Origin of the sequence: Aquitalea sp. ASV11 (assembly GCF_016429185.1) — a bacterium.
GTDB classification, from domain to species: Bacteria; Pseudomonadota; Gammaproteobacteria; order Burkholderiales; family Chromobacteriaceae; genus Aquitalea; species Aquitalea pelogenes.
In genome coordinates, this window is sequence record NZ_JAELUD010000005.1 from 1 (window position 1) to 56,890 (window position 56,890).

The window sequence follows — 56,890 nt, forward strand, 5'->3', positions numbered from 1 at the left end:
AGCCGCAGCTGCCGCTGGTGGCCATCAATACCACCGCCGGTACTGCCAGTGAAATGACGCGTTTTTGCATCATCACCGACGAGGCACGCCACATCAAGATGGCCATTGTCGACAAGCACACCACGCCTATCCTGTCGGTGAATGACCCGGAAACCATGGCTGGCATGCCGCCTTCGCTGACGGCTGCCACCGGCATGGATGCGCTCACTCATGCTATCGAAGCCTATGTTTCCACCATCGCCACGCCGATTACCGACGCCTGCGCGCTGAAGGCGATCAGCCTGATTGTTGCCTACCTGCCGCGTGCCGTGGAAAACGGCCAGGACATGGAAGCGCGCGAACAGATGGCCTATGCCCAGTTCCTGGCCGGCATGGCTTTCAACAACGCTTCGCTGGGTTATGTGCATGCCATGGCGCACCAGCTGGGTGGCTTCTACGACCTGCCGCACGGGGTATGCAATGCCGTATTGCTGCCGCACGTGCAGGTGTTTAACAGCAAGGTGGCTGCTGCCCGTCTGGCTGATGTTGCGGTGGCACTGGGCACGAAGGCAGATGCTGCCGAGGCCATTGCAGCCATTCGTCAACTGGCTGCTCGCGTGGGCATTCCGGCTGGTCTGACCCAGCTTGGCGTGAAAGAAGAGGATATCCCGGTACTGGCCACCAATGCATTGAAAGATGCGTGCGGCTTTACCAATCCGGTTCAGGCCACGCACGAGGAAATCTGCGCCATCTACCGTGCTGCCATGTAAGCATCTTCTGGTTTGATATCCAGCAGACAGAGCCGGCTTTGCCGGCTCTTTGCATTTCAGCGGCTGGCAAAACCTGCAGCAGTGGCAGCACTGCGGATGGCTTCCAGCACCAGCCTGGCCTTGCGCGGGATACGCCGGCTGGCGAATACCGCATGCATCTGCGCATCCTCCCCCCGGCTGGACACAATGCGGTAGTCCGGGCATAGCCGCACCAGCTGACCCTTGGCCACCAGTGGTTCGGCCAGCCAGTCGCCCATGCGTGCCACGCCCCAGCCAGCCAGTGCAGCCTGCAGCACCGCATTGCCGGAACTCACCCGATGGCTGGCATTCAGGTTCAGGCTGACCTGATGGCTGTCTGAAACGAAATTCCAGGCTTTCAGGATGCGTGGTGCGGCATGAATCAGGATGGCGTGCTCACTCAACTCTTCTGGCTGTAGTGGCAGGCCATGGTGCGCCACATAAGCCGGGCTGGCATACAGGCGTCGTTGATAAGGCCACAGCGGAAAGCCGATCAGTTCGCTGGAGGCGGGATAGGCACCGCGGATGCTGAAATCCAGCTTCTCGCGGATGGGCTCCAGAATGGTGTCGCTGTACAGGATGTCAAAGCGCAGCTGCGGATTGTGCTCGGCCAGTTGCTGCAGGATGGGCGGCAGGAAATGGCTGGCCATCACCTCGGGTGCGGAAAAGCGCAGCCAGCCGCGTGGCGCACTGCCCAGCGCCGCCAGGTCGTCTTCCACTTCTTCCTGCAATTGCAGGATTTGCCGCGCGGTATCGTAGTAGGCTTCGCCCGCCATGGTGAGGCTGACCTGCTTTTGCGAGCGGGCCAGCAGGCTGGTGCCCAGGTTTTCTTCCAGCGCCTGCACCGCACGGGTCGCAGTACTGGGCGAAGTGCCTAGCTGACGGGCTGCCGAGACAAAGCTCTTGCGCTCCACCACGGCGCAGAATACCTGCAGTTCCCATAACAGTTTCATGATGCCCGCTTCTTGTATTGCAAAAACTGCAATACGGTATTGCAACAGCAAGAGCAGTGCAAGTCCTACAATGGCAAGCATTACTGGGAGGCAGGCATGTTGTTGACTTTGGGATTTCTGTGTTTCTTTTCTTTCATGGCCGGTCTGATTGATGCTGCCGTGGGTGGCGGTGGCCTGATCCAGACCCCGGCACTGTTCAATTTCTTGCCGCAGTATTCTGCTGCCACACTGTTTGGCACCAACAAGATGTCCTCGGCCGTGGGCACCTTGTCCGCCACGCGCTCGTATTTGCAGCGGGTGCGCCTGCCGTGGAAGCTGGTGATTCCGGCAGCCATCACGGCCTTCGTGATGTCGTTTGCCGGTGCTGCCACGGTGAATGCCATCCCGAAGTCGGTGATCCGCCCGCTGGTACTGGTACTGCTGGTGCTGATGGCCATGTACACGCTGTGGAAAAAGGACTTTGGCAAGCTGCACAAGCCGGTGACGATAGGTCGCCGCGAAATGGCTGTCGGCATGGCCATTGGTGGGGCAATCGGCTTTTATGATGGCTTGTTCGGGCCGGGCACGGGCAGCTTCCTGATCTTCCTGTTCATCCGCTTTTTTGCCTTTGATTTCCTGCATGCCTCGGCAGCGGCCAAGGTGGTGAACCTCACCACCAATGTGGCGGCGCTGGCCTTTTTCATTCCTACCGGCAATGTGCTGTTCCAGTACGCCATCCCGATGGCCGGTTTCAATGTGCTGGGAGCGATGACCGGTTCCTGGGTGGCCATGAAGAAGGGGGCAGGCTTTGTCCGTATCCTGTTCCTGCTGCTCACCACGGTGCTGATCGGCAAACTGGCCTGGGACATGCTGCAGCCCTGGCTGCATGGCTGAACGGGTTTTGCTGGCTGAAATGAAAAAGACCACGCAGTATTGCGTGGTCAGCTTATTGACAAACCCCTCTCGCTTTCTGGATAGAAAGCGAGGCTCCCTTGCAGGGCAAGGGCGGGGGGATTGGGAATAGATGGGAAGGCTGCGGAATCCAAGAGTTAGTCGAAAGGCCCGGCTTTGCCGGGTCCAGTGCAATCGCACCAAATAACTTTGTCAGCAGCCTGACCACGCCGTACTGCGTGGTCTTTTTTTGTCTTGTTGCGTGCTGGGGGCTCAGTCGTGCTTGTACCAGCCGCGGTGACGGCCATTGTCGTGGTGGTGGTGACGATGATGGTGGCGTCCTTCATCACGCGCCGGAGCTGCCGGACTCTCTTCACGCTGGTTCTTGGTGGTGATGGCCACGCCGGTGGCCCCACCAACTGCGCTGCCGATGATGGCGCCATTACGGCCACCTACTGCATTACCAACTGCGGCACCTGCTGCACCGCCTACTGCACCACCAAGAATCGCATCAGTTGTCGAGCCGGCCTGAGCGGCAGTGGCTGCCAGGCAGAGGGTAATGACCGAAATCCACTTGTTCATTTGCATGGTTTGCTGCTGTCACTAAGTTAGTGGCGGCAGTCTAGTAATAGCGGGGTAAATCGGACAAGTGGTGAAATGTTAGCAAGTATTGAAAAGCATTTGGCAAGGAATGATCATGGCATGATCTGTCGGGATGATGTTTTCAAGATGCTGATTTTGATTGATTATTTATCCTGTATTGCTCAAGTGGTTTTATAACAATCTGTTACAGAGTCAGGCCGGGTAAACCGCCCGACCCTGCAACAGCCATTGTCATGCCGCCAGTCTGTAGCTGCTTGCAAGCTGCACATTACTGCCCGGAACAGCCGCAACCGCCGCCGCCGCCACAACCACCACCGCTGGCCGGAACGGCTTCTTGTGCCTGGCCAAGGCTGATCTGGAATTCAATCACGATCATCTCCGGCTGGCGCTCGGCATAGCGGAAGGTGACTTGCTGGCCATAACGCTGGCGGACTTGTTCCAGCAAGGGCAGGGGGTCGTGATCGTTGACGAAGCGCATCACTTCACCGTCATGCAGTGATTCGAGGGCGCCAAAAATGGCCGCGTGGCGAAAGCGCTTGGCAATGCCGCGGGCGTCGAACAGGTAGCTGGTATTGAGCTGGGGGGAGAGCGTGGTCATGATGTATTCCTGCTTGAGGGTGGTGAAGCCCGGATTTTGTCGCTATCCGGCATGGTCCATCCTTGAGTCAGGATAAGAAAATCGGCATCGACCACCCCTTGTACGGCATGAACTTTGCCTGACTACACGCCCCATCAAGCCTGGTCATCCCCCACAAGCCGCTACGGCGTTGTCGGGCGGAATGCAGGCGATGCGGAGCAGTGATGCCGCCGCTGCCATCCCTCTGTACAATGAAGCGCCATGAAGCTACAGCCCTCCCGGCCGGATGCGGCCACCCCCTTGCTTGCCTGCCATGAGTGCGACCTGCTGCAAGCTGCACCTGCCAATAGTGTGCAGGGGGTGAGTTGTTGCCGCTGCGGCGGTCAATTGTTACCCGGGCCTGCCTATCGGCCCAGTACCTCGCTGGCCCTGGTGCTGGCCGGCCTGCTGGTGTTTGTGCTGGCCAATGCCTTTCCCGTGGTGGGGCTGGAGGCCAACGGGGTCAAGACGGCAACTACCCTGTTGGGGACGGCCTGGCAGCTGTCGCAGCAGCAGATGGAGCCGGTGGCCCTGCTGGTGTTGCTTACCGGGGTACTGACGCCGGGGCTGGAGCTGCTCTGCCTGCTCTACCTGCTGTTACCCTTGTCACTTGGCCATGCGCCGCGTGGCTTTGCGCGCGTGATGCGGTTGGTGCATGTGCTGCATCCCTGGGGCATGGTGGAAGTCTTCCTGCTGGGTGTGCTGGTGTCGCTGGTGAAGCTGGCGCATATGGCCGAGGTGCATCCCGGTATTGGCTTGTGGTCGTTTTTTGCCCTGATCGTGCTGCTGGCCGGTAATGCCAGCCGTTTTGATCCGGGCATGCTGTGGGAGCGATATCAGGCATGCCGCGACCGCACTTGAAGAGCGCAGCCAGCCAGGGGGTGTGGCGCTGCCACGCCTGTGGCCAGCTCAGCCGGGTCTGCTCCCCGGCGGCAACGGCAGTCAACTGCCCGCGCTGCGGCGGCAGCCTGCACCGGCGCAAACCGCACAGTCTGCAATATGCCTGGGCTTTTTTGCTGGCCGCCATGTTGTGTTACATCCCGGCCAACCTGATGCCCATCATGCTGACGGAAATGCTGTCCGGCACCCAGCGCGATACCATCATGAGCGGCGTGGCCTATTTGTGGCGCAGTGGTTCCTGGCCGCTGGCGCTGGTGGTGTTTGTGGCCAGCGTGCTGGTGCCTTTGCTGAAAATACTGTCCATGTTGCTGCTGCTGCTCACCGTGCACTGGCGTTCGCGCTGGGCACCCCGCCAGCGCACCCGGCTGTACCGGTTGCTGGAAGTGGTGGGGCCGTGGTCGATGCTGGATATCTATGTGGTGGGCTTGCTGGTGGCCCTGGTGCAGCTGCAATCCCTGGCCACCATCAAGGCCGGGCCTGGTGCAATTGCCTTTGGTGCCGTGGTGGTACTGACCATGCTTTCAGCCATGCATTTTGATCCCAGACTGATCTGGGATGTATTCGAGGAAGATGATGAGCGATAAGCCTTCAGCACAAACAGAACAAAACCGCCCACCGCAGAATGATGCCGCGCAGGAGGCCCTGCCGATGGCCGTTGCCAGCCCGGCACGGCAAAGCCGCTGGTCGCCCTCGCTGGTATGGCTGATACCGCTGCTGGCTGCCTTGATAGGCGGTTATCTGGCGGTGCAGGCCATTTTGTCGCGCGGGCCCACCATTACCATTACCTTTCGCAGTGGCGAGGGGCTGGAGGCCGGCAAGACCCGTATCAAGTACAAGGATGTGGATATCGGCGAGGTGACTGCGGTACGCATCAGTCCGGACAGCAAGAATATTGAAGCCACGGCCCAGCTGAGCAAGGAAGCCGAGCGCTTCCTGGCGCGTGACAGCCGCTTCTGGATTGTGCGGCCACGCATTGCCGGTGGCAGCGTGTCCGGCCTTGGCACCCTGTTGTCCGGCGCCTATGTCGGCATGGATGCCGGCAAAAGCAGCGAAATGAGCCAGCATTTTACCGGCCTGGATGTACCGCCCATCATTACCGGTGATTTGCCCGGTCGTCAGTTCGTGCTCAAGGCGGCAGAGCTGGGTTCGCTGGATATTGGCGCGCCGGTGTATTTCCGCCGGGTGCCGGTAGGGCAGGTGGTGGCATATCAGCTGGACAAGAGCGGCAGCAATGTCGACATCACGGTGTTCATCAACTCCCCTTACGACCACTTTGTCACGGCGGATAGCCGCTTCTGGCACGCCAGTGGTGTCGATTTGTCCATTTCTGCCAACGGGCTGAAGGTGAACACCCAATCACTCAGTGCCATCATGCTGGGCGGGGTGGCTTTCGAAACGCCGGTCAGTCCGGCCGAGGAAAAACCGGCCACGGCTGGTTCGGTGTTTACCTTGTCCAATACCCGTGAACTGGCCATGCAATCGCCGGATCATGAAGTGGTGCCGCTGCTGCTGAAGTTCCAGCAATCGGTGCGCGGGCTCACTGTTGGTGCGCCGGTGGATTTCCGCGGCATCGTGATTGGCGATGTCACCAGCATCGGCATGGAATACGATGCACCACGCAAGGACTTCAACATGCTGGTGAGCATCCGCATCTTCCCCAGCCGCCTGCTCAGCCTGTCCCGCAATCTGACTGCCGAAAAACTGCACCAGCTGAAACTGGACAAGATGGTGGAGCACGGCATGCGGGCGCAGCTGCGTTCCGGCAGCTTGCTCACCGGCCAGCTGTATGTGGCGCTGGATTTCTTCCGCGATGCCAAGCCAGCCCAGTTGCTGCATCGTCAGGGCATGGATGTTCTGCCTACCATTCCGGGCGACCTGGAAGAGCTGCAAGGCGTGCTGCAACGCATTGCCCGCAAGCTGGACAAGGTGCCGTTTGACAGCATAGGCCAGGAGCTGGATGGCACCATCAAGGAATTGCACGCCACCCTGAATACCGTGCAACAGCTGGGCAACAGCCTGGATGGCAAGGTGGTGCCGCAAACCCTGCAAACCCTGCAGCAGTTGCAGCAGACGCTGGACAGTGCCAGCCAGGCCCTGCAAGCCAACTCGCCATTGCAGCAGGATGTGCGCAAAGCCGCGCAGGAAGTCACGGAAACGGCGCGCAGCTTCCGTGCGCTGAGTGATTATCTGGACCGTCACCCGGAAGCCCTGATCCGTGGCAAACAGGAGAGCAAGCCATGAAAATGCGCAACCTTGCCCGTGGTATGTGTTTGTGCGCCGTATTGCTGACGGCCTGCACCTCGGTGCCATCCCGTTTCTACCAGTTGCAGGCCACCAGCATGCCGGGCCAGAACCAGCGCCCCGGAGCGGTATTGCTGGTGGAGCAGGTTACGCTGCCGGCCGGAATGGACAGACCACAATTACTGCTGGAGAACGCCGAAGGTCTCCCACAGTTGCAAGAGCAGGATTACTGGACTGCCAGCCTGAGCCGCCTGTTGACCCAGGCAGTGGCGGGCAATCTGGCGGTGCAGCTGGGCTTGTCCACCATCTATGCAGCACCGCAACTGAGCCTGGGGCGGATGGACCTCAGCTTGCAACTGGATATCCGGGAATTCCGCTTGCGGCATGGGCAGGGCGCGTCGCTGGCTGCGGCATGGCGTCTGGTACAGAACGCCTCGCACAAGGTGTTGCTGCAAGGTTATTTCAACCAGCAGCAAGCGGTAACTGTGCCGGGCAATGCCGCGCTGGTGGCAGCGCAGCAGCAGTTGCTGGATGCGTTGAGCCGGCAAATCGGCACTGAGATGGCATCACATCCGGACTACTTGCATCCGGCGGCTTGAGTATCGGGGCGGGCTGGCGCATTCCTGTCCGGCAGCTGACGCTCGCTTGCGCACAGGTCCGGGCCGGTCTGCTGGGATGCCGCAGGTTTTATTGTCTGATTTTTGTATTGATTGCTTTAAAATCTGGTTGTGTGATTTTTTGTTTTTATTTGTCAGATTTAATGGCATTAAAATTGCAAAATAGCAGCAAATTTTGGCTTAAGTTAAAGTTGCAGCTGGATAGAATGAACCGCATTCATTCTTTCCGACTTTTGCCATGTCATCCAGCGCATCCACTCCAACTGCCACATCAGGTAATGCCTATTTGCTGCTGGTGCTGACCATGCTGTTGTGGTCCACCAATTTTGTCATTGCCCGTGCCATCCATGGCCAGATCGGCCCTTTCGGCCTGGCTTTCGGCCGCTGGGCCATTGCCTTGCTCTGCCTGCTGCCATTTGGCCTGCCACGACTCGGTCGGGCCTGGCCCTTGCTACGACAGCAATGGCGCAAAATGCTGCTATTGGGTGTGTTTGGCATCGGACTGACCAACACCCTGGTGTATGTGGCCGTACGCACCACGACAGCCACCAACGCCGTCATTCTCAATAGTGCAACGCCCATGATGGTGCTGGTACTTGGCTCGCTGTATTTCCGCCAGAAGCTGGCCCGACGCCAGTGGCTGGGCATGCTGGTGGCCATGGCCGGGGCATTGCTGATCGTATTGAAGGGCAATGTGCTGGGGGTGAGCGCTTTCCAGTTCAGCCACGGAGACTTGCTGGTGTTGGCCGCAGGCTTGTGCTGGGCGGTTTACACGCTTGGCTTGCGTACCTTGCTGCCAGGGCTGGATGCCTTGGTGATGATGATGGTCCTGTTGCTGGTGGGCGAACTGGTGTTACTACCCGCTTTTGTGCAGGAAACCTGGCAGGCTGGTGGTTTTCATCCCCTGTCGCTGTCCGCCGGGGCTGCCTTGTTGTATCTGGGCATCTTCCCTTCGGTCTTGGCTTTCCTGATGTATAACCGCGCCATTGCCCAGGTGGGGGCGGCCAAAGCTGCCGGCTTTCTTTACCTGATGCCTGCGTTTGGTGCGGTGCAGTCCATTGTCCTGCTAGGCGAGGAGCTGCATTGGTATCATGTGGCTGGCCTGGCGGCGATTTTTGGCGGCATCGTGCTGTCTTCACTCAGTCGCAAGCCTGCTGCCGGGCGTGTTGCCAGTGCGGTGAAGCTGTCCACCGCAGACTGATGCGGTGTTGACTACGGATTTATACGGATGGTGCAAAGCGGCATCCGGCACTAAAGTACACATTGTTGGCAGTGCCCGTACTTATTGGATCTCCCGCAGTACCTGCCAACCTTAATTTTGTTTGTAGTTGAAGTACCTCTGGCTTTTGTTCCTCTTCAGTATTGGCTTAGCTCGGCCCGGTGATTCCTCCCCGTTTCACCGGGCATTTTCTTGCCTGCCTTTGCCGTTTTCTTCCTGTCAGTACCATCAAACGCACCATGCAAGGCCGCTTGGCGGCGGTAATCATGGTCAGCCTGCGGTCTATCCCCTACAATAGCGCCAGATCAACAGCGGCTGTGCCGGTGGTGACGCGCTGCCCGGGACGATTTTGAACTCGCAGCGTGCAACCGGTGCTATCCGCTTTTTTTATTACAGGATGCTTTACATGGAACCCGTACGCCTTTCCAAGCGGATGGCCGAACTGGGTATTTGCTCCCGTCGTGAGGCGGACAGCTATATCGAACAAGGCTGGGTCAAGGTAGACGGCGAAGTGGCCGTGCTTGGCCAGAAAGTGCTGCCGCACAACACCATTGAAGTGCTGAAGAAGGCACAGGATGCCCAATCGTCACGTGTGACTATTCTGCTCAACAAGCCGGTGGGCTACGTGTCCGGTCAGGCAGAAAAGGGCTATCTGCCAGCTGTCACGCTGGTCAAGCCGGAAAACCACTGGTCGGAAGACCCCAGCAAGAAGCGCTTCATCCCGGCACATTTGCGTGGCCTGGCTCCGGCTGGTCGACTGGATATCGATTCGGTAGGTCTGTTGGTACTGACTCAGGATGGCCGGGTGGCCAAGCACATCATCGGTGAGAATTCCACGGTCGAGAAGGAATATCTGGTCCGGGTAACTGGCGAATTGAGTGACCGTGGCCTGGCCTTGCTCAACCATGGCCTGTCGCTGGATGGCGAAGCGCTGAAACCGGCAGAAGTGGCCTGGCAGAATGAAGACCAGCTGCGTTTTGTGCTGCGTGAAGGCAAAAAGCGCCAGATCCGCCGCATGTGCGAGCTGGTTGGTCTGCGTGTGGTGGGCCTCAAGCGCATCCGTATCGGCACCATCAAGTTGGGCAATTTGCCTACCGGTCAGTGGCGTTATCTGCGTGATGACGAGATGTTCTGATCCATCCGGGCAAGACTTGGGCAGTAAAGTGTGACGGCGACCGGTGGTCGCCGTTGTGCATTGCACGATACGACTTGGATTTGTCCGCCCACCATGACATCATCAAGGTCATGAACCTATTGCTGATCTGTTTGCTCATTGCGCTGGCTGGCCTCGTCTTGCTGTGCGCCTATCCCTCCGCATTTGGTCAGCGGCTGTTGCGCTGTGGTTTGTGCTTATCCGGGTTCCGCCAACGCCGACAGTCGTTGCCCGCAGGCGAGCTGGCATATCTGGAAGCGGGTACCGGCCCGGCCGTCATGCTGATTCACGGCTTTGGCGGTGATGGCCCTACCAGCTGGGGGAGGGTGATGGCGGCATTGGCAAAACAGCATCAGGTGCTGGTGCCGGACTTGCTCTGGTTTGGTCTCAGCCATGCCGCAACGGCCCCTTCGCTGCACGCACAGGCGGATGCACTCGAAGCGCTGATCCGTGCCCGCGTGGCGGACAAGGTGCAACTGGTGGGCTTGTCCTACGGTGGTTTCGTTGCCCTGGAGCTGGCCCGGCGCATGCCGGAAAAAATTGCACAACTGGTGATCATGGCCTCGCCGGGCATGGTCTACACCCCGGCCGACCAGCAAGACCTGCTGGACCGCGCAGCCGTAAAATCTGCAGAACAACTGTTTGTGCCCAATGATGCACAAGCACTGGCCCGCATGATGGCACTGGTGGGTAGCCCGCTGGCACGTGCACCACGGTTTTTGCTGCAGGATGTCTGGCTGTTTTATTACCGTGACCGCGCACCGCAGTTGCGTGCCCTGATGCAGGAGCTGGCTAGCGGCCAGCAGGCCCATGTTGAGCGTCTCAGCCAGCCACTGGCCATGCCGGTAGCTGTGGTATGGGGTACGCAGGATGAGGTTTTTCCCTTGCCCATTGGGCAGCGGCTGGCCAGTTCGCTGGATGCGCCGTTGTTCACCATCGATGGTGGAACCCATGTCTTGCCTGTCGTGTCTGCCCCTCAAACCGTAGCCGTGCTGCAGACCATCTTGCAGCAGGTGCCTGCCTGGCAATGATGCTGTCGCAGATCTGTACGGGCCAGGTGCAGTGACCTGTTTGAAGGAGAGTTGAGCGATGCTGGGCTGGTTGTGGCAAAAACTGGGGCTGGACAAGGCATCCCAGCAAGAGAAGGCAACTGCCTTGCACGCCATCGAGATGGTGATTGACGGCTGTGACGGGCGTTTGCGCTTGTTGCCCGGGTATCAGCAACGCCTGTTGCCAGGTGTCCGGCTGACGCTGGATTATCTCGCCGGATTACCCTGGCAGCAGATTGATCCGCTTGAACTCTCCTTGCGCAGCTTCAGCACCGACCGTCGCCTGGGTTTGCTGTTTTCCAGCCCGCTCAGCCTGCTGCTTTGTCTGAAAAGCAGTGAGCCTTTGCAGTCATTTTTCCTGTCGGCCAGCCAGGGCGACCAGGCCTGGGCCATCCTCAGCATGAGCCGCAGCGAAACCGTACGTTTTGGCATGACAGAACACAATGGCGAAGTCCGTAGTGATGTCGCCCAGCAGATTGTCAGTTTCGACCAGCATAGGCTGATCGAACCGTCCGCCACACCTGAAGACCTGCAACAGAGTGCGCGTCGGCGCGGCCTTGCCGTACTGGTGGCGGTGATAGACCGGCGCATCAAATTGCTGCAACAAATGCGGCTGGATTTACAGACCGAGCTGGAGAAAATCCAGTTAAAGCTGTCAACTTTCGGGCATGCGGGCAGGGTGGTGATTGATGCTACCGGCGGCACGGACAACATGGCCAGCCTGTCGCCAGAGGATGCTGAAAGCCTGCGCCAGCGTGAAGCGGAACTTCAGCAGCAATTACAGCCATTGGCCCGGCTTGCCGAACTGGAAGGCATTCTGGATGTGGTATGCGAAGTACTGGAGCAGCCAGCCCGCTTTTTTCATGTTGAAGCACAAACCATTTACCTCAACCGCATGGGTGTATTGCATGAACGCCAGGATGCGGATGATGTCACTGCCCTGCGCTTCGAGCAGGTGGTGATGGGGCAGTTGCAACCCATTTCCCGGGTGTTGATGCCGGTGCAGGTCCAGCGTCAGCATGTGCAAGAGCTGGAGCAGCAGTTTGCCGATGAGCTGGCAGAGTTGCAGCAGCAACAAATGCAGGGCGGCTTATTCTGATTGGCCGGTTGCCAGCACCTCGGCACTCAGCTTGACGCGTGGCCAGATTTCCTCCGCCTGGCTTACCGCATAAGGCTGATGCTTGTACTTCACCACACCTTGGTCTGACAGCAGCAAAACCCGGTTTGCCTCTACTCCGGCCTGGCGCAGGCAAGCCTGGACGCAGGACAGGCGACAGCCATCCAGTGCCAGAATGGGACGGCCTGACTGGGCCAGTTTCACCAGGCCGGGTATGCCGCCACCCACGCCGGCAATGCACGACATTTCTGCCAGGCCTTCGCGATCCAGCCGCAAGGCAAGGTCGTTTGCCATCTGCGCGGCGCTGGAGCAGCCGGAACAGGCGTAAACCAGAGGGAATTTATTCGCTGTCATGCATGCATTGTGCTGTGCATGTCATACAGCAAGGTATCCGTCGCAAGAGGAAGCCGGCCTAGCTCTTCCGGGGGAGGTGCAGGATCAGCGGGACGGTCATTTCGGCAGCGCTTACCCCGCCATGCTGGCCTGGCAGGTGCAGCGGTTTTTCCCAGGGCAGGGTGTCGCGGATACTCCAGTCCTCGCGCGTCAACAGGGTGACATCACCGCAACGGCTGGCCAGCTGCGGATGTGCTTCGCCGGGTCCAAAGGCGCCATTTTCCAGTAGCAGTTTGCTGTCCAGTACCCAGCAGGCAGCTTCCAGCTGTTGCTGAGCTTGTCGCATGAAATCGTTTTTCAGCCCCGGTTTGACATGACAGAACACGGCCCGGCGCTCGCCGGACAATGGTTGTGCCAGCATGGCATATAGCGCGGGGAAGTCCTGGTCCAGGCTGATCATGCGCGTGCGTGGTGTGTCGATAAACCCGTGATCGGCGGTGACCATGATGGCAGTGTCTGTCTGTTCCGCCACGTCCACCAGCTGGGCGAAGGCCGTATCCAGCTGGTCAAACAGGGAATGCACGGCAGGGGAGTGACAACCCTGGCGGTGCATCAGGCTGTCGAGCTGCGGCAGATAAAGATAATGGAAGGCGGGCACATCACTCTGCTGCAGGCGGCTTGCCAGCTGTGCAAACGCATCATCGACATCTCGATAGCCGGTGCGTTGCACGCTTCCTGCATGGTGCAGGCTATAGGGTGAATCGGCGATGTACTGCGGTTGCAGAATGTGTGCGGGCCTGCCCAGTCGTGGCAGCAAAGGCGGGCAGACCAGTAATTGCCCGGCCAGTTGCTCCGGTAGCAGTGTGCTGCTATCCGGGTAGCGTACCGACATGGGCAATGGGGCAACAATATGCTCCTGTCTGTCCGGTGCTATCTGGCAATGCAGATGCCAGCCAATCAAGCCGTGGCTGGCGGGGGGCTGACCGGTCAGCAGTGTGGTGATGGCGGCAGCCGTGGTTGCCGGAAACACGCTGCTCAAGGTCGTGCACTGCTTGCGTTGCAGCACGCTGTCGGGGCCAAGCGTGCGCAATTGCTGCTCGCCCAGCCCGTCGATGAGCACCAGAACCACATGCTTGTGCTGGCCGATGCCTGACAGCCAGGGTTCAGATAATCTGGCATGTCCGCTCTGCGGCCCGCCAAGCTCATGGCTCAGGCTGGTCATCAAGTTGAGCAGGCTGCCACCCTGATAGTCGGGCCAATGGCTGCCGGGGCAAAAACGGCTCAGTGCAGAGGGCATGGGGGTTCGCATGACGGCTGAAATTCAGCCAGCTTACAGGCATACTGTGCCGACTTGAATCCCTGGTTTTTTCATATGACCCAAGCCGAGCAAAACATTTGCCAGCGCTGCGGTGCCTGCTGTGCAGCCTTTCGCGTGAGTTTTCACTATTCCGAACTGGACACCGAACCGGGAGGGCGTGTGCCGGCACGCCTGGCCGATGAGGAGACTTCCACCATCATGCGCATGCGTGGAACCGACTATGCGCGTCCGCGCTGTATTGCCCTGGTTGGCAAGGTTGGTGAGTCGGTCAGCTGTGGCATTTACAGCGATCGCCCTTCGCCGTGTCGTGAGTTCGGTGCGCGTGCCAGCATTGGTGTGTATGAAGAAGCCTGTAATCGCGCTCGGGCTCAAAACGGATTGCCACCATTGCAACTGGACTAAGTGCCACTATTCAGACTGGGAAAGAATTTTTCACCAGCTATCCTGAAACCATGCCGAACATGCGATCTGATCCAGCCGCTGTTTGGTGTCTTGTCTCCACCTCGGCCAGCCAGTAGGGCGGTTGACCGAAGCTGCCCCGGCCAGTATGCCGGGGCTTTTTTGTGTCAATAAAAAAACCGGGCCATGGCCCGGTTTTGTTGTCAGCACTGGGTGCTTGCTCAGCGACGTTCCACTGCCAGCGCCACGCCCATGCCACCACCGATACACAGCGTAGCCAGGCCTTTCTTGGCATCACGACGCTGCATTTCGTGCAGCAGGGTAACCAGCACACGGCAGCCGGATGCGCCAATCGGGTGACCCAGGGCAATGGCACCACCATTGACGTTGACCTTGTCGGCAGACCAGCCCAGCTCGCGTGCCACACCCAGGGCCTGGGCGGCAAAGGCTTCGTTGGCTTCAACCAGGTCCAGCTCTTCCACGGTCCAGCCAGCTTTTTCCACGGCCTTGCGGGTGGCGGCAACCGGGCCGATACCCATGATTTCCGGAGCGCAGCCGGTGAGGGAGTAACCGCGAATCACAGCCAGCGGTTTCAGGCCCAGTTGATCTGCCTTGGCAGCAGTCATCAGCATCACGGCAGCGGCACCATCATTAATGCCCGAGGCATTGCCGGCGGTCACGGTACCGTCTTTCTTGAAGGCCGGGCGCAGCTTGGCCAGTGTTTCGGCCGTGGTGCCGGCCTTGATGTATTCGTCGGCATCAACGGCCACCGGGTCGCCCTTGCGTTGCGGCACCAGCACCGGAACGATTTCGTCCTTGAACTTGCCTGCTTTCTGGGCAGCTTCGGCACGGTTTTGCGATGCCAGAGCCAGCGCATCCTGTTCTTCACGGCTGATGCCGTATTTTTCTGCCACGTTTTCCGCAGTAATGCCCATGTGGTACTGGTTGTACACATCGGTCAGGCCGTCGGCCACCATGGTGTCCACCAGTTGGGCATTGCCCATGCGGAAACCATCACGCGAACCCGGCAGGATATGCGGGGACAGCGACATGTTTTCCTGACCGCCGGCAATCACGATTTCGGCATCGCCATTGGCAATGGCCTGGGCTGCCAGATGAACTGCACGCAGGCCGGAGCCGCATACTACATTCAGGGTAGTGGCCGGGGTGGTGATCGGCAGGCCGGCCTTGAGCAATGCCTGGCGGGCCGGGTTCTGGCCGACACCTGCGGTCAGTACCTGACCCAGAATCACTTCACTCACGTCTTCCGGCTTTACGCCGGTCTGGGCCAGCAGGCCCTTGATGACGGTGGCGCCCAGTTCGGGGGCCGGAACTTTGGACAGTGCACCACCAAAGCTGCCTACAGCGGTACGCAGGGCGGCAACAATCACGATTTCTTGCATAGCTAACTCTCCGTTATGGTTCTGCGGTGGGGGCCCCTGTCAGGAGCATGTGCCCGGCATGCGTGTGCCGGGCATCGGATGATTATTGCAGGCTGGCTACCGTGCTGGGCATGGCTTTGGCCAGGACATAAGTGCCAGGTGCGGCTACCAGCGCCGGGAACTCCTTGCTGCCAGCCACTTTGGGCGCGGCAATCTTTTTGCCGGATTGCGGGGCCAGCCAGCTGTCCCAGTCCTTCCACCAGCTGCCCGGACGGCTTTCTGCGCCTTCCAGCCAGACTTCCGGGTCGTCCACCAGGTTTTCATTCACCCAGTAGTTGCGCTTGTCCTTGGTGACCGGGTTGATGGAGCCGGCAATGTGGCCGGAAGCGCCCAGTACGAAGCGGCGCGACGGTGCGCCAGTCATGTACTTGATGCCGGAGAAGGCCGACTTCCACGGCACGATGTGGTCTTCGCGGGCGGCAAATACATACAGCGGGATGTCCAGCTTGCTGATGTCGATGGGCACATCACACAGGGTGATGGCATTTTTCTTCACCAGCGCATTGTTCAGGTAGAACTGGCGCAGGAAGAAGGTATGCATCGGCAGTGGCAGGTCGACGGCGTCGTTGTTCCAGTACAAGAGGTCAAACGGTGCCGGGGTTTTGCCCAGCAGGTAGTTGTTGACCACGTAGTTCCACACCAGATCGTTGGCGCGCAGGCTGGCAAAGGTACGGCCGATTTCCTTGCCGCTGACAATGCCGCCGCTGGCGATCTTTGCTTCACGGCTCTTGACCAGGTTTTCGTCGATGAAGACCTTGATTTCGCCTGGATCAGCATGATCAACCAGCGAAGTCATGAAGGTGGCGCTGTCAATCAGCTTGATGCCCTTGGCCTGCATCACACACAAGGAGGTGTTGAGGATCACGCCACCAACGCAGAAGCCCAGGGCGTTCATGCTCGGTTGCTTGGTGATTTTCTTGACGGTTTCGGCCGCGGCAATCACGCCTTTTTCGATATAGCTTTCCCAGGTGAAATGCTTCATTTCCGGGACAGCCGAGCGCCAGCTGATCAGGAATACCTTGTAACCCTGGGCGACGAAATGGCGCACCATGGAGTTGTCCGGCTGCAAGTCCATCAGGTAGTACTTGTTGATGCAGGGCGGAACGATGAGCAGCGGCTTTTCGTATACCTCGGTGGTGGTCGGGGTGTACTGGATCAGTTCGATCAGCTCGTTACGGAAAACCACCTCGCCCGGTGTAGTGGCGATGTTCTTGCCGATCTCGAACTTGCTTTCGTCCGACATCGAGATATGGCCTTTCTGGATGTCCTCGGCCATGTTCTTCATGCCTTCCACCAGGCTTTCGCCCTTGGTTTCCAGCGCCCGCTTGATGACTTCGGGGTTGGTCAGCATGAAGTTGGTCGGTGCCATGGCATCCAGATACTGGCGGGTGGCAAATGCCAGTTTTTCCTTGGACTCGTCTTCCAGTTGCGACTGGTCAACCAGCTCTGTCATCCACTTGGAGGTTTGCAGATAGCTTTGTTTCAGGAAGCTGTAGAACGGGTGCTCGTTCCATTCCGGTGCGGCAAAACGGCGATCGCTGCTGGCGGCAGGCGCTGCGGCGGCCTCGGCCGGTTTCTGGCCAAGGAATTGCAGCCACATGTTCATTTGCTGCTGGTAAAGATTGGTTTGCATGGCCAGCATCTGGTTGGTGTTGCTCACCATCTGGTTCCAGGCGCCGGAAATGGGATTGGCTGCTGCGTCCAGCGGCATGCCTGCGGTCATCGAATTGACAAACTGCTGCATCCACTGCTGGTTGGCCTCGGAGAGGCTGGAGAAGAAACTCTCCAGAGAAGCGGTCGTTTCCTGAGTCAAGGTACATCTCCTTAACATGCCGTGAGAGGTGGGTGGATACGTGCTGCCCGGGTGGCCTGGTGGTGTTGCCACCGTCGGGATACCTGCTGACTGTAACAGGACTGTATGACAATTTCACCGGGAGGCGGTAAGCCGCCATGAAAAAATCCATGCAGGGAGTCGGGCTGTTGCGGCAATGCACAATTCATGTCCATGTCCTTAACCCAATACCAATGCGAGTTCCGGCCGCCTTGGCGTGTTAAAAGCCATCAGGTCAGTCATGGCGGGCGGCATGGTAGCAGGGAATGCCCATGTAATGACATACGTATAATCATCAATCGGCTCCCGCAAGCATGTTACATCTGGGATAATCGGGCGCTTGAATCGTAAGGAGTACATCATGGCCGTTGTCATGCTGGATGGCGTAGCGCAGCAAGTCAGCAATATTTTCTGCATTGGCCGCAATTACGCGGCACATGTGGCCGAATTGGGCAATCAGCTGGAAGAAGAACCGCTGGTGTTCCTGAAGCCGACTTCTGCGCTTACCTTGAGCGGGCAGCCCATGCGTTTGCCTGCCTATTCTGCTGATGTGCACCATGAGTGCGAGCTGGTGCTGCTGATTGGCAAGGGTGGCTGCGATATTGCCGCTGGGGATGCCTTGTCTCACATTGCGGGTGTGGGGATTGGTCTGGATCTGACCGCGCGCGATGTGCAAAGTGAGGCCAAGCGGGGCGGCAAGCCGTGGACCAAGGCCAAGGGCTTTCGCCATGCGGCTTGCGTGTCCGATTTTGTCGGCAGTTCCCATGTGGATCTTGGCCAGCCCTTCAGCTTCAGCTTGCAAGTGAATGGTGAAACCCGTCAGCAGGGCGATACCAGCCTGATGCTGTATCCGCTGGCCACCATCATCAGTTATCTGTCGCAGGTTTATGGCCTGACGGCGGGTGATCTGATCTACACCGGCACGCCGCAAGGCGTGGCAGCCCTGCACGCGGGGGATGTGCTGCATCTGCAACTGGACGGTGTGGTAAGTGCCGACTGGACGGTGAGCGCATGAGCCGCCAGCGCGAGCAGGACGAAGACGACGGCAAGGTGCGGCTGGACAAATGGCTGTGGGCTGCGCGTTTTTACAAGACGCGCCAACTGGCGCACGAGGCGCTGGAACTGGGCCGGGTGCTGGTGAATGGCGAGCGGGTGAAGGCTTCGCGCATCGTGCGCGAGGGTGATGAACTGTTGCTGCGCATTAACCAGCTGGAATACCGCATTACCGTGCTGCAACTGGCCACCCAGCGTCGTCCGGCCAAGGAGGCCGTGCTGATGTATCAGGAAGACGAAGCGGGCAAAGCTGAGCGCGAAGAGCGCATGTTGCTGCTGAAGGCCGAACATGCCAGCTTCCCGCATGGTGAAGGCCGACCCACCAAAAAGGCCCGGCGCGATATTTCCCGCTTCAAGGGCTCCCTGTAATGACCATGCCACCGTTGCTGATGCCGGGCGGTGGCAGCTTTATCTGATTGTGTATTGATGTCTGCCTCATCTGCTGTTGTTGCGCCCTCCCTGCGTCCTTTTGCGCTGTTCTATTTTGCCTATTTCGCCTTTCAGGGCTTGTTCGGCCCGTTCTGGGGCTTGTATCTGGAATCGCTGTCATTTTCTGCCCTGCAGATTTCCGTGCTGATGGCGCTGTCCACGCTGGCGCGTATCGTGGCTCCCGGCTTCTGGGGTTGGCTGGCCGACCGGCAAGGGCGGCGACGGGCCATCATCATCAGCACCTCCTTGTGTTCGGCATTGGCCTTTGCGCTGGTGGGGCTGGGTAATGGCTTCTGGTGGATTTTCACCAGTCTGGCGGTATCGCATTTCTTCTGGGCCGGGGCCTTGCCGCTGGTGGAAGCCAGCACGGCCTACCTGACGCGTGCCCAGCCGGGCCGCTACAGCCGGGTACGGGTGTGGGGCTCCATCGGCTTTGTCTGCCTGTCCATGGTGGGTGGCTATGTGCTGGACCTGATCCATCTGGCCAATCTGCCCTGGGCTTTGCTGCTGCTGCTGGCATTCATCGTGTTGGCTGGCTGGTTCGTGCCGGATGTCAGCAATCCTCGTCATCATCAAGTGGCCGGGCCGATCTGGCAGACCTTGCGCCAGCCACGGGTGCTGGCCTTGTTTGCCTGTTGCTTCCTGATGGCTTATGCCCACGGGCCTTATTACACTTTTTATTCCATCGGCCTGCGCCATGCCGGTTATGACAAGGGTGCCATCGGCTTGTTGTGGTCGGTGGGGGTGATCAGCGAAATCCTGGTGTTCCTGCTGATGCCGCGCATCATGGGCCGCTTTTCGCTGGAGCGGCTGATGCTGGCCTCACTGCTGACCGCCGTATTACGCTTTGTGCTGATTGCCTGCGCGGTGGAGCAGCCAGTGCTGGCGGTGCTGGCGCAGAGCATGCATGCGCTGACCTTCGGCCTGCACCATGCCACTTCGGTGGGCTTGATTCACCGCCTGTTTGCCCAGCAGCACCAGGGCCGGGCGCAGGGCTTGTACATCATCGCCTCGTTTGGTGTGGGCGGCAGTTCCGGCGGGCTGGTTGGCGGTTTGTTGTGGCCGCATGGCGGCATGTTGCCGACGTTTGGCATGTCGGTAGTGGCTGCAGCGCTGGGCGTGCTGGTGTGCCTGCGCTGGTTGCGGCCGGAACCACCCGCCAAGACTACAGCAGCATGATCAGCTTCAGTTCCGGTGCCGCAGCCAGATTCAGCGTCAACTGTTGATACACCAGTCGTCCGCGCTGCGGATGGTTGAAGGCGCGCTCGCCACCTTCGCGGCCTTGTACGTCATGCTGCTGCCACAGCGTATCGAATTCCGCACTGCCCTGACGCAGGGTGTCCAGCCATTGCCGGATGCTGTTTTCCTCCAGTCGCTCACCCGCATCGGCGCGAAACTCTGCCACCATGCGCCGCGCCCGTACCGGCCAGTCCTCTACCAGCTGGCGTGACTCGGCGCGCAAAAACATGAAATCCAGCAAATTGTGCCGTGCCAGTGGCTGATCCAGCCAGCCGCTGAACAATTCCGCCGCCAGCGTATTCCAGGCCAGCGCATCCCAGTTGGCATCCAGTACATAAGCCGGTGTACCGATGACATTTACCGCGTCACGCAAGGCCTGACGGGATTGCGGATTGCGTTCGACAGGCCTGTCCTGCGGGTTTTTCAGTCCGGCCAGCTTGAACAGGTAATCGCGCTCGGCATGGGTCAGTAGCAGCGCATCGGCCAGCCGTGACAGGGTGGGGGCGGATACCGACTGACTGCGTCCCTGTTCAATCCAGGTCAGCCAGGTAGGGCTGATGCCGCACAGGGCGGCCACTTCCTCACGCCGCAAGCCCTTGGCGCGGCGTCGGCTGCCCGCAGGCAAGCCGGCCTGCTGCGGGCTGACCCGTTCGCGATGGGCGCGGATGAATTCGCCCAGCGGGCTGGTGGTTTTACTCTGGCTCATGTTGATTCCTGATTGAATTTCCACTTTAACGTGGTAGTGCCAGTACTAGTATAAATGCTTATCTTGTACTAGGAAAAAAGCTGCGCGATGATGTGTGCCAACAGCAGCCGAACTCTGTGGCGCACAACGGCCAGGGCAAGCAGGACAGCCTTGTGGCGGTAACGATCAGCGTGACAGAATGGCTGCCTTGTATCCGGCAAACCGGCGGTGTTGCAACCGCCATTTCACGAGCAGGAAGCCATGACAGCACAAACTCTTTACGACAAGCTCTGGTCCAGCCATGTAGTGCGGGAAGAGGCCGACGGCACGGTTCTTCTTTATATCGACCGCCATCTGGTGCACGAAGTCACCAGCCCGCAAGCCTTTGGAGGCCTGAAACTGGCCGGCCGCGGCCTGTGGCGTGTGGATTCGGTGGTTTCCACCGCCGACCACAACACCCCGACCGACCACTGGGACGAAGGCATCAAGGACCCGATCTCGCGCCAGCAGGTGGAAACCCTGGATGCCAACATCAAGTCCTTTGGCGCGCTGGCTTACTTCCCGTTCAAGGACAAGGGGCAGGGCATTGTGCATGTGATGGGGCCGGAACAGGGTGCCACGCTGCCGGGCATGACCGTGGTCTGTGGTGACAGCCACACCTCCACCCACGGTGCCTTCGGCGCTCTGGCACACGGCATCGGCACGTCGGAAGTGGAACACGTGATGGCCACCCAGTGCCTGGTCGCCAAGAAGTCCAAGAACATGCTGGTGAAGGTGAATGGCCCGCTGCCAGCCGGCATTACCGGCAAGGATGTGGCGCTGGCAATTATTGGCAAAATCGGCACCGCTGGCGGTACCGGCTATGCCATCGAATTCGGTGGCGAGGCCATCCGCAGCCTGTCGATGGAAGGCCGCATGACCTTGTGCAACATGGCCATCGAAGCCGGTGCCCGTTCCGGCATGGTGGCGGTGGATGAAAAGACCATCGACTACGTCAAGGGCCGCCCGTTTGCCCCCACCGGCGCACAGTGGGATGCTGCCGTGGCTTACTGGAACACCCTGCATTCGGATGAGGGCGCGCATTTCGACGCCGTGGTGGAGCTGGAAGCCAGCGACATCAAGCCGCAAGTGACCTGGGGCACCTCGCCGGAAATGGTGACCGATATCGACGGCATCGTGCCAGACCCGGCTGCCGAAGCCGACCCGGTGAAAAAGGGCAGTATTGAACGCGCGCTGGCCTATATGGGTCTGACTGCCAATACCCCGGTGAAAGACATTCCGGTCGACATCGTGTTTATCGGCTCCTGTACCAATTCCCGCATCGAAGACCTGCGTGAAGCCGCTGCAGTAGCGCGTGGCCGTAAAAAGGCAGCCAGTGTGAAGCAAGTGCTGGTGGTGCCGGGTTCCGGTCTGGTGAAGGCGCAGGCCGAAGCCGAAGGGCTGGACAAGATTTTCATCGAGGCAGGTTTCGAATGGCGCGAGCCGGGTTGCTCGATGTGTCTGGCCATGAATGCCGACCGTCTGCAACCGGGCGAGCGCTGCGCCTCCACCTCCAACCGCAACTTCGAAGGCCGTCAGGGGCAGGGTGGGCGTACCCATCTGGTCAGCCCGGCCATGGCAGCAGCGGCAGGGGTGACCGGCCATTTTGTTGACATCCGTCAGCTTTAATTCTGCGAAAGGAATTCATCCATGAAAAAAATTGCACTCAGCCTGTTTGTGACCATCCTGCTGTCTGCCTGCAATACCTTACACGGCGCGGGTGAAGACCTCAGACAAGGCGGCCAGGCTGTCGGCCATGGTATCCAGAAGGCTGGTCAGGCCATCGAAAACGCTGCCCAGTAAGGGCAGCCTGATTCGGAAAGAATCTCATGAAAGCATTCAACAAACTTGACGGGCTGGTGTGCCCGCTCGATCGTGCCAATGTCGATACCGACGCGATCATCCCCAAGCAGTTTCTCAAGTCGATCAAGCGCTCCGGCTTTGGCCCCAACCTGTTCGACGAATGGCGCTATCTGGACCACGGCGAACCGGGCATGGACAACAGCGTACGTCCGCTCAATCCGGATTTCGTGCTCAACTTTCCGCGCTACGCCGGTGCGCAAGTGCTGCTGGCGCGCGAAAACTTCGGCTGTGGTTCCAGCCGCGAACACGCACCGTGGGCGCTGGACGACCAGGGCTTCCGCGTGGTGATCGCCCCCAGCTTTGCCGACATCTTCTTCAACAACTGCTACAAGAACGGCCTGTTGCCCATCGTGCAGCCTGCTGAAGTGGTGGACCAGCTGTTCCGCGAATGCGAAGCCAGCGAAGGCTACCGCCTGACGGTGGATCTGGAAGCGCAGACCATCACCACCCCGTCCGGCCAGTCGTTTGCCTTTGACATCACCGAGCACCGCAAGCACTGCCTGCTGGGTGGTCTGGATGAAATCGGCCTCACCTTGCAGCACGCGGAAGAAATCAAGTCTTACGAGGCGGCCCGCCGCCAGTCCCAGCCCTGGTTGTTCCTCCAGGCCTGAACCGGAGAATGACATGAGCCAGAGCGCACACGCAGAACACGTCCAGCAACAATTTGGTGCCCAGGCGGCAGCCTACCTGCACAGCCAGGTACACGCCCAGGGCGCGGAGTTTGCCCAGCTACAGCAAGCCGTGCGTGAGCACGGTGCTGCGCGGGTACTGGACCTGGGCTGCGGTGCCGGCCATGTCAGCTTCCAGCTGGCCGAACATGCTGCCAGCGTAGTGGCCTACGACTTGTCCGCCAGCATGCTGCAGGTAGTGGCAGACGAGGCGGCATCCCGTGGCCTTGGCACGCTCACCACCCGGCAAGGCGCGGCCGAACAACTCCCGTTTGCCGATGGTGAGTTCGACTTCGTGTTCAGCCGCTACTCCGCCCACCACTGGGGTGATCTGGGCCTCGCGCTGCGCGAGGCGCGCCGGGTGCTCAAACCCGGTGGCAAGCTTGCCTTCATCGATGTGATGTCGCCTGGCCAGCCGCTGCTGGATACCTATCTGCAAGCGGTGGAAGTACTGCGCGATACCAGCCATGTCCACAACTACGCCATGGCTGAATGGCTGACCGCGTTGAGCGCTACCGGCTGGCAAGTGCAGCAGGTGATACGGCAAAAGCTGCGGCTGGAATTTGGCGTGTGGGTGGAGCGCATGCGCACACCGCAAACCCTGCGCCAGGCCATCCGCCTGTTGCAGCAGTCTGTTGGCCAGGAAGTGCGCGACTACTACGCCATCGAGGCGGACGGCAGCTTTACCGTTGACGTCATCGTGCTGTGGGCAGCGTGAAGATTTCAAAATACTAAGTAATCAGAGACAGCAAAGGATAAATCATGAAAATCGCCGTATTGCCGGGTGACGGCATTGGTCCGGAAATCATTGCCCAGGCACGTCGGGTGCTTGATGTACTGCGTCAGGACGGCCTGCCGATCGAGCTGGAAGAAGCGCCGCTGGGCGGTGCCGGCTACGACGCCTATGGCGTGCCGTATCCGGAATTCACCCAGAAACTGTGCCGCGCAGCCGACGCCGTATTGCTGGGCGCGGTAGGCGGCCCGCAATACGACACGCTGGACCGTCCGCTGCGTCCGGAACGTGGCCTGCTGGCCATCCGCAAGGACCTGAACCTGTTTGCCAACCTGCGTCCGGCCATCCTGTACCCGGAACTGGCCAATGCCTCCACCCTGAAGCCGGAAGTGGTATCGGGTCTGGACATCATGATCGTGCGCGAACTCACCGGTGACATCTACTTCGGTCAGCCGCGAGGCATGGGTGTGAACGAGCAGGGCGAGCGCGAAGCCTTCAACACCATGCGCTACAGCGAAAGCGAAGTGCGCCGCATCGCTCACGTTGCCTTTAGCATTGCCATGAAGCGCAACAAGAAGCTGTGTTCGGTGGACAAGGCCAATGTGCTGGAAACCACCGAGTTCTGGAAAGAAATCATGATCGACGTGGCGCGCGAATACCCGCAGGTAGAGCTGAGCCACATGTATGTGGACAACGCCGCCATGCAGCTGGTGCGCAACCCCAAGCAGTTCGACGTGATGGTGACCGGCAACATCTTTGGCGACATTCTGTCTGACGAAGCCTCCATGCTCACCGGCTCCATCGGCATGCTGCCGTCGGCTTCGCTGGACCAGAACAACAAGGGCCTGTACGAGCCTTCGCACGGTTCCGCACCGGACATCGCCGGCAAGAATCTGGCCAATCCGCTGGCCACCATCCTGTCTGCTGCCATGATGCTGCGCTATACCTTTGCCCAGGAAGAAGCCGCCCAGCGTGTGGAAAATGCGGTCAAGACGGTACTGGCTCAAGGCTACCGCACTGGCGACATCTTCGAAGCTGGTTGCCAGAAAGTCAGCTGCTCCGGCATGGGTGACGCAGTGGTGGCAGCGCTGTAAAAAAAACTTCACCCTGATAGGGTTGACCCCATTGCCACCTGCGCTATCGCGCTGCACAATGGGGTAATAAAAATACTTGGCCCGCTGGCGCTTGCGTTAACGGGCCAATCGCAACTTTAGAGACAGATCCCAGGAGAAACCCGTGAAAGTAGGCTTTGTAGGCTGGCGTGGCATGGTTGGTTCCGTGCTGATGCAACGTATGCGTGAAGAGAACGATTTCGCTGTCATCAACGAACCGGTGTTCTTCACCACTTCCAATGTCGGCGGCAAAGGCCCGGACATCGGCCGTGATGTACCGGCACTGAAAGACGCCAAGAACATCGACGAACTGAAGGCAATGGACGCCATTGTCACCTGTCAGGGCGGCGATTACACCAGCGACATCTATCCGAAACTGCGTGCCGCCGGCTGGACTGGCTACTGGATCGACGCGGCCTCCACCCTGCGCATGGCTGACGATGCTGTCATCGTGCTGGACCCGGTCAACCGCAACGTGATCGACAGCGCACTGGCCAAGGGTGTGAAAGATTACATCGGCGGCAACTGTACCAACTCCATCATGCTGATGGGCATGGGCGGTCTGTTCCGTGAAGGTCTGGTGGAGTGGGTTTCCTCCATGACCTACCAGGCTGCTTCCGGTGGTGGCGCCAACCACATGCGCGAACTGATCAAGGGCATGGGCGTGGTACACGCTGCCGTGGCCGACGAACTGGCTACCCCGTCGTCCGCCATTCTGGAAATCGACCGCAAGGTGGCTGCCGCCATCCGCGAAGACGTGCCGACCGAATTCTTCGGCGCGCCGCTGGCTGGTGGTCTGATCCCCTGGATCGACAAGCAGCTGGATAACGGCCAGTCCAAGGAAGAATGGAAGGGTCAGGCTGAGGTCAACAAGATTCTGGGAACCGACGCCACCATTCCGGTTGACGGCCTGTGCGTGCGCATTGGCGCCATGCGCTGCCACAGCCTGGCACTGACCGTGAAGCTGAAGAAAGACCTGCCGCTGGAAGAGATCGAAGCCATCATCAAGTCTGGCAACGACTGGGTGAAATGGGTGCCGAACGACCGCGAAATCAGCGTCAAGGAACTGACCCCGGCTGCCATCACCGGTGGCCTGGAAGTGGGCGTCGGCCGCGTACGCAAACTGAACATGGGTGGTGAGTACCTGTCCGCTTTCGTGATTGGTGACCAGCTGCTGTGGGGCGCGGCCGAACCGCTGCGCCGCATGTTGCGTATCCTCATCGAACGCTGATTCGGGTTAAAATAGTCGCAACGCTTTTTTTCAGACGGTAATGTGCCGTTGTCGACTACACTGCAAAGGGCGCTTCATGCGCCCTTTGCTATTGGCTGAGGTAATATCAGCCTTTTCAGGAATGTAAGGATTTATTCGGATGATGCAGCTTGCTGTAGTAGGTGCCGCTGGCCTGGTTGGCCAATCTGTTCTCGAACTGCTGGCCGAACGCCAGTTCCCGGCAGAATGTGTGTTTGCCGTTGATGGCCCTGAACATGAGGCGTCTACCGTTGCTTATGGCAATCTGGAACTGGACATCCGCCAGCTTGATGAATTCGGTTTCGAGAATGTGGCGCTGGCCATTTTTGTCGCCGGCAGCGATGTTGCGCGCGAATATGTCCCGCAAGCCCGCGCCGCAGGCGTAACCGTGATTGACTTCAGCGATGCCTACCGGCTGGATGCGGAAGTGCCGCTGGTGGTGCCCTCGGTCAATGGCAGCCAGCTGGAAGGGCTGGAAGCCGGCGCGCTGGTGGCTGCGCCCAATTGCACCGTCACCCCGCTGGCCATGGCGCTGCAACCCCTGCTGCCTTTGCAGCCGCGTCGTCTGACTGTTTCCACCTATCAGTCTGTATCCGGCGCAGGGCAGAAGGCGCTGGAAGAACTGGCCGAGCAAACCACCGCGCTGTTTTCACAGCGTGATTCCGAAAATACCGTTTTTGCCAAGCGCATTGCTTTTAATGTCTTGCCGCAGATTGGCGATGTCGATGCCGATGGTCATTCGGATGAAGAACGCTCATTGAGTGCCGAATTGCGCCGTCTGCTGCAGCAACCCGAACTGCAAGTGGAGGCCAGTTGTATTCGCGTGCCGGTATTCTTTGGCCATGCCTGGTCGGTAAACCTGGAAGTGGCGGGTGATATTGATCTGGCCCAGGTACGTAATCGTTTGCTGGCAGCCGGCTTGCAATTGATATCGGCAGATCAGCACGGCGGTTACATTACCCCTATGGAAGCAACCGGTAATGATGGCGTCTGGATTAGCCGTTTGCGCAAAACCGGAAATTCCATCAGTTTCTGGCTGACTGCCGACAATGTCCGGGTGGGTGCCGCACTCAACTGTGTTCTGCTGGCCGAGTCCTTGTATAAAGCAGGACTGTTTGAATAAATGTAAAGCCCCGGGTTATCCGGGGTTTTCTTGTTATGTTATCTAGCTAAAAGCTTGGCTAGGGCCTAATATGGCACTAGTTGCCAGTTTTGTGCCTGTGCGGGTAGAGCAGGCGATATAAAATCAAGATAAATGAGTGCCGGAAGGTAGACTGTGAATAATCAGGCAAAATTCAAGCTGAGCGTACTGGCAGTAGCCATGCTGTGTTCGGCAAATGTATGGGCCGGTCTTGGCAGGATCAATGTGCGATCCTACCTCGGGGAGACCTTTCACGCAGATATCGAGTTGACCGGCGTGCGCGCAAGCGAGCTGGAAACGGCCCGTATCGGGCTGGCCAGTCCGGATACGTTCAGGGACTTGAATGTCGATTACAGCGGCAGCATGTCGGCACTGCGCTTTCATGTTGTCCCTTCTGCACGCGGTGCAGTCATCCGGGTAAGCTCTGCCACACCCATCAACGATCCTTATCTGCGTTTTGTGGTAGAAGCCAAGACCAGTTCTGGCCGTTCGGTCCGCGAATACACGGTGCTGCTGGATCCTGCCAGCTATAACGCGCCACAAGCCAAGTCCATCGTGCAGGACATGCCGCAGTATGCCGAGGACAATCTTTCCAGTCGCTATGCCGGCAAACAGGCAAAGGCTGCCCATGCCGCCACCCCCGGTGTGGTGCAAACCCGCTCCGGCTCCACCCTGCGTGGCATGGCCGCACGCATCAAGCCGGCTGGCGCCACGACTGAACAAACCATGGCGGCCCTGGTACAAGCCAATCCGCATGCGTTCAATGATGGCAATCCCAACAAGCTGAAGGCCGGTGTCACCATGAAGGTGCCCGCTGCCGGCAAGATCAAGGCGCTGAGCGCCGAGCAAGTCAATGGCATCCTGCATGCGGATGGCACTGCTGCACCTGCTGCTGCTCCGGCTGCCGCGCCTGCAGCGGCAGTGGCCAAAGCGCCGCCTGCAGCCAAGGGCAAGAATGGTGATGTACTGAAACTGGTGCCTGCCGAGGCTGCCGGTGCACAGCCGGATGGCAAGCTGTCGGTATTGGAACAACAGGTTTCTGCGCGCGAACAGTCGCTGAAAGATGCAGAAGCGCGCATTGCTGCCTTGGAACAACAACTCAAGTCGCTGCAAAGCGGTAAGCCCATGGCATCGCAAGCTGCTGCTGCGGTACCGGCCACCTCCGCTCCCGTCGTCGATGCAACTGCAAGCACGCCGGCTGTTGCCCCGGCACCGGTTGCTGCGCCGGCACCCAAGCCGGTGGTTGCGCCCAAGCCGGTAGCGCCGCCCCCACCGCCACCGGAGCGTTCCTGGCTGGATGGCCTGATTGATAACCTGCCGTTGATTGGCGGCGGGGTTGCCGGTGTCGGTCTGCTGGGTGCTCTTGGAGTGCTGCTCTCCCGCCGCCGCAAGGCTGCATCCGGTTCCTCCCTGCAGCTTTCCACCCAGGCCAGCAATGCCGTACTGGGCCGCGCTGCTGTGGGTAGTGGCCCCAGCTCGGTCAGTGGCGGTCATTCTTTCATGACCAACTTTACCCAGTCGTCCGGTGCGATTGATGCGGCCGAAGTGGACCCGGTAGCTGAGGCCGAAGTGTATATGGCTTACGGCCGTGATGCGCAGGCCGAGGAAATCCTGAAGGATGCGCTGGCCAAGGATCCGTCCCGCCAGGAAGTGCGGCAAAAACTGCTGGAACTGTATGCTGCCCGTCCGGATACTGCCAATTTCGAGAAACTGGCACGTGAATTCCACGCCAGCACCGACGGCAAGGGCCAGGCATGGGCCAAGGTTGCTGCCATGGGGCTGGGTATCGATCCTACCAATGCGCTGTATCAACTGGCTGCTGATGAACTGCCTGCCGAAGCACCCGCACCCGCCAGTGATGGATTGATCGACCTGGATCAGGAATTGTTTGGCGCTACCGAGCCTGTTGCAGCCAGCCCGGCACCCGAGCCGCTTGCTGCCCCGCAAGGTGCGGAAGATCCTTTGCGTGCTGCGCTGTTTGAAGAAGAAACAGTAGCGGAAAAACCGGCCGAAGTTTCCAATATGCTGGACTTCGATCTGGACGCCGAGCTGGCAGCACCGGCACCTGCAGCCGCCGAAAAACCGGCAGCGGAACCGGAAGCCGAGACCAATCTGCTCGATTTCGATTTCAATCTGGATGGCCCTGTTAGCGAGCCTGTGGCCAGCAAGGCTGAGTCTCAGCCGGCTGCTGCCCCGGCAGCGCCCGCGGTCAATGATGGATTTGAATCCTTGTATGAGGACATGGTAGCGGCCACGCCTGCACCGGCAGCACCCGCGGTGGAACCTGCTCCTGCTGCCGACGGCATGTTGCTCGATGATCCGTTGTCCACCAAGCTTGATCTGGCCAAGGTATATCTGGACATGGGCGACCGCGACGGTGCCCGTGAGGTACTGCAGGACCTTGTCGGTGAGGCGCAAGGAAGCCTGAAAGAGGAAGCCGAGGCTTTGCTGGCCAAGATCAGTGCATGATGTCTGCAGTGTACTGACTGGTTCAGTTTGTGTAGCGGGCGGTGCCATGGTGCCGCCCGGCATTTTCCGTTTGCCTGATGCAAGCGCACGTTTAAGCCGGGTAGTTCATTCGTAATAAAACCTGCCAGAGCAGGAGTCAGGGAAGTCCGCATCATGGCTTCAACACATCGCATGACCTTGCTGGCGCTGTTGCTGGCCGGTATGGGTGCCGCAGGATCGGCGCTGGCAGGGTTGGGGCCCATTCACGTCCTGTCTTCCGAAGGCCAGCCCTTCGAGGCAGAAATCCCGGTGATGGATGAAGATCCGCAAGGGAATGTGCTGGTGGGCCTGGCTGATCGCAACAAATATCCCTTGGTTTCTACCTACAGCCAGTCGGCACCGGTGCTGAAGTTCTCGGCCATTCGCAAGCCTGACGGCAGTATTCAGAAGATTCTGGTCAAGGGACCCAGCCATTTCGATGAGCCCTTGTTGCGCTTTGCGGTGGAAATGAGCTGGCCGGCCGGTCGTCTGGTGCGTGAGTTTGAAGTGGACTATCTGCGTGATGGTCCGCCGCGCAAGGACAAGCAGCCGGCTCACGACGATACCGTCAAGAAGTCGGTGGTAGCACCGGACCAGATGCCGCGGCTGGGCAGTTTGGGCCTGGGGCAACTGAAAGTGAACTCCAAACTGGGCGAACCGCTGGTGGCCGAGCTGGAGTTATTTGGCACCGCTGCAAGGCAAACCGACAATATACATGTGGCACTGACCGCCGACAGCTTGCAAGGCAGCCCCAGTGCCGAGCAGAGCCAGCTGATTGCCTCGATCTCGCACCAGTTGACCCGCGTGGCCGACAAGTCGGTATTGCAGCTGCGCAGCACCCGCCCGCTGAATGAGCCTGTACTTGCCTTCCGGCTGGATGTGGGGGCTGCCAATGTACATGCCCAGAAGCGCTATACCCTGTTGCTTGATCCCAATGGCTACACGGTAGAAGAACATGCCGTCACGCCTGCACCTGACAGCAAGCTTGCCGCCACTCAGGTACAACCCTTGAAGGTTTATCGTGTGCGCCATGGCGATACCCTGTCGCGCATTGCCTCCCGCATGAAAGGTGGCGGTTCGGCCGTTGAAACGGCAGGGCGCTTGTACGAGGGGAATCCCGATGCCTTCATCGGCGGTGATGTCAATCGCCTGCGTGCTGGTACGGCATTGAAATATCCGGCGGCATGGCATCTGGCCGCAGCACCGGCCAGTCATCCACTGAAGCAAGCCTTGGGTGAAGAAAAGCCTCTTGGCAAGCCGGTGGCGGCTGCTGCGCCAGCGGCACCGGTGGCCGCGTCCGCAGTCACGCCAGCAGTCACGCCGCATGAGGCTCCGGCCAAGCCGGTTGTGCCGCCCGATGCGGTAAGTCTCAAGCCCATGGTGAAAGTGCCGGCAGCAACGGCCAAGCCAGCTGCATCGGCCTCTGCGGCATCGGCACCACAGGTTTCCGCCATCAAGGGCGTCAGTCCGGGTGCTGCAATCAATGAGCAGGAGGCACGGCTGAAAAATATCCTGCAACGTCAGGATCAGGTCTTGCAGCAGGCACAACAAAAAGCGCAGGAACTGGAACAAAAGATTCGCATCATGCAGCTGGCCAAGGCTGCAGAGGCCAGTGCCGCAGCCATTGCTGCCCAGAACAAGCCGGTTGCCAGTCAGGCAATGGCCGAGCCCGCAGCCAGTCATGCAAGCGCATCTGCGCCGCAAGCAGCAGCGCAGCCCGTAGTCGCTTCTGCCCCGCATGCTGAAGCCAGCAAGGCAGTCACGCCAGCCAAGCCTGTCGTCAGCAAGGCGCCTGAGGCGGAAAAACCAGCCAGCTTCCTGGTGGATGATGTGCTGGCAGTCTTGCATGACAACACCGCCGCCCTGGCGGGTGGTGCGGCGGTAATCGGTTTGTCCGGCCTGTTGCTGGCCCAGCGCAGACGCCGCAACAAACAGGAAGCTGAGCAGCCGCCTGCCGAGCCCTTGCCCGCAGCGGATAATCCTTCGATGTTGACCATGGGTCCCTTGACCACACTGATGAGTGGCATCAAGCGCGGCGAGGGTATCGATCTGGCTTCGGTCGACCTGATTGCCGAGGCCGAGGTTTATCTGGCTTATGGTCGGCTGGATCAGGCGCTGGACATTTTGCGCGAAGGTCTGGTGCGTGAACCCATGCGGCAGGATTTGCGCTACAAACTGCTGGAAGTGCTGGCCATGATGCCGGACAAGGATGGTTTCATTGCTGAGGCCACCACGGCGCGTGGCATTTTCGGCAAAGACAGTACGCTATGGATGCGGGTGTGTGAGCTGGGTCGTACCCTGGCACCGGAGCATCCCTTGTTCGATATGCAACCAGTAGCGATGGCTAGCCCGATAGACCTGCAACCGGTGCGACTGACCCCTGCCAGTGCTGAGCACACCGCAGCGACTGCCGTGGCAGCGGAAGGCGGGATTGATCTGGCTACCGAACTGGGAGCCGTGGAACCGCCGCCAGAGCCGGCACTGGATACGGAGTTCCTGCAAAAACCACCGGCAGGCCCGGCACCATTACCACCCGCCGCCGAGCATAATGACCCGCTGAGCGGACTGGATGCCTTTGCTTCACTGGGTGAGCAGGAGCTGGAAAATGCGGTAAAACAGGCACCGGAACCCATGCTGGACATGGATTTCCTGTCCGACCTTCCCGCCTCGCCAGCACCTGAGGCGCCGGTCAGCAAGCAGGCACCGCAGGCAGCAGCGCCAACACCGCAGTCCGAAGCCAATGACAAGATGGAGCTGGCCAAGCTGTATCTGGAAATGGGCGACAAGGAAACTGCCGAAGCGCTGATGAAGGAAGCCGGGCAGACTGTCTAGCTTCCGGGGGGCGCAACAGATACGGGGATGCAACAGCATCCCCGTTTTTCATGGCCTACCCGGCAACGCCGCCTTGCCGGCTTCTTGCATGTCAACATGGCGTAAACCCTGCTGGATAGGGTAGAGTTGATGCTTTGAATACTTGCAGCACGGGTTAGCCACCCGGACTGTGCGATGTTTGCTAGTGAAGGTGTGGGCATGAGAATAGCGCTCGGCATCGAGTATGACGGTCGGGCATTCTCCGGTTGGCAGACTCAGCCGCATGGCAATACCGTTCAGGACAAACTGAACCAGGCCATCAGCCGGATTGCCGGTCATGAAATTACAACGCTGGCCGCTGGCCGTACCGATGCCGGTGTGCACGCCGCCATGCAGGTGGTGCATTTCGATACGCAGACGGTACGTCCGCTGACGGCATGGGTGCGCGGAGTGAATGCCTTGCTGCCGCACGAAGTGGCGGTGGTGTGGGCGCGCGAGGTGTCAGACGACTTTCACGCCCGTTTCTCTGCTTTTTCGCGCTCTTACAGCTATTTCCTGCTGACTCATCCGGTGCGCCCCTGTCTGCTGGCTGGCAAGGTGGGCTGGTATCACCAGCAACTGGATGTGGATGCCATGCGTCGTGCTGCACAGTGCTTGCTGGGACAGCATGATTTTTCCAGCTTCCGTGCTGCCGAATGTCAGGCCAAGAGCCCGCTCAAGAACTTGCAGCAACTGGATATCAGCGAGCAGGGCGGTTTGATCCGCTTTGACCTGATGGCCGATGCCTTCCTGCACCACATGGTGCGCAATATCGTTGGCGCGCTGCTGTATGTGGGCAAGGGCAGTCTGGATGAGGCCGACTTGCAAGCCCTGCTGGCGGCACGGGACCGTACCCGGGCACCGCCCACCTTCATGCCGGACGGTTTGTACCTGACCGGTGTGGGTTATCCCGTGCAGTTTGCCCTGCCGACGCTGGCTGAACCGGCGCGCCTGGCCTTGTGGAGATGAAGTGACAGTCAGAATCAAGATTTGCGGTATTACCCGCCCGGAAGATGGTGTCGAAGCCGCCCGCCTGGGTGCCGATGCCATCGGCCTGGTGTTTTATCCGAAAAGCCCGCGCAATGTCAGCATCGCCCAGGCCCAAGCGGTGATTGCCGCATTGCCGCCCTTTGTCAGCGTGGTGGCATTGTTTGTGAACCCGGAGCGCAGCTGGGTGGAAGAGGTGTTGAGTGCTTGCAGCATCGACATCCTGCAGTTTCATGGTGAAGAAAGTGCGGAATTCTGCCGTTCTTTCCAGCGGCCTTATCTCAAGGCAGTACGGGTAAAGCCAGGCCTCGACCTGAGCGCCGCGGCAGCCCAATACCCGGATGCGCGCGGGCTGTTGACCGACGCCTTTGTCGAAGGCGCACATGGTGGCACCGGTACCACTTTTGACTGGACCTTGCTGCCGGAAAACCTGCCTCTGCCGTTGATTTTGTCCGGCGGGCTGGATGACAACAATATCGGACAAGCCGTGGCCGCAGTGCGGCCGGCGGCGGTGGATGTTTCCAGCGGAGTGGAAGCAGCCAAGGGAATCAAAGATGCTGCCAGAATGGCAGCGTTCATATCAGGAGCAAGGCATGGAGCGGTATGATCTTCCGGATGCAAAAGGCCATTTCGGCCCGTATGGTGGCGTCTATGTTGCCGAAACCTTGATGGCGGCACTGGACGAGCTCAAGAACGAATACGAGCGCGTCAAGGCCGACCCCACCTTCTGGGAAGAGTTTCGCCAGGAGCTGAAACACTATGTGGGCCGTCCCAGCCCCATCTACCACGCCAAACGCTGGTCGGAACAACTGGGCGGTGCGCAGATTTTCTTCAAGCGTGAAGACCTCAACCACACCGGCGCACACAAGATCAGCAATGCCATCGGTCAGGCCCTGCTGGCACGCCGCATGGGCAAGAAGCGTGTGATTGCCGAAACCGGTGCCGGCCAGCATGGCGTGGCTACCGCTACCGTGGCTGCACGTTATGGCATGGAATGCTTTGTCTACATGGGCGCGGAGGACATCAAGCGCCAGTCGCCCAATGTATTCCGCATGAAGCTGCTGGGTGCCACCGTGGTGCCGGTGGAGTCCGGTTCCAAAACCCTGAAGGACGCATTGAACGAAGCCATGCGCGACTGGGTGACCAATGTCGACAGCACCTTCTACATTCTGGGTACGGCGGCCGGCCCGCACCCGTATCCGATGATGGTGCGCGACTTCCTGTCGGTGATCGGCGAAGAATCCAAAGAGCAGATGCCGGAGCTGACCGGTCGCCAGCCGGATGTCGTCGTCGCTTGCGTGGGTGGTGGCTCCAACGCCATCGGCATGTTCTACCCCTACATCAATGTGGATGGCGTGCGCCTGGTGGGCGTGGAGGCCGGTGGTCACGGCATTGACAGCGGCATGCATGCGGCACCCTTGTCCGGTGGTGCCGGCGTGGGCGTGCTGCACGGTGCCAAGAGCTATCTGATGCAGGATGCCAATGGCCAGGTGGTGGAAACCCATTCGGTATCTGCCGGTCTGGATTACCCGGGTGTCGGTCCTGAGCACAGTTATCTCAAGGACATCGGCCGCGCCGAATACGTTGCCATCGACGACAAGGAAGCCCTGGCGGCTTTCCATGATTGCTGTCACCTGGAAGGCATCATTCCGGCGCTGGAGTCCAGCCATGCGCTGGCCTGGGCTGCCAAGGTTGCGCCCACCATGGGCAAGGACAAGGTGATTCTGGTCAACCTGTCCGGCCGTGGCGACAAGGACATCAATACCGTGGCCGGCCTGGCCGGTATCACGCTGTAACAAGGCGAAGGAAGGCTTATGTCACGTATTGCTGCATGTTTTGCTGCCCTGCAGGGCAAGAAGGCGTTGATTCCCTTCATTACCGCCGGGGACCCGCATCCGTCCCGCACCGTCGAGCTGATGCACGGTCTGGTGGATGGTGGTGCCGACATCATCGAACTGGGCGTGCCGTTTTCCGACCCGATGGCCGACGGTCCGGTGATCCAGCGCGCATCGGAACGCGCACTGGTGCACAAGGTGGGCTTGCGCGATGTGCTGGCCATGGTGGCGGAATTCCGCAAAACCAACACCACCACGCCAGTCGTACTGATGGGTTATCTCAACCCGGTATTCGTCATGGGCTATGCGGCGTTTGCCGCTGCTGCCCGTGAAGCGGGTGTGGATGGCGTACTGACCGTGGATTGCCCGCCGGAAGAAGCGGCTGATCTGTCGGCAGCATTGATTGCTGCCGATCTGGACCCGGTATTCCTGATTGCCCCTACCACGCCAGAGGCACGGGTGCGCGAAATCGCCCGTCACGCACGTGGTTATGTCTATTATGTGTCGCTCAAAGGCGTCACCGGTGCAGGAAATCTGGACATTGACGATGTAGCGCGTAAAATTGCCGCCCTTAGAGCACATATTCAGGTTCCCATTGGCGTTGGCTTCGGCATTCGCGATGCCGCCACAGCCAAGGCCATCTCCGTGACGGCCGATGCCGTGGTGGTGGGGAGCCGACTGGTGCAGGAAATCGAGGCGGCTACAGAACAAACCGCCAAAGAGCGGTTGACCGGTCTGGTAGCGGAATTGAAAGCTGCCATTCTTTAAGGAACACGCAAACGGGGTGACATCACCCCGTTTTACTGACAACCCGGCTGGTCTGGCCGGGTTGTGTTGAGCAAGGAGTCAGCATGAGCTGGTTGAACAAGCTCCTGCCGCCGAAGATCAAGCGCGATTCCCGCGCCGACAAGCCTTCAGCGGTACCGGAGGGGCTGTGGAGCAAGTGCCCGGCATGTGAAGCCGTACTGTATTACACCGACCTGGAGAGCAATCTGCAGGTTTGTCCGAAATGTAATCATCACCATCCGCTGAATGCCCGTCAGCGGCTGGACATGCTGCTGGATGATGAAGGCCGCCGCGAAATCGGTGCCGAAGTCAAGCCGGTGGACATTCTGAAGTTCAAGGATGGCAAGCGCTATCCGGACCGCCTGGCCGCCGCACAAAGCAGCACCGGCGAAGACGATGCGCTGGTTGTGATGCAAGGCAGCATCCACTCCATGCCGGCCGTGGTGGCAGCCTTTGAGTTCCGCTTTATTGGCGGCTCCATGGGTTCGGTGGTGGGTGAGCGCTTCGTGCGTGGCGTACAAGCCGCTATCGAAGCCAAGGCCCCGTTCATTTGCGTGGCGGCATCCGGTGGTGCGCGCATGCAGGAAGGCCTGAATTCGCTGATGCAGATGGCCAAGACCAGTGCCGCTCTGCAACTGCTGACCGATGACCAGCTGCCTTTCATTTCGGTGCTGACCGATCCCACCATGGGTGGTGTGTCCGCCTCCTTCGCCTTCCTGGGTGATGTGGTGATTGGCGAGCCGGGCGCGCTGATCGGCTTTGCCGGCCCGCGCGTGATCGAACAGACCGTGCGTGAAACCCTGCCGGAAGGCTTCCAGCGTTCCGAATTCCTGCTGGAAAAGGGTGCCATCGACATGATCGTTGATCGTCGCGAACTCAAGCGTAAGATTGCCGAACTGGTGGCCATGCTGCAAAAGCAGCCTGCTGTCGCCTGATTTCCGGCCAGCAAGCCACAAGCCGCTTCCATTGGGAGCGGCTTTTTTCATATCTGCCAGCTGTGCTAGGCTGCCGACATTGCTTGTTTATGGCCCCAATAGAAAGCCTCGCCGTGCTTACCGCCGCCCAGTTGACCAGCTTGCAGGCCATTCTGTCTGCCGATCGTATCCACCTTGATGCAGAAACGTGTGAGCGCTATGGCCAGGACTGGACGCGCTACACCACGCCGCAGGCGGCTGCCATCGTGTTTCCGGTGAGTATCGAAGAAGTGCAGGCCGTAGTGCGCTGGGCCAATGCGCAGGGGTTGGGTATTGTCCCCTCTGGCGGCCGTACCGGCCTGTCTGGCGGTGCTGTTGCCGTGCAGGGCGAGGTAGTGGTGTCGCTGGAGCGCATGAACCGGATTGACGGTTTTGACCCGCTGGCACGCACCGTACGCTGTCAGGCAGGCGTGGTCACTGCCGCCTTGCAGCAGTTTGCTGCCGATCATGGCTTGTATTATCCGGTGGACTTCGCTTCCAGTGGCTCCAGCCAGATTGGCGGCAATATTGCTACCAATGCAGGTGGTATCCGGGTGGTGCGCTACGGCATGACCCGTGACTGGGTGGCTGGCCTTACCGTGGTGAGTGGTAGCGGTGAGGTGCTGGAGTGCAATCTGGGCCTTGCCAAGAACAATACCGGCTATGATTTTCGCCATCTGTTTGTTGGGTCGGAAGGTACGCTGGGGCTGGTGGTGGCTGCCACCATGCGCCTGACCGACCCGCCACCGTCCACCACGGTGCTATTGCTGGCCCTGCCCAGGCTGGCAGACATCATGGCGGTGTTTCACGCTTTTCGCAGCGCGCTCACGCTGCAGGCTTTCGAATTCTTTTCCGACCTGGCACTGACCCATGTGCTGGCTGTCGAGCAGGCAAGCGCACCGCTGGCAGAACGTCAGCCTTTTTATGTATTGCTGGAGCTGGAAACCGCAGCGCAGTTACAGGAAGAAGCTGTCTTGCAGGTGTTTGCTGACTGCATGGAGCAGGGCTGGGTGGCTGATGGCGTGATGGCGCAGTCACAACAGCAAGCCAAGGCGCTATGGCGCTTGCGTGAGGGCATCAGCGCTGCCATCACACCGTATACGCCGTACAAGAACGACATCTCGGTGGTGCTCAGTCGACTGCCTGACTTTGTGGCACGTTTGCAATCCTTGCTGGAACGCGATTACCCGGACTTCGAGGTGTTGTGGTACGGCCATATCGGCGATGGCAACCTGCACATCAATGTTCTGAAACCGGCCAGTTGGGCGCTGGCAGATTTTCGTCATGCCTGTGAGCAGGTCAATGAGCAGGTGTTCGCACTGGTGGCGGAGTTTGCCGGCAGCATGTCAGCAGAACACGGCGTGGGCTTGCTCAAGCGCGATTATCTGGGCATAACGCGTTCGGCAGCGGATATCGCCCTGATGCGCGGTGTGAAAGCAGTATTTGATCCGAACGGCATCATGAATCCCGGCAAGCTGTTGCAGCAGGCTGGCTAGGATACATGAGCTGGCGGTGAAGTTGATGTGGAAAAGATGTGGCAATGAAGTCGTTATGCTTATGGAATTTTAATTATAATTAATGCAATTAAATTGCTAATATATATTATATATAATTAATTAAAAACAATGACTTAGAATAGTTTTTCAATATCCTGGCTTGCCTTGTTTGCAGACTTGTCAAATTAGGCATTGAATCTTGCTGATCTGCCTTTTTTCTAGGCAGCGCCAGCAAGTGGCTCACGGCAAAAGACTTTTTTTATTTGTTCAGTACTTATCCACAGAGTTATCCGCTGATTGCTGTGGATAATTGCAGCCGGCTGCAAGGGTGTGACCGTGGCTGACCGGCCACAACCCTTGGCAGGCAACGGTTTCAGTCGGCCTGTGCGCTGCTCTCCAGCGCTTCCAGCTCTTCTTGCAACAGCATCCAGTCTTCCTCCACCTGTACCAGTTCGCTGCTGACCACGCCCAGTCGCTTGACGGCTTCGGCCAGCTTGCTCTTATTGGCGTCGCTATAGGCGTCTTCGTCAGACATAAAAGCATCCAGCTGGTTTTTTTCCGTGCTCAACTGCTCCAGTTGCTTCTCCAGCTTGGCCAGTTTGCTCAGCAGCGGCTTTTTCAGCTGCGCCAGTTTCTGGCGGGCTTCGGCTTCCTGGCGCTTTTGTTCCTTGCGGTTCACCGACTGGGCGTCGCCACTGGATGGCTTGTTGCCTTCGGCCAGCTGGGCCAGACGCCACTGACGGTAGTCTTCCAGATCGCCATCAAACGGCTTGACCGTGCCGTCGCTTACCAGCCAGAACAGGTCGGTGGTGGATTCCAGCAGACTGCGGTCGTGCGATACCACAATCAGCGCGCCGGAGAAGTCCTGCAAGGCCAGCGTCAGCGCGTGGCGCATTTCCAGGTCCAGGTGGTTGGTGGGTTCGTCCAGCAGCAAGAGGTTGGGCTTTTGCCAGACGATCATCGCCAGCGCCAGACGGGCTTTTTCGCCACCGGACATCGGGCCGACCAAGTCGGTTGCCGTGTCGCCACGGAAGTTGAAACCGCCCAGAAAGCTGCGTAGTTCCAGCTCGCGCACCGTCGGTGCCAGCCGCTGCATGTGCTGCAGCGGTGATTCGTCCTCACGCAGGGTTTCCAGCTGATGCTGGGCGAAATAGCCAATCTTCAGCGTTTGCGCCTTGATCACCTCACCTGCCTGCTGCGGCAGGTCGCCCGCCAGCAGCTTCACCAGCGTGGATTTACCGGCGCCGTTCACCCCCAGCAGGCCGATGCGGCTGCCGGCTTCCACTGACAGCGACAGCCCGCGCAGGATGGTGGTGCTGCCATAGCCGATATCCACCTTGTCCAGCCGCAGCAGCGGGTTGGGCAGGTTGTCCGGGCTGTCGAAGTGAAAATCAAACGGCGAGGCGACGTGGGCCGGGGCAATGCGCTCCAGCTTTTCCAGTGCCTTCACCCGGCTTTGCGCCTGCTTGGCTTTGGTAGCCTTGGCCTTGAAGCGGGTGATGAAGGATTCCAGATGGGCGATCTGGCGTTGCTGCTTGTCATATTCGCCCTGCTGGCGTGCCAGCTTTTCCGCCCGCATGGTTTCAAACTGGCTGTAATTGCCGGTGTAGAGCGTCAGGGTCTGGTTGGCCACTTCGGCAATATGGCTGCAAATGCTGTCCAGGAAGTCGCGGTCGTGCGAGATGATCAGCAAGGTGCCCGGATAACTTTGCAGCCAGTCTTCCAGCCACAGCACGGTTTCCAGATCCAGGTGGTTGGTGGGTTCGTCCAGCAGCAGCAGGTCGGAGCGGCACATCAGCGCCTGGGCCAGGTTCAGCCGCATGCGCCAGCCGCCGGAGAAACTCTTCACCGGGTTACGGTGTGCTTCCACGGCAAAGCCCAGGCCGGTCAACAGCTTGGCGGCACGGGCCGGGGCGGAATAGGCTTCAATACGTGCCAGTTCGCCATGCAGATGACCAATGGCGCTGCCATCATCACGCGCTTCGGCCGCGGCCAGTTCGGCTTCCAGCTGGCGCAATTCCTGATCGCCATCCAGTACATAGTCGATGGCGGCGGTGTCCAGCGCCGGGGTTTCCTGCGCCACATGCGCCATCACCCATTGCTTGGGAATGTCGGCATCACCGGCATCGGCATGCAATTCGCCCTTGAGCAAGGCAAACAGGCTGGACTTGCCCACACCGTTGGCCCCCACCAGGCCGGTCTTGTAACCGGGGTTTAGGGTGAGGCTGGCGTCGATCAGCAAGTCTTTCAGCCCGCGACGCAGGCTGAGGTTTTTCAATTGGATCATGTCTGGTTTCTGTGCGGCACAGCGTGCTGTGCCGACGGGATATTAAGCAGCGGGAAGCGTGGACAGGTCCCAGCGTGGTTTGATGGAGTAGCTGCCCGGCGGGATGGCATGGCGCAGGCGCATGGCGCCGGCAAAGGCAATCATCGCGCCGTTGTCGGTGCACAGCGCCAGTGGCGGGTAGTACACCTCCAGCTTGCGGCGGCTGGCGGCCTGATCCAGCGTGGCACGCAACTGCTTGTTGGCACCGACGCCGCCGGCTACCACCAGCTTTTTCATGCCGCTCTGTTTCAGCGCCTTGAGCGATTTGCTGACCAGCACTTCGACAATGGCTTCCTGGAAGGCGCGGCAAATATCCTTGCGGGTTTGCTCGTCAATCTGGCCGTGCTCGGCTTCAACCTGCTTGCTGAGGGTCAGCACGGCAGTTTTCAGGCCGGAGAAGCTCATGTCCAGGTTGTCGCTGTGCAGCATGGGGCGCGGCAGATTGAAACGGTTCGGGTCGCCTTCCTCGGCCAGGCGTGACAGCAGCGGGCCGCCGGGGTAGGGCAGGCCCAGCAGCTTGGCGGTTTTGTCGAAGGCTTCGCCTGCGGCATCGTCCAGTGTTTCGCCCAGTACTTCATACTGGCCGATGCCATGCACCGCCATCAGCTGGGTGTGGCCGCCGGAAACCAGCAAGGCAATGAAGGGAAAGTCCGGACGCGGGTCGGCCAGCAGCGGCGACAGCAAATGGCCTTCCAGATGATGGACGCCGATCACCGGAATGTTCAGGCCGAAGGCCAGCGCATTGGCCACGCTGGCTCCCACCATCAGCGCACCACCAAGACCGGGGCCCTGGGTGTAGGCAATGGCATCGACATCGGCCAGGGTTTTGCCGGCATCGGCCAGGCAGGCTTCGGTCAGCGGGATGACGCGGCGGATATGGTCGCGGCTGGCAAGTTCTGGCACCACGCCACCGTATTCGGCGTGCATTGCCATTTGTGTATGCAATTGGTGGGCAACCAGGCCCGCCGTGAGGTCGTACAGTGCAACGCCGGTTTCGTCGCACGATGATTCGATTCCAAGTACCAGCATGATGGCTTTATAACAGGGCAATCTTTCCATTTTACCGGCTAATCTTTGTCTGCCCAAATCCGGAATGATAGTCTGTGCCAATCAGGCGCACCTGCGCGCAACAAAACAGGAAGGGACTGGCAGTGAAAGCAAGGCTGAAATGGGTGGATGGCGTGTGTTTCATGGGCGAAAGCGGCAGCGGCCATGCGGTGGTGATGGACGGAGCGCCGGAAGGTGGTGGCCGTAATCTGGGCCCGCGGCCGATGGAGCTGCTGCTGCTGGGTACGGCTGGCTGTACCAGCTATGACGTGATTTCCATCCTGAAAAAATCCCGCCAGCAAGTGACCGACTGCTGGGTGGAAATGGAAGCCGAACGCGCGGATAGCGAACCCAAGGTGTTCACCAGGATTCATTTCCACTTTGTGGTGACCGGGCGTGAATTAAAACCGGAAGTGGTGGAGCGTGCCATCAAGCTGTCGGCAGAAAAATACTGCTCGGCCTCCATCATGCTCGGCAAGACTGCTGACATCACCCACGACTTCGAGGTCCGAGAGGGCTGATGCCTGCTTCCGGCACTCCGGTGTCCGGTTCAGTAAAACAAGGCCGCCGCTGCCATCAGGTAGTGGCGGTTTTATTTTTGCCGCAGGCGGCAGCCGAGGTGGCACAGCGGCAAAACTTGCCGCCTTGCCGGACCCGTACTGTTCCCATGGGACGGCGAGATCGGCCTCCAGTCAATAAAATCAGGCATCTACGGTTTGCTATTGGGTTGGCATGATTCCTGCTAATGAGAGTGCACATTCAGGGAGGCATGGTCATGTTGGACAAGATTGGCAAGGAATTCGATTTTCAGCAGCGGGCGCTCAATCTGCGCGCATACCGCCAGGAAGTCATTGCCAGCAATATTGCCAACGCCGACACCCCCAATTACAAGGCAGTGGATTTTGATTTCAAGCAGGCCTTGCAATCAGCACAGGGCAGCCAGAACAAGCTGGCCATGAACGTGACCGATGCGCGTCACTTGCCGGGCGATGCCGCAGGTGCCGCCGGCAAGCCTGCCGTGCAGTATCGCAATGCGGTACAGCAAAGCCTGGACGGTAACACCGTGGACATGGACGTGGAGCGTGCCGCATTTGCCGATAACGCGCTGCAGTACCAGTCCACGCTGACCTTCCTGAGCAAGCGCATTTCCACGCTGAACAGCGCCATTACCGGTGGAGGCCAGTAAACATGTCTCTTGCCAATATTTTTGCCATTTCCGGTTCCGCGCTGACCGCCCAGTCGATGCGGCTTAACGTGGTGGCCAGCAATATCGCCAATGCGGAAAGTGCCACCAGCTCCACTGGTCAGCCTTACAAGGGCCGTCATGTGGTGTTTACGGCCTTGCCGGTCAGTGCCTCCCAGCCGCAAGTGGCGGGGGTGCGGGTGACTTCGATTGTGGAAGACCAGACGCCGCCGCGTCTGAAGTATGACCCCAGTAATCCTCTGGCGGACGAAAAAGGCTATGTGAACATGCCCAATGTCAATCCGGTCGAGGAAATGTCCGACATGATTTCCGCCTCGCGTTCTTATCAGACCAATGTGGAAATGATGAATACCGCCAAGACCTTGCTGCAGAAAACCCTGCAGCTGGGTCAGTGATGAAAGGCCCATGCCATGACCAGCTCGGTTAATTCCTCGTCCAATCCGTATGCAGTGCTGAACGGTAATTCCAGCAGCGGAACCAGCTCGACCAATTCCAATACCGATACCAGTGCCCAGGGTATTCAGGACCGCTTCTTGAAATTGCTGGTCACCCAGTTGCAAGCGCAGGATCCGATGAATCCGATGGACAACAGTCAGATCACCAGCCAGATGGCGCAGATCAGCCAGGTGTCCGGCATGCAGACCCTCAACACCGCCATGCAAAGCCTGGTGCAGTCGCAGGCCGCCAACCAGTCGCTGATGGCAGCCACCATGATTGGCAAGCAGGCGCTGGTGCCGGGCAGTGCGCTCAACCTTACCAGCGGTAGTTCGGTACAAGGGGCAGTCAATCTGAGTGGTGCGGCAACCGATTACACCGTCAGCATCAAGGATGCCAATGGCACGGTGGTGGATACCCTCACGGTGAAGAGCCCCAGCACTGGCCTGAATTCCTTCAATTGGGATGGCAAGGATGCCAATGGCAACCAGCTGCCTACCGGCAAATACACCTTCTCTGCCCAGGCTACCAGCGCCAGCAGCACCGCCGTCACTGCCACGCCTTATGCCAATCAGGCGGTGACTGCAGTGAGCTGGGCCAGCGGTTCGCCACAGTTGATCATGAAGGATGGCACCAGCGTTGGCCTTGCCAACGTCGCCCAGCTGTCTTAAGTCCGTTCATTAGCGTAATCAGGTTTCGGGGAGTAGTACCATGGGTTTTCAACAAGGTCTGAGTGGTCTGAATTCGGCGTCCTCGCAGCTGGATACCATTGGCAATAACGTGTCCAATGCCAGCACGGTGGGTTTCAAGAGCTCGCGTACCGAGTTCAGCGATCTGTTCTCCACCAGCTTTTACGGCGTGGCCAGTACCAGTGCCGGTATCGGCTCGCAGGTAAGTGCGGTAACCCAGTCCTTCAGTGCCGGCAACATTACGCCTACCGGACGTAGCCTTGATCTGGCCATCAACAATAATGGCTTTTTCATCGTACGGCAGAACCCTACCTCGTCCACCGGCTCGCTGGCTTACACCCGTAACGGCCAGTTCCAGGTGGACAAGGATGGCTACATCGTCAATGGCAACGACCGCCTGCAAGGCTGGATGGCCAATAATGGCGTGGTAACCCAGGGGCCGGTGACCGACCTGAAACTGCAAACCAACCTGATTTCCCCGGCAGCCACCACCAAGGTCACCATGGGGGTCAATGTGGATTCGCGGCTGACTACCCCGACGGTTACCCCGCTGGACCCCACCAATACCAACACCTTCAACTGGTCCAATGCCGCACAGGTATATGACAGTCTGGGTAATCAGCACAACCTGACCCTGTACTACGTCAAGGGCACGGCTACCACCAGTGGCACACCATGGACGGTAACGGCCTATGTGGACGGCAATCCGGCCACCACGCCCAATACCTACACCATGAATTACGACACCTCGGGTAATCTGACCAACACCACGCCGTTCAGCGTTACCTTCAGCCCCACCCCGGTAAATGGTTCGTCCTCGCCAGTTACCCTGAGCATTGACTACACCGGCTCCACCCAGGTGGCCCAGGCTTCCGGTACGCCGACCGAAACCGTGGATGGCTATGCTCCGGGTACCCTGAGCAGCATGAACATCGACACCCACGGCAATATCATGGCCAGCTTCTCCAATGGTCAGAACAAGATCATCGGGCAGGTGGCACTGGCTACCTTCACCAACTCGCAAGGCCTGCAGAATGAAGGCGGCAACCGCTGGCAGCAGACCTTGCAATCGGGTGTGCCGGCCTACAATGCGCCAGGTTCCGGTAATGCAGGTACCGTACAGTCGCAGGCGCTGGAAGACTCCAACGTCGACCTCACGGCGGAACTGGTCAACATGATTACGGCGCAGCGCTTCTACCAGGCCAATGCCCAGACCATCAAGACCGAAGACACCTTGATGCAGACCATCATCAACCTGTAACTGATCACAATCACCACAGCCTGAAGAAGCGGGGATTCAATGGATAAGATGCTGTACCTGGCCATGACCGGTGCCAAACATGTTGATTTGCAGCAGGCAACCACGGCCAATAATCTGTCCAATGCCCATACCAATGCCTTCAAGGCCGATCTGGCATCATTCCGTGCCTTGCCGGTGGTAGGGCCTGGTGCTCCAACCCGCACCTATGTGGTGGACAACACCATTGGCCACGACATGAGTCAGGGCAGCCTGATGCATACCGGCAGCCCCAGCGATTTTGCCCTGGGCTCTCCCGGTTTCTTTGCCGTACAGGCTGCCGATGGCAGCGAGGCCTATACCCGTGACGGTGGTTATGTGCTGGACGCCAACGGCATGATGCGCACCCGCAGTGGCCTGCCCATCAGCGGTGATGGTGGCCCGATTACCATTCCTACCGGCTATCAGGTGCAGCTGGGACAGGATGGTTCGGTGGTTGGTGTGCCGCAAAACGGCAAGGACCGTACCCCGCAGCTGCTGGGCCAGATCAAGCTGGTCAATCCCGGTGCCAAGGAAGTGTACAAGGGGCCGGATGGCTTGTTCCGCATGAATAATGGTGACACCGCCACCGCCGATACCAATGTCAAGCTGGTACCGGAAACGCTGGAAGCCAGTAATGTCAATGCGGTGGAAAGCCTGGTGCAGATGATCTCTCACGGTCGCCAGTACGACATGAATATCAAGCTGATGCAGAACGCTGATCAGAACGATCAGAAAGCCACCCAGTTGCTGGCCATGGGCTGATCTGCATTACGCCAAACCGAATACCAACAAGAATACTGAGGAAACACCGCCATGATGCGTGCGCTTTATGTTGCCAAAACCGGGATGGACTCCAGCCAGTTCAATCTGGATGTGATCTCCAACAACCTGGCCAACGTCAATACCGTTGGTTTCAAGCGCGGGCGCGCTGTGTTCGAAGACCTCTACTATCAGACCCTGCGTCAGCCGGGCGCCCAGCTGGCCGATGGCAGCACCACACCCACCGGCCTGCAAGTGGGTACCGGTGCCACTGCCGTTGCCACCGCCAAGAACTTTACCCAGGGCAACATGACGCAAAGCAGCCAGCCGCTGGACTGGGCCATCACCGGTGACGGCTTCTTCCGCATCCTGCGTCCGGATGGCACCACGGCCTATACCCGTGATGGCGAATTCAAGCGCAATTCCAGTGGTGATATTGTCACCTCTGACGGTTACCAGCTGAACCCCAATATCAACATCCCCAGCACGGCTACCCAGATCACGGTATCCAATGCCGGGGTGGTGCAGTATTTCCTGCCCAATAACCCGTCTCCGCAAACGGCCGGCACCATTCAGCTGACTACCTTCATCAACCCGCAAGGTCTGGAGAGTGTGGGCAACAACCTGTATCTGCAAAGTGCTTCGTCCGGCGACCCGCAGGATGGCGACCCGGGTACCGACAGCCGCGGGGTGGTGATGCAGGGTTTCCTGGAAGGTTCCAACGTGAATGTGACTGAAGAACTGGTCAACATGATTACCGCACAGCGCTCTTTCGAAATGAATTCCAAGGCCATCACCACGGCCGACCAGATGCTGCAGAAACTGACGCAGATGTAAGTTTGAACATGGACGTTGACCGTCACGCAGAAGGTGCGCGACCAATAGCGTCCAGATGCAGGTGCTTGTGCAATCAAAGGGCAGGCATGGCGTAATGAAACAGGTGCCATGCAAGAGGAGGGCGATATGAACATGCTGAAATGGATGACGCTGGGCCTGGTGGCCGTACTGGCCGGGTGTGCAGCCCAGGAGCCCCCGCTGGTGACCCTGCCAATGACGGCGCGGCCACAACCGCAGGCCGCCACCTTGCCGGCCAACGGTTCCATCTTCCAGTCGGGTAGCTATCGCGCCATGTTCGAGGACAAGATGCCCTCGCTGGTAGGTGATACGCTCACCATCAACATCCAGGAAAAGTCGTCCACCTCGCAGTCGGAACAAACCACGGCCACCCGTTCTTCTGCCTTGTCGGATACCATTTCCAGCGGCATGCAGCTGCCCTTTATTCCCGGCAGTCTCACCAAGGGACTGGGGGCGTCGCTTAATGGCAGCGGTTCGGCCAGCAATACCGGCAAGGGTACCAATCAGGTGGCCACCACCTTTGTCAGTTCCATCACTGTGACGGTGATTGAAGTGCTGTCCAATGGCAACCTCATCGTCAGCGGTGAAAAGGTGGTGCGCATCAATGGCGATACCGAATCCATCCGCCTGTCCGGCGTGGTCAATCCGCGGGACATCGCCGCCGATCGCTCGGTATCTTCGCTCAAGGTGGCTGATGCCCGCATCGAGCAGGAAACCAAGGGTAATAACCGCCTGTATAATGAGCCGGGTTGGCTGGCCAAGTTTTTCCTCAGCATCATTCCCATTTGATGGCCAGGACTGGATGACATCATGAAAAAATTCCTGCTTGCACTGACTTGCCTGATGCTGGGGGCGCAAGTGCTGGCGGCCGAACGGCTGAAAGACATCACCAATATCGCCGGCGTGCGTTCCAACCAATTGCTGGGTTACGGCCTGGTGGTGGGTCTGGACGGTAGTGGTGACAAGGTGACGTCCTCACCGTTTACCGGCCAGTCGCTGTCCAATATGCTCACCCAGCTGGGCGTGCAGATTCCGCCCGGAACCAAGGTTGACCCCAAAAACGTAGCAGCAGTCAGCCTGACCGCCACGCTGCCGCCATTTGCCCGCAAAGGCCAGGCGCTGGACGTGACAGTGTCGTCCATTGGAGATGCCAAGAGCCTGCGTGGCGGCACCTTGCTGCTATCTCCGCTCAAGGGTGCCGATGGCCAGATTTACGGCATGGCTCAGGGTAATGTACTGGTTGGCGGCGCGGGAGCCTCCGCCGGTGGCAGCAAGGCGCAGATCAACCAGTTGAGCGTGGGGCGCATTGCCGGTGGTGCTACGGTGGAGCGTGAAGTGCCTACCGCGCTGGGTAGTGGCGAATTCATCAATCTGGAATTGCAGGAAGCCAATTTCACCATGGCCAATCGCGTGGTGCAGGCCATCAACAAGGCGTTTGGCAGCGGTACTGCCCGTGCGGTGGATGGTGGTCTGGTGGAAGTGCGTGCGCCGTTTGATTCCAACCAGCGCGTGCAGTTTCTGTCGCGGATGGAAAATCTTGCCGTAGACCCGGCAGAAGTTTCCCCTCTGGTCATCATCAATGCCCGTACCGGTTCCATCGTGATGAACCAGGCAGTGCAGCTGGAACCTTGTGCAATTGCCCACGGTAACCTGACAGTCACCATCAGCAACAACCCGCAGGTCAGCCAGCCGCCAGCCCTGTCCGGTGGTCAGACCGTGGCCACCAATCAGGCCAACGTCAGTGTCACCAGTGATGGCGGCAAGGTGCTGAAAGTGGCCAAGAGCGCCAATCTCAACCAGGTGGTATCGGCATTGAATGCGCTTGGTGCCACCCCGCAAGATCTCATTTCCATTTTGCAGGCGATGAAGGCTGCAGGCTCGCTGAAGGCTGATTTGCAGATCATCTGAGCCCTGTTTTTCCTGCTGGCAAAAGGCCCCGCAAGCGGGGCCTTTTGCATTGGCCCGCTTCTTGCTACGTGAGCGGCAAGGAGCGAGACATGACGACGCAGTTTTCCCCTAGCTATACGGCAGCAGATGCCCAGAACCAGCAACTGGCGGTAGACCCGACCCAGATGTCCGGCCTGCGTGCGCGTATGGCCAAGGACCCGCAAGGTGCCGCCAAGGAAGCCGCGTCCCAGTTTGAAGCCCTGTTGATGGGGACCATGCTCAAGACCATGCGTCAGACCAAGTTTGATGACGAGCAGGATTCCGACATGGACACCTACCGCGGCATGCTGGACCAGCAACTGGTGCAGTCGCTCAGCAAAGCCGGAGGGATGGGCATTGCCAACCTGGTTTACCAGCAGATTGCCAAGCAGCAAGGCTTTGATCCGGGAACCAATGCTACTCAGTTACAGCCGGCATCGTCCGGTCCGGTGTTGCTCAACCGCTTCAGTCAGTCTTCCGCCTTGAAGGCCTATCAGGTGGCACAGGCCGAGGCGGCCACTGCCAGCAGCAGTACGACGACACCGGCGACAACGGTTACGGCAGGCGGTGACAGCAAGAGCTTTGTACAGGGCTTGTTGCCGCATGCACGGCAAGCTGCAGCGCAACTGGGTGTGGCACCGGAGTTTGTGGTAGCTCATGCCGCACTGGAAAGCGGCTGGGGCAAGCGCGCCATTCGCAATGCCGATGGCAGCAACTCGCATAACCTGTTTGGTATCAAGGCGACTGGTGACTGGCAAGGCAAGTCCACCAGCATCACCACGACTGAATACGTCAATGGTGTGCCGCAAAAACGGGTGGACAGCTTCCGCTCCTACGATTCCTATGCCGATGCATTCAGTGACTATGCCCGCATGCTCAAGGAATCGCCACGTTACCAGGCTGTGCTCAACCAGGGCCGTAATGTGGCCGGTTTCGCGCAAGGCTTGCAAAACGGTGGTTACGCCACCGATCCACGCTATGCGCGCAAGCTGGTGGATGTTGCCGCCACGCTGGCGCAGCAGTCGGTCCGGTCCTGATTAAAGTTTAAGCAGTTGCAGTCGATATAACAGCAGAGAGGAAAAAATGGGCTCAAATATATTTTCCATTGGCGTCAGTGGCCTGAATGCGGCACAAACCGCCCTGTCTGTTGTTGGCCAGAACATTGCCAATGGCAATACGCCCGGATATAACCGCCAGGTGCTGAGTCAGGCTGCGCGCATGCCGCAACAGGAAGGCTTCGGTTACCTGGGTCAGGGCGTGGACATTACCGGCATCAGTCGCATCTACGACAAGTATCTTGATACCCAGGTGCTCACTGCCCAGGCTGGCAGTAATTACTATTCCAGCCAGCTCTCCCAGCTCAACCAGATCAACAACCTGTTGTCTGATCCCACGGTTGGCCTGAGCAACTCTTTCCAGAGCTTTTACAGCAGTTTGCAAACCCTGTCGCAAGACCCGTCCTCCGTGCCCAGCCGGCAGACCGTGGTCAATATGTCGCAGGCGCTGGTTTCCAATTTCACCGCCATTGGCAACAACCTGTCGCAAATGCAGGCCGGGGTGAATTCGCAGATCACCAGCACCATCAACAGCATCAATGCGCTGGCGCAGAACATTGCCGACCTGAACAATCAGATTGCCGCTGCTGCCGCGGGCAATACCCAGCAACAGCCGAACGACCTGATGGATCAGCGCGACCAGGCCATGGAGCAGCTGAACAAGCTGGTCAGCGCCAAGGCCGTGCCGCAATCGGATGGTACCTACAGCGTGTTCATCGGTAATGGCCAGGCACTGGTGATGGGCAATAATGTCACCAAGCTGGGAACACAAAACGACCCTACCAACCCCCTGAACGTGCAGGTTACCTATCCCAACGCAAACGGCACCAATACCGTGGTGCCCAGTACTGCCTTGGCAGGTGGTCAGCTGGCGGGTTACCTGGATTTTCGTGACGGTACTTTGTTGTCTACCCAGCAGAAGCTGGGCACGCTGGCCATCGACTTCACCACGGCCATGAATTACCAGAACCAGCTGGGACGTGATTTGTCCGGCAATCAGGGCGGATTGATCTTTGCCGACATGACCAGTTACGCCTCGCATCCGCAGGATGCAGTGGCCAATATGCAGTTGCTGCTGTCCGATCCTACCAAGCTGGCTGCCTCGTCTTCTTTGCAACTGGGCAGTGGTGGCATCACCCCGTCCGGTACCGGCGTCACGCTATCCGGCGTGTGGGCCAGCATGCCCGGTACGTATGGCTGGGCCAGCACATCGTCGCCGCCTTCGGTATCGACGCACCCGGTCACTGGCCTGACCGGCATGACCATCAATGCCACCACTGCAACCAGCATTACCGCCACGCTGACCGGTGGCCCGGACAACGGTCAGACCTTCAACGTAGTGCCGGACCCGACGGTATCCAACGGTTACAAGCTGGTGGACAATGCCACGCCCGCCAACGACCTGGGTATCAAGTTCCAGCTGTCCGGCCAGATGAAGGCTGGCATGACCATCAATGTCTCGCCGGTGCCCACCGGCACGGCAGTCAGCGGCAACGGTAACAACCTGGGCGAAATGATGGGCTTGCAGACCCGCAAGATTGTTGACGATAACAAGAATGGTACCAATACCGGCTTGCAGTCTTTCCAGACTTACTATTCGACTACCGTCAGCTTTGTGGGGAATGCCACCAATACGGTGAAACTGGCATCGTCGTCGCAAACCACCCTGCTGCAGCAGGCTACCACCTCGCGCTCCAATGTCAGCGGGGTGAACATGGATCAGGAAGCCGCCGACCTGATCAAGTATCAACAGGCATATCAGGCATCTGGCAAGGTTCTCCAGATTGCACAGACACTATTCCAGCAAATCCTGCAAATGGGTGGCTGAGGCGAGGGTTGAATCATGAGAATCAGTACCGCTACTTCCTACCAGACCGGCACCTACGACATGCAGTCGCTGCAGTCGCAGTTGCAGTCCTTGCAATCCCAGCTCGATACGCAGAAGCGTGTGGTTACCCCGGCCGATGATCCGGTTGCTGCTGCACGCATCCTGCAGTTGAACCAGTCCGACGGGATGAATACCCAGTTCATCACCAATACCAAGGCGGTGGAGTCCACCTTGTCGCTGGCCGAGTCTCAGCTGACCAATGCGTCCAATCTGCTGACCAGCCTTAAGGCTTCTGCCATCCAGGCGGGCAATACCGTCCTGTCGTCCGACCAGTTGCTGATGATTCAGAAGCAGGTGCAGGAGGGCATTTCCGAAATGACCGGTTACGCCAATGCTACTGATGGCAAGGGCAACTACCTGTTCAGTGGCAACAAGGTGGATACGCCGCCCTTTGTGCTGGATGCAACGTATGCTGCGACTTATCAGGGGGACACCGGTCAGCGCAATGTGCCCATCAGTGCCTCGCGCAGCATGCAGATTTCCGATGCGGGCAGCAATATCTTTGGCAATGCAACGAGCCCGACGGCAGTGTTTGATGCGCTCAAGTCGCTCAATGACCTGCTGGCGCAGAACCCCAAGCCTTCCACTTACAGTACCGACATGGGCAATATCGTTTCGGCACTGGATACCGCCCAGAAGAACCTGGCCACCAATATTGCGTCGATTGGTGCCCGTCGTCAGGAAAACCAGAGCGTGCAGGACATGGGGACCCAGCTGGGTTTGCAGTACAAGAGTGGCATCAGTGACTTGCAGGATCTGGACATGCCCAGTGCCATTACCAGCTTTACCCAGACCCAGACTTCGCTCAAGTACAGTCAGCTGGTGTACAACAAGGTGACCAGCCTGTCCCTGTTCAACTACATGTCTTGAGCCCGGCCTCAGGCAGAACCATTAAAAACGGCTACCACAGTAGCCGTTTTTAATGGTTCTGCCGGGCGGTTAAAGGGTGGCAGGTTCCACCACGATGCCGGCCCGCAGGCCGGGTTTGACGCCGGGGTTGGGGAACAGGATGCGTTCCGCCCCGCCATCAGCGACATAGCGTTCTGCACCATCTTCGGCAATCAGGAAACCATCAGGCAGGGCCGTGAAATTCTCCACCTGCTCATCCAGGTGCAGGCGGAAGGCCTCGCTGTGTTTGATCAGGTCGTACTTGGCCCGGAACAGCGGATAGTCACCCGGCTGATAGTCAGCCATCGGTGGCGTGGTGTCACTTACCAATTGGCGCAGGGCCTGGTCGATACCGGCAAAGCGGGACAGATCGTTATGGCCAAACGGGCGGGCCTTGCCCAGTTCCAGGGTGAAGGCATGCGCCTGATGCGCGTGGCTGGTGTAATAGCTGAAGGTGTTGGCCGGTTTGCTGTGCAACAAAACTGCCTCGATGCCGCAATGTTTCAGCCAGGCGAGCTGGGCCGGATCATGCGCGCGCTGGTGCAGGAAGGGGTAGATGGCAAACTTTTCATATACCGAACCACGGATGGCGGTGTGCAGGTCGTAATGCAGGCGCAGTGCATGGGCCGGAGCCTGGGCAAAGAAGCGGCCGGCTTCTTGTTCCAGCAAGGCGGCACAAGCGGCCTCCTGCGCGTCAGGCTGCTGCTGGTGGGCGCCATTGAACAGACGATTGAGGTCGTAATCCAGATAGCGCTCGCCTTGCTGCATGGCTTTGGGGTTGCCAAATGCCACCAGCAGCCGGTGGTGCAAGGGCAGGGTGCCGCTGGCAATATCGGCCAGCATGGCGTCAATTACTTCTATGGGAGCGGTTTCATTGCCGTGGATGCCGCAGGACAACAGAATGAATGCGGGCTTGCTGTGCTGTCCGGCAGGGAATAATTCCACCACATTGGCGGCATGCCAGCGCGCAGTCACGCCAGCGGCCAGTTGCCATTCCGGCAGGGTGGATGTGTTGGCTTGCAGCACGTGTTGCAGAAAACGGGAAGGCTGAGTGGTCATCGGCAGTCCAGGCAAGAAACGATGTCTGATTGTAACCATTTCCGCCCGGCGTGCAGCCGGCATGCCGCGCTGATGAACGGGCATGCCGTTTCTGGGCAATTCAGTCTATCCAGCCGGGTTTGCGCATTTCCAGGAATGCCCTGACGCCTTCCTGTCCCTCATCGCTGCGCCGCAAGGCCACCATGCGGTCTATGGTCAGGTCGATGACGGCGGGGGCAATGTCGCGGTGTTCGATGTCGCGGATCAGCTGCTTGGCCGCCACCATGGCGTGCGGGCCGTTCAGCAGCAGCTGGCGGCACATGTGTTCCACCGCGTCATCCAGCTCGTCATTTTCCACTGTCTGGTGAATCAGCCCCAGGCGACGTGCCTTGCCTGCATTGATGCGCTCTGCCGTGACAAAGTAGCGGCGCGCGGCACGCGGGCCGATGGCGCGCATGATATAGGGGGCAGCCAGTGCCGGAATGATGCCCAGTTTCACGTCGGAGAAGCAGAACAAGGCTTCGAAGACGCTGATGGAAACATCGCAGCAGGCAACCAGTGCCGCACCGATGCCAAAGGCCGAGCCTTGTACCCGTGCAATGGTGGGCTTGGGCAGGTGGTCCAGCGTTTCCAGCAGACGGGACAGGCGCTGGGCATCCCGTCTTTGCTGGCTTTCATCAAATTCGGTCAGGCGTCGCAGCCAGGCGCTGTCATGACCTGCCGAAAAGCTGATGCCCTCGCCAGTCAGAACCACGACACGAATGCTATCGTCTTCGGCCAGCGTTTCCAGGGTGGCGGTCAGCAAGTCCACCATCTTGTCATCCAGCGCATTGTGCAATTCGCCACGATTCAGGCTGATGGTGGCAATGCCTTGCGGGCTTACCTTGAGCAGTACGGCCTCTTCCATGGGGGTTCTCCTTTGTTGTTGTTTGACTGTTGGCCCCGTCAGGGCTGGCAGAAGCGGATGATGCTGCGGCTGAAGGCTTCTGCCGCTTCGATATGCAGGACATGCGCAGCGTGCGGAATTTGTTCCAGCGTGGCATGCGGAATGCGTTGCTGCAAGATTTCTGCCTGATACAGCGGGGTGAGCCGGTCTTCCGCACCTAACAGGATGTGACAAGGAATCTGCAGTTGCGGCAACCAGTTGCGGGCATCATGCTCATTCACGCCGTTGATCAGGCGGATGACTGCGTCCCAGTCCACCATGCCGGCCAGGGTTTTCATGTCCTCCAGCATGGCCGCGTTGGCGGTGAGAAAACGGCTGGAAAACAGCCAGGGTATGCTGGCGCTGTAACGCAAATCCAGTCCGCCTGCCTGGTTGCATTCTATCCAGCTCTGGCTGATGCGGTTGTTGGCCTCATCCGACCAGGCCAGGGTCGAGGCCAGCAACAGCTTGCGCACGCGCTGGCGGTGCCGGTGGGCAAAGTGCTGGGCCACCATGCCGCCATAGGACAGCCCCACCAGAAAAACCTGCGACAGCTGCAAGGCATCCAGCAGGGCGGCAGCCAGGTCAGCCTGCTCTGCCAGCGTGTATTTCTCGGCGACAGGCTTGTCGGTTTGCCCCTGGCCCAGAAAGTCGAAGCGGATCACGCGATACTGGCTTTCCAGTGCCGGCATCATCAGGCCCCAGGCCGGTGTGGACATGGTGATGCCGTTGAACAGCAGCAAATCCTGCTGGCCATGACCGCTGATTTCATAAAAAACCGAGTGGCTGCCGAGTGCGAGATGGGGCATGGATGGCTCCTGCGGTTGATGGCTTGCGCGGATGGTCGTTTCTGTCATTCTAGGCCGCATTGCCGATGGAGAGCCAGCAAGCGGCCGTTTTGTTGAGATTTGCCCGTGGCCAGGTAAAGAGATTGTCATTTGTACGGTTTAAAGTACCGGTTTGTACATTGGCCGGATAATCAAACCATCGCTATGGACTGTACGCCGCAAAGGGAAGTGACCGAACTGGCTCAGCTGGCTTCGCGTTGTCACGAACTGGAAGAAATCATCAGCGAGCGACGCCTGCAGCCGGTATTCCAGCCGATTGTCGATCTCACCACCGGTGGGGTGCTGGGTTACGAGGGCCTGATCCGCGGGCCGTCCAACAGCCCGCTGCACTCGCCGGTCAGCCTGTTCGACCAGGCCGAACGCTGCCAGCTGACGGTGATGCTGGATCGAAGCTGCCGCCAGGTCACCATGGAACGTTTTGTCGAACTTGGGCTGTCCGGTTTGTTGTTCCTGAATATCTGTCCGGCCACCTTGCTGGCTCCCGAACATCGTCAGGGTGAAACGCTGGCCTTCCTGCAGAAAATCGGTCTGTCGGCCGAGCGCATCATCATTGAGGTCACCGAAACCACGCCTGCCGCGTGCTATGACAGTTTGCGCCTTGCCACCACGCATTACCGCGACAATGGCTTTCGCATTGCGCTGGATGACCTTGGCGAAGGCTTTTCCAATTTACGGCTGTGGTCCGAGCTGCGGCC

Annotated in this window: 55 protein-coding genes (1 of these 55 cut by a window edge); 42 read left to right on the top strand and 13 right to left on the bottom strand. The window is 59.2% G+C overall.

The window, feature by feature from the left end; translation table 11 throughout:
- The coding region (locus JHD62_RS02965) for an iron-containing alcohol dehydrogenase (protein WP_199101712.1) at positions 1-749 on the top strand (749 nt) is incomplete at its 5' end.
- 56 nt (positions 750-805) lie between these two features.
- On the opposite strand, the gene JHD62_RS02970 is transcribed toward JHD62_RS02965, so the two are convergent.
- A complete protein-coding gene (locus tag JHD62_RS02970) occupies positions 806-1,720 on the bottom strand; it encodes a LysR family transcriptional regulator (RefSeq protein ID WP_199101713.1) in 915 nt (304 codons plus the stop codon).
- A 96-nt stretch (positions 1,721-1,816) separates the two neighbouring features.
- On the opposite strand from JHD62_RS02970, the gene JHD62_RS02975 reads away from it, so the two are divergent.
- Positions 1,817-2,593 carry a TSUP family transporter gene (locus JHD62_RS02975; RefSeq protein WP_197077105.1) on the top strand — a complete coding sequence of 259 codons (777 nt, stop codon included), beginning with the start codon at positions 1,817-1,819 and terminating at the stop codon, positions 2,591-2,593.
- 270 nt (positions 2,594-2,863) lie between these two features.
- Here JHD62_RS02975 and JHD62_RS02980 read toward each other — a convergent pair whose 3' ends face one another.
- Together JHD62_RS02980 and JHD62_RS02985 are read right to left on the bottom strand one after the other, a co-directional pair.
- The gene (locus JHD62_RS02980; protein WP_052693755.1) at positions 2,864-3,172 is read right to left on the bottom strand and encodes a glycine zipper domain-containing protein; all 309 of its coding nucleotides are present in this window, start codon (positions 3,170-3,172) and stop codon (positions 2,864-2,866) included.
- A 289-nt stretch (positions 3,173-3,461) separates the two neighbouring features.
- Positions 3,462-3,791, bottom strand: coding sequence for a DUF2249 domain-containing protein (locus JHD62_RS02985; RefSeq protein ID WP_199101714.1), 330 nt, complete (start codon positions 3,789-3,791; stop codon positions 3,462-3,464).
- A gap of 240 nt (positions 3,792-4,031) precedes the next feature.
- On the opposite strand from JHD62_RS02985, the gene JHD62_RS02990 reads away from it, so the two are divergent.
- From JHD62_RS02990 to JHD62_RS03025, 8 genes are all read left to right on the top strand, one after another.
- Entirely contained in the window at positions 4,032-4,670 is a 639-nt protein-coding gene (locus tag JHD62_RS02990; protein WP_045845237.1) for a paraquat-inducible protein A, read from the top strand.
- A complete protein-coding gene (locus JHD62_RS02995; RefSeq protein ID WP_233160576.1) occupies positions 4,652-5,293 on the top strand; it encodes a paraquat-inducible protein A in 642 nt (213 codons plus the stop codon). The genes JHD62_RS02990 and JHD62_RS02995 overlap by 19 nt, the downstream gene beginning before the upstream one ends.
- Before the next feature lie 64 nt (positions 5,294-5,357).
- Entirely contained in the window at positions 5,358-6,950 is a 1,593-nt protein-coding gene (locus JHD62_RS03000; RefSeq protein WP_233160577.1) for an intermembrane transport protein PqiB, read from the top strand.
- Positions 6,947-7,549, top strand: a complete 603-nt coding sequence (locus tag JHD62_RS03005) for a membrane integrity-associated transporter subunit PqiC (protein ID WP_199101716.1) — start codon at positions 6,947-6,949, stop codon at positions 7,547-7,549. Before JHD62_RS03000 ends, JHD62_RS03005 begins: the two co-directional genes overlap by 4 nt.
- A 256-nt stretch (positions 7,550-7,805) precedes the next feature.
- The gene (locus tag JHD62_RS03010; RefSeq protein ID WP_199101717.1) at positions 7,806-8,768 is read left to right on the top strand and encodes a DMT family transporter; all 963 of its coding nucleotides are present in this window, start codon (positions 7,806-7,808) and stop codon (positions 8,766-8,768) included.
- Positions 8,769-9,192: 424 nt separating this feature from the next.
- Positions 9,193-9,921, top strand: coding sequence for a pseudouridine synthase (locus JHD62_RS03015; protein ID WP_045845232.1), 729 nt, complete (start codon positions 9,193-9,195; stop codon positions 9,919-9,921).
- 74 nt (positions 9,922-9,995) lie between these two features.
- A complete protein-coding gene (locus JHD62_RS03020; protein ID WP_199101718.1) occupies positions 9,996-10,970 on the top strand; it encodes an alpha/beta fold hydrolase in 975 nt (324 codons plus the stop codon).
- 58 nt (positions 10,971-11,028) lie between these two features.
- On the top strand, positions 11,029-12,087 hold the full coding sequence (locus JHD62_RS03025) for a hypothetical protein (protein WP_199101719.1): 1,059 nt from the start codon (positions 11,029-11,031) through the stop codon (positions 12,085-12,087).
- Here the strand turns inward: JHD62_RS03025 and JHD62_RS03030 are convergent.
- Both JHD62_RS03030 and JHD62_RS03035 read right to left on the bottom strand, forming a co-directional pair.
- Positions 12,079-12,459, bottom strand: a complete 381-nt coding sequence (locus JHD62_RS03030) for a putative zinc-binding protein (protein WP_199101720.1) — start codon at positions 12,457-12,459, stop codon at positions 12,079-12,081. The two genes, JHD62_RS03025 and JHD62_RS03030, sit on opposite strands and share 9 nt — an antisense overlap.
- 58 nt (positions 12,460-12,517) lie before the next feature.
- The gene (locus JHD62_RS03035) at positions 12,518-13,735 is read right to left on the bottom strand and encodes an alkaline phosphatase family protein (protein WP_233160579.1); all 1,218 of its coding nucleotides are present in this window, start codon (positions 13,733-13,735) and stop codon (positions 12,518-12,520) included.
- A 75-nt stretch (positions 13,736-13,810) separates the two neighbouring features.
- On the opposite strand from JHD62_RS03035, the gene JHD62_RS03040 reads away from it, so the two are divergent.
- Positions 13,811-14,158 (top strand): YkgJ family cysteine cluster protein, encoded by a 348-nt coding sequence (locus tag JHD62_RS03040; protein WP_045845228.1) that lies wholly within the window; start codon positions 13,811-13,813, stop codon positions 14,156-14,158.
- 218 nt (positions 14,159-14,376) lie between these two features.
- On the opposite strand, the gene JHD62_RS03045 is transcribed toward JHD62_RS03040, so the two are convergent.
- Together JHD62_RS03045 and JHD62_RS03050 are read right to left on the bottom strand one after the other, a co-directional pair.
- On the bottom strand, positions 14,377-15,558 hold the full coding sequence (locus JHD62_RS03045) for an acetyl-CoA C-acetyltransferase (RefSeq protein ID WP_045845227.1): 1,182 nt from the start codon (positions 15,556-15,558) through the stop codon (positions 14,377-14,379).
- An 82-nt stretch (positions 15,559-15,640) separates the two neighbouring features.
- A complete protein-coding gene (locus JHD62_RS03050) occupies positions 15,641-17,341 on the bottom strand; it encodes a PHA/PHB synthase family protein (protein WP_370303009.1) in 1,701 nt (566 codons plus the stop codon).
- A 448-nt stretch (positions 17,342-17,789) separates the two neighbouring features.
- Between JHD62_RS03050 and JHD62_RS03055 the strand changes: the two genes are divergently transcribed.
- Genes JHD62_RS03055 through JHD62_RS03065 form a run of 3 tightly spaced genes read left to right on the top strand, consistent with a single transcriptional unit; the run spans position 17,790 to position 20,089 of the window.
- Entirely contained in the window at positions 17,790-18,443 is a 654-nt protein-coding gene (locus JHD62_RS03055; RefSeq protein ID WP_199101721.1) for a fumarylacetoacetate hydrolase family protein, read from the top strand.
- Entirely contained in the window at positions 18,440-18,850 is a 411-nt protein-coding gene (locus JHD62_RS03060; RefSeq protein ID WP_062789956.1) for an RNA-binding S4 domain-containing protein, read from the top strand. Before JHD62_RS03055 ends, JHD62_RS03060 begins: the two co-directional genes overlap by 4 nt.
- 57 nt (positions 18,851-18,907) lie before the next feature.
- Positions 18,908-20,089, top strand: coding sequence for an MFS transporter (locus JHD62_RS03065; RefSeq protein ID WP_199101722.1), 1,182 nt, complete (start codon positions 18,908-18,910; stop codon positions 20,087-20,089).
- Here JHD62_RS03065 and JHD62_RS03070 read toward each other — a convergent pair.
- The gene (locus tag JHD62_RS03070; RefSeq protein ID WP_199101723.1) at positions 20,076-20,855 is read right to left on the bottom strand and encodes a helix-turn-helix transcriptional regulator; all 780 of its coding nucleotides are present in this window, start codon (positions 20,853-20,855) and stop codon (positions 20,076-20,078) included. The two genes, JHD62_RS03065 and JHD62_RS03070, sit on opposite strands and share 14 nt — an antisense overlap.
- Before the next feature lie 240 nt (positions 20,856-21,095).
- Between JHD62_RS03070 and leuC the strand changes: the two genes are divergently transcribed.
- The 15 genes from leuC to JHD62_RS03145 all read left to right on the top strand — a co-directional run bounded on the left by leuC (position 21,096) and on the right by JHD62_RS03145 (position 39,033).
- Positions 21,096-22,502 (top strand): 3-isopropylmalate dehydratase large subunit, encoded by a 1,407-nt coding sequence (gene leuC, locus JHD62_RS03075; RefSeq protein ID WP_199101724.1) that lies wholly within the window; start codon positions 21,096-21,098, stop codon positions 22,500-22,502.
- Positions 22,503-22,523: 21 nt separating this feature from the next.
- Positions 22,524-22,676: an entericidin EcnAB gene (locus JHD62_RS03080; RefSeq protein WP_131359253.1), complete on the top strand. Its 153-nt coding sequence runs from the start codon at positions 22,524-22,526 to the stop codon at positions 22,674-22,676.
- 26 nt (positions 22,677-22,702) lie between these two features.
- On the top strand, positions 22,703-23,347 hold the full coding sequence (leuD, locus tag JHD62_RS03085; protein ID WP_199101725.1) for a 3-isopropylmalate dehydratase small subunit: 645 nt from the start codon (positions 22,703-22,705) through the stop codon (positions 23,345-23,347).
- 13 nt (positions 23,348-23,360) lie between these two features.
- On the top strand, positions 23,361-24,122 hold the full coding sequence (locus JHD62_RS03090; protein ID WP_199101726.1) for a class I SAM-dependent methyltransferase: 762 nt from the start codon (positions 23,361-23,363) through the stop codon (positions 24,120-24,122).
- Positions 24,123-24,166: 44 nt separating this feature from the next.
- Positions 24,167-25,231 carry a 3-isopropylmalate dehydrogenase gene (gene leuB / locus JHD62_RS03095; RefSeq protein WP_233160584.1) on the top strand — a complete coding sequence of 355 codons (1,065 nt, stop codon included), beginning with the start codon at positions 24,167-24,169 and terminating at the stop codon, positions 25,229-25,231.
- A 142-nt stretch (positions 25,232-25,373) separates the two neighbouring features.
- A complete protein-coding gene (gene asd / locus JHD62_RS03100; protein WP_082086297.1) occupies positions 25,374-26,480 on the top strand; it encodes an aspartate-semialdehyde dehydrogenase in 1,107 nt (368 codons plus the stop codon).
- Between the two features lie 139 nt (positions 26,481-26,619).
- Positions 26,620-27,621 carry an aspartate-semialdehyde dehydrogenase gene (locus tag JHD62_RS03105; protein WP_199101727.1) on the top strand — a complete coding sequence of 334 codons (1,002 nt, stop codon included), beginning with the start codon at positions 26,620-26,622 and terminating at the stop codon, positions 27,619-27,621.
- 153 nt (positions 27,622-27,774) lie between these two features.
- Positions 27,775-30,108 carry a FimV/HubP family polar landmark protein gene (locus tag JHD62_RS03110; RefSeq protein WP_370541020.1) on the top strand — a complete coding sequence of 778 codons (2,334 nt, stop codon included), beginning with the start codon at positions 27,775-27,777 and terminating at the stop codon, positions 30,106-30,108.
- Between the two features lie 153 nt (positions 30,109-30,261).
- Positions 30,262-32,958, top strand: a complete 2,697-nt coding sequence (locus JHD62_RS22480; protein ID WP_233160585.1) for a FimV family protein — start codon at positions 30,262-30,264, stop codon at positions 32,956-32,958.
- Between the two features lie 198 nt (positions 32,959-33,156).
- A complete protein-coding gene (gene truA / locus JHD62_RS03120) occupies positions 33,157-33,945 on the top strand; it encodes a tRNA pseudouridine(38-40) synthase TruA (RefSeq protein ID WP_199101728.1) in 789 nt (262 codons plus the stop codon).
- 1 nt (position 33,946) lies between these two features.
- Complete coding sequence (locus tag JHD62_RS03125; protein WP_199101729.1) at positions 33,947-34,570, top strand: phosphoribosylanthranilate isomerase; 624 nt, start codon at positions 33,947-33,949, stop codon at positions 34,568-34,570.
- Complete coding sequence (gene trpB / locus JHD62_RS03130; RefSeq protein WP_199101730.1) at positions 34,557-35,759, top strand: tryptophan synthase subunit beta; 1,203 nt, start codon at positions 34,557-34,559, stop codon at positions 35,757-35,759. The genes JHD62_RS03125 and trpB overlap by 14 nt, the downstream gene beginning before the upstream one ends.
- Positions 35,760-35,777: 18 nt before the next feature.
- A complete protein-coding gene (gene trpA / locus JHD62_RS03135; protein ID WP_045845214.1) occupies positions 35,778-36,566 on the top strand; it encodes a tryptophan synthase subunit alpha in 789 nt (262 codons plus the stop codon).
- 83 nt (positions 36,567-36,649) lie between these two features.
- Positions 36,650-37,519 (top strand): acetyl-CoA carboxylase, carboxyltransferase subunit beta, encoded by an 870-nt coding sequence (gene accD / locus JHD62_RS03140; RefSeq protein WP_199101731.1) that lies wholly within the window; start codon positions 36,650-36,652, stop codon positions 37,517-37,519.
- A 113-nt stretch (positions 37,520-37,632) separates the two neighbouring features.
- Complete coding sequence (locus JHD62_RS03145; RefSeq protein ID WP_370541021.1) at positions 37,633-39,033, top strand: FAD-binding oxidoreductase; 1,401 nt, start codon at positions 37,633-37,635, stop codon at positions 39,031-39,033.
- A gap of 373 nt (positions 39,034-39,406) precedes the next feature.
- Here JHD62_RS03145 and JHD62_RS03150 read toward each other — a convergent pair whose 3' ends face one another.
- Together JHD62_RS03150 and tsaD are read right to left on the bottom strand one after the other, a co-directional pair.
- The gene (locus JHD62_RS03150; protein WP_199101733.1) at positions 39,407-41,320 is read right to left on the bottom strand and encodes an ATP-binding cassette domain-containing protein; all 1,914 of its coding nucleotides are present in this window, start codon (positions 41,318-41,320) and stop codon (positions 39,407-39,409) included.
- A gap of 42 nt (positions 41,321-41,362) precedes the next feature.
- Positions 41,363-42,388, bottom strand: coding sequence for a tRNA (adenosine(37)-N6)-threonylcarbamoyltransferase complex transferase subunit TsaD (gene tsaD / locus JHD62_RS03155; RefSeq protein WP_199101734.1), 1,026 nt, complete (start codon positions 42,386-42,388; stop codon positions 41,363-41,365).
- 122 nt (positions 42,389-42,510) lie between these two features.
- On the opposite strand from tsaD, the gene JHD62_RS03160 reads away from it, so the two are divergent.
- The 12 genes from JHD62_RS03160 to flgL all read left to right on the top strand — a co-directional run bounded on the left by JHD62_RS03160 (position 42,511) and on the right by flgL (position 53,366).
- Positions 42,511-42,927, top strand: a complete 417-nt coding sequence (locus JHD62_RS03160) for an OsmC family protein (RefSeq protein ID WP_199101735.1) — start codon at positions 42,511-42,513, stop codon at positions 42,925-42,927.
- Between the two features lie 254 nt (positions 42,928-43,181).
- Entirely contained in the window at positions 43,182-43,592 is a 411-nt protein-coding gene (flgB, locus tag JHD62_RS03165; protein WP_045845336.1) for a flagellar basal body rod protein FlgB, read from the top strand.
- A 2-nt stretch (positions 43,593-43,594) separates the two neighbouring features.
- Positions 43,595-44,005, top strand: coding sequence for a flagellar basal body rod protein FlgC (gene flgC / locus JHD62_RS03170; RefSeq protein WP_045845208.1), 411 nt, complete (start codon positions 43,595-43,597; stop codon positions 44,003-44,005).
- A 15-nt stretch (positions 44,006-44,020) separates the two neighbouring features.
- On the top strand, positions 44,021-44,716 hold the full coding sequence (locus tag JHD62_RS03175; RefSeq protein WP_199101736.1) for a flagellar hook assembly protein FlgD: 696 nt from the start codon (positions 44,021-44,023) through the stop codon (positions 44,714-44,716).
- A 40-nt stretch (positions 44,717-44,756) separates the two neighbouring features.
- The gene (flgE, locus tag JHD62_RS03180) at positions 44,757-45,995 is read left to right on the top strand and encodes a flagellar hook protein FlgE (protein WP_131359271.1); all 1,239 of its coding nucleotides are present in this window, start codon (positions 44,757-44,759) and stop codon (positions 45,993-45,995) included.
- A gap of 39 nt (positions 45,996-46,034) precedes the next feature.
- The gene (locus JHD62_RS03185) at positions 46,035-46,775 is read left to right on the top strand and encodes a flagellar basal body rod protein FlgF (protein WP_199101737.1); all 741 of its coding nucleotides are present in this window, start codon (positions 46,035-46,037) and stop codon (positions 46,773-46,775) included.
- Positions 46,776-46,826: 51 nt separating this feature from the next.
- Positions 46,827-47,609 carry a flagellar basal-body rod protein FlgG gene (gene flgG / locus JHD62_RS03190; RefSeq protein WP_131359273.1) on the top strand — a complete coding sequence of 261 codons (783 nt, stop codon included), beginning with the start codon at positions 46,827-46,829 and terminating at the stop codon, positions 47,607-47,609.
- A gap of 126 nt (positions 47,610-47,735) precedes the next feature.
- A complete protein-coding gene (locus JHD62_RS03195) occupies positions 47,736-48,416 on the top strand; it encodes a flagellar basal body L-ring protein FlgH (RefSeq protein WP_199101738.1) in 681 nt (226 codons plus the stop codon).
- Positions 48,417-48,437: 21 nt separating this feature from the next.
- Positions 48,438-49,535, top strand: a complete 1,098-nt coding sequence (locus tag JHD62_RS03200) for a flagellar basal body P-ring protein FlgI (protein WP_199101739.1) — start codon at positions 48,438-48,440, stop codon at positions 49,533-49,535.
- Between the two features lie 89 nt (positions 49,536-49,624).
- Complete coding sequence (gene flgJ, locus JHD62_RS03205; protein WP_199101740.1) at positions 49,625-50,590, top strand: flagellar assembly peptidoglycan hydrolase FlgJ; 966 nt, start codon at positions 49,625-49,627, stop codon at positions 50,588-50,590.
- A gap of 46 nt (positions 50,591-50,636) precedes the next feature.
- Positions 50,637-52,436, top strand: a complete 1,800-nt coding sequence (flgK, locus tag JHD62_RS03210; protein WP_199101741.1) for a flagellar hook-associated protein FlgK — start codon at positions 50,637-50,639, stop codon at positions 52,434-52,436.
- Between the two features lie 15 nt (positions 52,437-52,451).
- Positions 52,452-53,366, top strand: coding sequence for a flagellar hook-associated protein FlgL (gene flgL / locus JHD62_RS03215; protein WP_199101742.1), 915 nt, complete (start codon positions 52,452-52,454; stop codon positions 53,364-53,366).
- Between the two features lie 69 nt (positions 53,367-53,435).
- On the opposite strand, the gene astE is transcribed toward flgL, so the two are convergent.
- The 3 genes from astE to JHD62_RS03230 all read right to left on the bottom strand — a co-directional run bounded on the left by astE (position 53,436) and on the right by JHD62_RS03230 (position 56,156).
- Positions 53,436-54,443, bottom strand: a complete 1,008-nt coding sequence (gene astE / locus JHD62_RS03220; protein WP_199101743.1) for a succinylglutamate desuccinylase — start codon at positions 54,441-54,443, stop codon at positions 53,436-53,438.
- Positions 54,444-54,543: 100 nt separating this feature from the next.
- Positions 54,544-55,329: an enoyl-CoA hydratase-related protein gene (locus JHD62_RS03225; RefSeq protein ID WP_199101744.1), complete on the bottom strand. Its 786-nt coding sequence runs from the start codon at positions 55,327-55,329 to the stop codon at positions 54,544-54,546.
- A 38-nt stretch (positions 55,330-55,367) separates the two neighbouring features.
- The gene (locus tag JHD62_RS03230) at positions 55,368-56,156 is read right to left on the bottom strand and encodes an alpha/beta fold hydrolase (protein WP_199101745.1); all 789 of its coding nucleotides are present in this window, start codon (positions 56,154-56,156) and stop codon (positions 55,368-55,370) included.
- Between the two features lie 207 nt (positions 56,157-56,363).
- On the opposite strand from JHD62_RS03230, the gene JHD62_RS03235 reads away from it, so the two are divergent.
- Positions 56,364-56,890, top strand: the beginning of a protein-coding gene (locus JHD62_RS03235) for a GGDEF domain-containing protein (protein ID WP_239689498.1). Its footprint extends 1,261 nt past the window's final position; 527 of the gene's 1,788 nt are visible here — the first part of the coding sequence; it begins with the start codon at positions 56,364-56,366; the stop codon falls past the right edge of the window.

Excerpts from the sequence above, each read along its gene's own strand:
- JHD62_RS02970 (WP_199101713.1), bottom strand. The coding sequence starts at position 1,720 with ATGAAACTGTTATGGGAACTGCAGGTATTCTGCGCCGTGGTGGAGCGC.
- JHD62_RS02975 (WP_197077105.1), top strand. The coding sequence starts at position 1,817 with ATGTTGTTGACTTTGGGATTTCTGTGTTTCTTTTCTTTCATGGCCGGT.
- JHD62_RS02980 (WP_052693755.1), bottom strand. The coding sequence starts at position 3,172 with ATGAACAAGTGGATTTCGGTCATTACCCTCTGCCTGGCAGCCACTGCC.
- JHD62_RS02985 (WP_199101714.1), bottom strand. The coding sequence starts at position 3,791 with ATGACCACGCTCTCCCCCCAGCTCAATACCAGCTACCTGTTCGACGCC.
- JHD62_RS02990 (WP_045845237.1), top strand. The coding sequence starts at position 4,032 with ATGAAGCTACAGCCCTCCCGGCCGGATGCGGCCACCCCCTTGCTTGCC.
- JHD62_RS02995 (WP_233160576.1), top strand. The coding sequence starts at position 4,652 with ATGCCGCGACCGCACTTGAAGAGCGCAGCCAGCCAGGGGGTGTGGCGC.
- JHD62_RS03000 (WP_233160577.1), top strand. The coding sequence starts at position 5,358 with ATGGCCGTTGCCAGCCCGGCACGGCAAAGCCGCTGGTCGCCCTCGCTG.
- JHD62_RS03005 (WP_199101716.1), top strand. The coding sequence starts at position 6,947 with ATGAAAATGCGCAACCTTGCCCGTGGTATGTGTTTGTGCGCCGTATTG.
- JHD62_RS03010 (WP_199101717.1), top strand. The coding sequence starts at position 7,806 with ATGTCATCCAGCGCATCCACTCCAACTGCCACATCAGGTAATGCCTAT.
- JHD62_RS03015 (WP_045845232.1), top strand. The coding sequence starts at position 9,193 with ATGGAACCCGTACGCCTTTCCAAGCGGATGGCCGAACTGGGTATTTGC.
- JHD62_RS03025 (WP_199101719.1), top strand. The coding sequence starts at position 11,029 with ATGCTGGGCTGGTTGTGGCAAAAACTGGGGCTGGACAAGGCATCCCAG.
- JHD62_RS03030 (WP_199101720.1), bottom strand. The coding sequence starts at position 12,459 with ATGACAGCGAATAAATTCCCTCTGGTTTACGCCTGTTCCGGCTGCTCC.
- JHD62_RS03035 (WP_233160579.1), bottom strand. The coding sequence starts at position 13,735 with ATGCCCTCTGCACTGAGCCGTTTTTGCCCCGGCAGCCATTGGCCCGAC.
- JHD62_RS03040 (WP_045845228.1), top strand. The coding sequence starts at position 13,811 with ATGACCCAAGCCGAGCAAAACATTTGCCAGCGCTGCGGTGCCTGCTGT.
- JHD62_RS03045 (WP_045845227.1), bottom strand. The coding sequence starts at position 15,558 with ATGCAAGAAATCGTGATTGTTGCCGCCCTGCGTACCGCTGTAGGCAGC.
- JHD62_RS03050 (WP_370303009.1), bottom strand. The coding sequence starts at position 17,341 with ATGCAGCAGTTTGTCAATTCGATGACCGCAGGCATGCCGCTGGACGCA.
- JHD62_RS03055 (WP_199101721.1), top strand. The coding sequence starts at position 17,790 with ATGGCCGTTGTCATGCTGGATGGCGTAGCGCAGCAAGTCAGCAATATT.
- JHD62_RS03060 (WP_062789956.1), top strand. The coding sequence starts at position 18,440 with ATGAGCCGCCAGCGCGAGCAGGACGAAGACGACGGCAAGGTGCGGCTG.
- JHD62_RS03065 (WP_199101722.1), top strand. The coding sequence starts at position 18,908 with ATGTCTGCCTCATCTGCTGTTGTTGCGCCCTCCCTGCGTCCTTTTGCG.
- JHD62_RS03070 (WP_199101723.1), bottom strand. The coding sequence starts at position 20,855 with ATGAGCCAGAGTAAAACCACCAGCCCGCTGGGCGAATTCATCCGCGCC.
- leuC (WP_199101724.1), top strand. The coding sequence starts at position 21,096 with ATGACAGCACAAACTCTTTACGACAAGCTCTGGTCCAGCCATGTAGTG.
- JHD62_RS03080 (WP_131359253.1), top strand. The coding sequence starts at position 22,524 with ATGAAAAAAATTGCACTCAGCCTGTTTGTGACCATCCTGCTGTCTGCC.
- leuD (WP_199101725.1), top strand. The coding sequence starts at position 22,703 with ATGAAAGCATTCAACAAACTTGACGGGCTGGTGTGCCCGCTCGATCGT.
- JHD62_RS03090 (WP_199101726.1), top strand. The coding sequence starts at position 23,361 with ATGAGCCAGAGCGCACACGCAGAACACGTCCAGCAACAATTTGGTGCC.
- leuB (WP_233160584.1), top strand. The coding sequence starts at position 24,167 with ATGAAAATCGCCGTATTGCCGGGTGACGGCATTGGTCCGGAAATCATT.
- JHD62_RS03105 (WP_199101727.1), top strand. The coding sequence starts at position 26,620 with ATGATGCAGCTTGCTGTAGTAGGTGCCGCTGGCCTGGTTGGCCAATCT.
- JHD62_RS22480 (WP_233160585.1), top strand. The coding sequence starts at position 30,262 with ATGGCTTCAACACATCGCATGACCTTGCTGGCGCTGTTGCTGGCCGGT.
- truA (WP_199101728.1), top strand. The coding sequence starts at position 33,157 with ATGAGAATAGCGCTCGGCATCGAGTATGACGGTCGGGCATTCTCCGGT.
- trpB (WP_199101730.1), top strand. The coding sequence starts at position 34,557 with ATGGAGCGGTATGATCTTCCGGATGCAAAAGGCCATTTCGGCCCGTAT.
- trpA (WP_045845214.1), top strand. The coding sequence starts at position 35,778 with ATGTCACGTATTGCTGCATGTTTTGCTGCCCTGCAGGGCAAGAAGGCG.
- accD (WP_199101731.1), top strand. The coding sequence starts at position 36,650 with ATGAGCTGGTTGAACAAGCTCCTGCCGCCGAAGATCAAGCGCGATTCC.
- JHD62_RS03150 (WP_199101733.1), bottom strand. The coding sequence starts at position 41,320 with ATGATCCAATTGAAAAACCTCAGCCTGCGTCGCGGGCTGAAAGACTTG.
- tsaD (WP_199101734.1), bottom strand. The coding sequence starts at position 42,388 with ATGCTGGTACTTGGAATCGAATCATCGTGCGACGAAACCGGCGTTGCA.
- flgB (WP_045845336.1), top strand. The coding sequence starts at position 43,182 with ATGTTGGACAAGATTGGCAAGGAATTCGATTTTCAGCAGCGGGCGCTC.
- flgC (WP_045845208.1), top strand. The coding sequence starts at position 43,595 with ATGTCTCTTGCCAATATTTTTGCCATTTCCGGTTCCGCGCTGACCGCC.
- JHD62_RS03175 (WP_199101736.1), top strand. The coding sequence starts at position 44,021 with ATGACCAGCTCGGTTAATTCCTCGTCCAATCCGTATGCAGTGCTGAAC.
- flgE (WP_131359271.1), top strand. The coding sequence starts at position 44,757 with ATGGGTTTTCAACAAGGTCTGAGTGGTCTGAATTCGGCGTCCTCGCAG.
- JHD62_RS03185 (WP_199101737.1), top strand. The coding sequence starts at position 46,035 with ATGGATAAGATGCTGTACCTGGCCATGACCGGTGCCAAACATGTTGAT.
- flgG (WP_131359273.1), top strand. The coding sequence starts at position 46,827 with ATGATGCGTGCGCTTTATGTTGCCAAAACCGGGATGGACTCCAGCCAG.
- JHD62_RS03195 (WP_199101738.1), top strand. The coding sequence starts at position 47,736 with ATGAACATGCTGAAATGGATGACGCTGGGCCTGGTGGCCGTACTGGCC.
- JHD62_RS03200 (WP_199101739.1), top strand. The coding sequence starts at position 48,438 with ATGAAAAAATTCCTGCTTGCACTGACTTGCCTGATGCTGGGGGCGCAA.
- flgJ (WP_199101740.1), top strand. The coding sequence starts at position 49,625 with ATGACGACGCAGTTTTCCCCTAGCTATACGGCAGCAGATGCCCAGAAC.
- flgK (WP_199101741.1), top strand. The coding sequence starts at position 50,637 with ATGGGCTCAAATATATTTTCCATTGGCGTCAGTGGCCTGAATGCGGCA.
- flgL (WP_199101742.1), top strand. The coding sequence starts at position 52,452 with ATGAGAATCAGTACCGCTACTTCCTACCAGACCGGCACCTACGACATG.
- astE (WP_199101743.1), bottom strand. The coding sequence starts at position 54,443 with ATGACCACTCAGCCTTCCCGTTTTCTGCAACACGTGCTGCAAGCCAAC.
- JHD62_RS03225 (WP_199101744.1), bottom strand. The coding sequence starts at position 55,329 with ATGGAAGAGGCCGTACTGCTCAAGGTAAGCCCGCAAGGCATTGCCACC.
- JHD62_RS03230 (WP_199101745.1), bottom strand. The coding sequence starts at position 56,156 with ATGCCCCATCTCGCACTCGGCAGCCACTCGGTTTTTTATGAAATCAGC.